This is a genomic window from Salinicola aestuarinus (genome assembly GCF_003206645.1).
GTDB lineage: Bacteria > Pseudomonadota > Gammaproteobacteria > Pseudomonadales > Halomonadaceae > Salinicola > Salinicola aestuarinus.
Genome location: NZ_PZJP01000004.1, coordinates 229,179 through 285,352, shown reverse-complemented (window position 1 = coordinate 285,352; position 56,174 = coordinate 229,179). Strand labels below are relative to the sequence as shown.

Here is a 56,174-nt window from a genome sequence, read left to right as displayed (position 1 = left end):
AGCTTGGCCTGGATCTCGTCCTTGTCGTCGCCCTTGAGCGCTTCCTCGAGCTCGCTGATCGCGGTCTCGATCTTGCTCTTCTCGTCGGCGTCGACCTTGTCACCGGACTCTTCCAGCGTCTTGCGCGAGGCGTGGATCATGCCGTCGGCCTGGTTGCGCAGCTGCACCAGCTCTTCGAACTTCTTGTCCTCGGCTTCGTGCGCTTCGGCGTCCTGAACCATCTGGTCGATCTCGTCGTCGGAGAGACCGCCGGAGGACTTGATCACGATCGACTGTTCTTTGCCGGTCGCCTTGTCCTTCGCGGTGATGTTGAGGATGCCGTTGGCGTCGAGGTCGAAAGCGACTTCGATCTGCGGTACGCCACGCGGTGCCGGCGGAATGTCGGCGAGGTCGAAGCGACCCAGCGACTTGTTCTGGCCTGCCTGCTTGCGCTCACCCTGCAGCGCGTGAATGGTCACGGCCGTCTGGTTGTCTTCGGCAGTCGAGAAGGTCTGGGTCTTCTTCGTCGGGATCGTGGTGTTCTTCTCGATCAGCGGCGTCATCACGCCACCCAGCGTCTCGATGCCCAGCGTCAGCGGGGTCACGTCGAGCAGCAGCACGTCCTTGACGTCGCCGCCGAGTACGCCGCCCTGGATCGCCGCGCCCATGGCAACGGCTTCGTCCGGGTTGACGTCCTTGCGAGCGTCCTTACCGAAGAACTCGGCAACCTTCTGCTGCACCAGCGGCATGCGGGTCTGGCCGCCGACGAGGATGACGTCGTCGATCTCGCTGTTGGAGAGACCGGCGTCTGCCATCGCGGTCTTGCACGGACCGAGCGAGCGTGTCACCAGCTCTTCGACCAGCGACTCGAGCTTGGCGCGAGTGACCTTGATCGCCAGGTGCTTCGGTCCGGTCTGGTCCGCCGTCACGTAGGGCAGGTTGACTTCGGTCTGCTGCGCCGAAGAGAGCTCGATCTTGGCTTTCTCGGCGGCTTCTTTCAGACGCTGCATCGCCAGGCTGTCGCCGGAGAGGTCGATGCCGGAATCGCTCTTGAACTGCTGGACGAGGTAGTCGATCAGTTTCAGGTCGAAGTCTTCGCCGCCCAGGAAGGTGTCACCGTTGGTGGCCAGCACTTCGAACTGCTTCTCGCCGTCGACATCGGCGACTTCGATCACGGAGATGTCGAAGGTACCGCCGCCCAGGTCGTACACCGCGATGGTGCGATCACCGGTGGAGCGATCCATGCCATAGGCCAGTGCAGCGGCCGTCGGCTCGTTGATGATGCGCTTGACTTCGAGACCCGCGATGCGGCCGGCGTCCTTGGTCGCCTGACGCTGAGAGTCGTTGAAGTAGGCCGGAACGGTGATGACCGCTTCGGTCACTTCTTCGCCGAGGTAGTCTTCGGCGGTCTTCTTCATCTTCTTCAGCACTTCAGCGCTGACCTGCGGCGGCGCGAGCTTGTCGTCGCCCACCTTGACCCAGGCGTCGCCGTTGTCGGCTTCGACGATCTGGTACGGCACCATCTTGATGTCTTTCTGGACGACATCGTCCTTGAACTTGCGACCGACGAGACGCTTGATCGCGTAGAGCGTGTTGGTCGGGTTGGTTACCGCCTGGCGCTTGGCCGCCTGGCCGACCAGTGTCTCGCCGTCATCGGTATAACCGATGATGGAGGGCGTGGTACGCGCGCCTTCGGCGTTTTCGATGACACGCGTCTTGTCACCGTCGAGAACGGCGACACAGGAGTTGGTCGTACCCAAGTCGATGCCAATGATGCGTCCCATAGTTCCTCACCTCTAACCAATTCGTTGATCTGTGAACGGGAAGTCTCGGGGCGAGCAGTGAGCTCGCTGTCGGCGTCTTCCCGTTTGTTTTTCAGCTGCGCGACTGCGCGGTTGCTTGCTATGTGGGGGCCGCTCACCGCCTTTCAAGGGGTGAGGCGGCGGATTCGTTCACTCGGCCGACTTGCTCACCACCACCATGGCCGGACGAATCAGACGACCGTTGAGCAGGTACCCTTTCTGCATCACGTCCATCACCGTGTTCGGATCGAGCTCCGGGTTCGGCACCATGGTCATCGCTTCGTGGTACTGCGGATCGAACGGCTCGCCGTGGGGGTCGAGCTGCTCGACGCCGAATTTCGACAGCACGTCGAGTTGCATCTTCAGCGTCATCGACACCCCTTCACGATGCACTTCGTCGAGCGACTGCATGCTCTCCAGCCCCTTCTCCAGGCTGTCGACCACGGGCAGCAGCTCCTTGACGAACTTCTCGAGGGCAAACTTCTTCGCCTTGTCGGCATCCTGCTCCGCGCGGCGACGCGCGTTCTGGGCTTCGGCAGCGGCCCGCACCGACTGATCCTTGGCATCGGCGAGCGACTGCTCGAGCTCTTCGACGCGGGCCGCGAGCACTTCGGCTTCGGGATTGGCGTCGGCATCGACGACGTCGACATCGTCGTTCTCGATCTCCGCGGCGAACTCTTCGACGGTGCCTTCCTGCGGCTCTTCTACCGGCTGAGGCTCAACGTCGCGTTCGCTGCGCTCGATCTCTTCGTCGACGGGCTTTTGCGGATCTTTCGCCATGACTCCCTCCAGATGTGGTGACAGCGGTTGCGTAATTCGCGGAGTGACTGCCTATATGGGGTTGTCGTGGACGATCTCAAGCGTGATCGACGTTTCGTGTCGATATCAAAGCGATAACGGCTCGCCCCGGGCAATGAATCGAGAGGTGTGAGGGCGACCGAGGAGGCATGGCGACAATCCGGCAGGGCGTTGAAGGCCCCACCGCCATACTGTATAAACAACCAGAACCTGTATGGCCGCCATCGATTCGGGAGGCAGTATGCTGACGCAACTCGCCATTCGTGACTTCGCTATCGTCGATACGCTGGAACTGGATTTCCAGGCCGGCATGACCGCCATTACCGGCGAGACGGGCGCGGGGAAATCCATTCTGCTCGGGGCACTGGGGCTGTGCCTCGGCGAGCGCGCCGAGGCCGGCGGCGTTCGGCACGGCGCGGAGCGCGCCGACATCAGCGCACGTTTCGAGATCGCCGAGCGCGAGGACGCCAAGGCGTGGCTCGCCGAGCGCGAACTCGATACCGAGGAGTGCCTACTGCGTCGCGTGGTGACGGCCAACGGCCGGTCCAAGGCGTGGATCAACGGCCAGCCCTGCACCATTGCGGATCTGCGCGCGCTCGGCGAGTGTCTGATCGATGTCCACAGCCAGCATGCGCATCAGGCGCTGCTCAGCGAGGATACACACCGGCGACTGCTCGACGATGCCGCCGGCCACCGTCACGAGATCGACGCCCTCGCCGTGCTGCATCGTCAATGGCATACGCTACGCCGTCAGTACCGCGAGCGCAGCGAAACCGACGAGGAGCGCCAGGCCAAGCGTCAGCTGCTGCGCTATCAGGTCGAGGAGCTGGATACGCTCGATTTGCAGCCCGACGAGCTCGGGTCGCTGGAGCAGGAGCAGGAGACGCTGGCACACCTCGAGGAGACGCTGCGCGAAGCGCAGTTCGCCGCCGATAGCTGCGACCACGAAGAGAGCGGTGCGATGACGCTGCTGCAGCAGGCGACCAGCCGCCTCTCCAAGACACCGGGCGGTGATAGCGGTCCGCTGGCGGATGCGCTCGGCTTGCTCAACGACGCCCAGATCCAGCTCGAGGAGGCAGCGCGTGAGCTGCATCATTTCGTCGAGTCCACAGAACTCGACCCTCAGCGTCTGGCCTGGGTCGACGAGCGGCTCGGCGAGATTCACCGCATTGCCCGCAAGCATCACGTCATGCCCGAGGATCTGGTCGCACTGCATCAGCGACTGAAAACGGAGCTCGACGAACTCGACGGCGGCGACGAGGATCTGGAGGCGCTTCGCGCACGCCTGGAAGAGGTCGGCCAGGCCTATCGCGACGGCGCCAGGCGCATCAGCGAGACGCGTCACCGCACGGCCGCGACGTTCGCCCAGCAGGTACAGGACCAGCTGGCCTTCCTGGGAATGAACAAGGCCCAATTCGCCATCGAGGTCACACCGCTGGAGTCGTCGCAACCCCACGGCACCGACCGCGTCAGCCTGCAGATCAGCGCCAACCCCGGCCAGCCGCCGCGGCCATTGGCCAAGGTCGCCTCCGGCGGTGAACTCTCCCGCGTGAGCCTGGCTATCCAGGTGGTGGCGGCGAGCCACAGCCCGCTGGCAACGCTGGTGTTCGACGAAGTCGACGTCGGCATCTCCGGGGGAACAGCGGAGATCGTCGGCCAGCTGCTGCGCCGGCTGGGGCAGCACGCCCAGGTCATGACCGTGACCCACCTGCCCCAGGTCGCCGCCCAGGCGCATCAGCACCTCCATATCGAGAAGCAGTCGAGCGACGATGACACCCGCACCCAGATGGCCCAGCTCGACGAGGCCGGCCGGGTTCGCGAGATCGCGCGGATGCTGGGAGGGGTGAAGCTATCGGACCGCACGCTGGCTCACGCTCGCGAAATGCTGGCGGCGAGCCAGAACGCGCCTCACTGACGGCTCGAGACCCACCGCCGCCGCGTCGTGCGGTGCACTGGCCACCCAGCGCCCATAAAAAACGCCGACCTCATTGAGGTCGGCGTTTTCGTGCTGAGATTCTGTGTCGTCTGGCGGCAACGCTAGGAGACGACCTCCTACTTCTTGACGCCATCCTGGCGTGTCGCCTTCGAACCCCGAGGGCGAACGTAAAGAACGAGGGCATGCTCGACCAGCTCGTAACCGTGCTCTTCGACGATTTCGCGCTGACGACGCTCGATCGCTTCGTCGAAGAATTCGACGATCTCCCCCGACTCCAGGTCCACCATGTGATCGTGATGCTCTTCCTGAGACATCTCGAACACCGCGTGTCCGCCGTCGAAGTTGTGTCGGACGACTAAACCGGCGGCTTCGAACTGAGTCAGAACTCTATAGACGGTTGCCAGTCCAACGTCTTCACCCGACTCCAGCAGCGCCTTGTAGACGTCCTCGGCACTCATGTGGAGCTCTTCCTCCATCCGAGTCGCTTCAAGGATCTGCAGAATTTTGACACGTGGCAGAGTGACCTTCAGTCCCGCCTTACGCAATTCTTGGTTTTCGTCGGCCATGGTCGCTCTTCGCAGTAGCGTCTCGTGTCGGGTATGATCAATCCACGCAACGATAGTGAAAGACGGACTCAAATGCAAAATCTGATCAGAACGGTCGTACTCCTGCTCGCCGCCTCTCTTATCGCGGGCTGCAGCTACTTTGGCGTCTATAAAAGAGACATTCCACAGGGCAATCTCATCACTCAGGAGATGGTCTCTGAGCTGGAGCTCGGCATGAGCCGCGAGCAGGTTGCCTACGTCATGGGCACCCCGCTGCTGGAGGCGCCCTTCTCCTCGGATCAGTGGGATTACGTCTTCTATCTGGACCAAGCCTACGGCGATACTGTCGAAAAGCGTCTCACGCTGACGTTCGACAATGACCGGCTGGTCGATATCGCAAAATCCGGCGACATGGATTCCGACATCGAGCTCGACCAGGATCAGGGCCCCGGCCCCGCCGTCGAAGGCGCGGGAGAGGGAATGGCGACGCCGCGCATCGGCCCCAGCGCCATCTGATCAGCGCATCGCCATTTCACTCTGCACCGGCGCGGCTCCCTCGGGAGCCGCGCTGTCGTTGGGTCGCCACACGATCAATGACTTCACAATGCAGTCGCTACTATTTATTACCCCCTATCACTCGGCGACGGATTCCCCCCAGCGCTCGACGCGTGAATCCCGGCCGTGGCAAGCCGCCCATGCCGCGATGAGCGTCTCCTGAAGCCGATACCGTCGGTCAATAGACGCTAGACGCCTTTGGCGGCCCGCTCCCGTCGTGCCTGTTTGGGGTCGATCTCGAGGGGGCGATACACTTCGATGCGATCCTCCGCCTGGGGTAGATAGCGGTCGGGCTCACGCAGAACCACGCCGAAGCAACCCAGCGGCGCCCGCGTGAAGAAGTCGCTCGAATAGCCCTCGAAACGTGCCTCGAAACCGGCGCGAATGACCGCCTCGCGGGCGTTCAGCCCCAGAGACGTCGGCAGCGTCACGATCTCCTGCTGCACAGGCGTGGCGAAGACCACCTCGAACGTCGCGCCTCGATCCCCACGCGCCGGAGGCTCAGGGGTGACTGACTCATCCATAGAGTTGATCGGCCCGGCGAGTGAACGCATCCACCAGCTGACCCGCCACCTGCTGGAAAAGCTTGCCAAACGCCACGCCGAGCAGCCGGTTGCTGAATTCGAACTCCATTTCGAGCTCGATCTTGCACGCCTGCTCGCCCATCTTGCGAAAGTGCCACTGACCGGTAAGACGCTTGAACGGCCCATCCACCAGCGACAAGTCGATCCGCGAGGGATGATGGAGATCGTTGCGCGTGACGATGCTCTGTTCGACGCCTCCTTTTGCCAGCGTCATGCGCCCAATGAGGTAGTCATCACCTCGCTCGATCACGCCAGCACTGCGACATCCCGGCAGAAATTCGGGGTAACGTTCGAAGTCGTTGACCAGTTCGAACATCGCCTCCGGCGTATGTCGCACGAACGCGGATCGGTTGACGCTTGGCATGGGCATCTCCACTGCGTTATCGCTCTGATGCGCGTATCATGAGCGACCGTTTATCAAATGCTTGAATGGTAGCATGTCCGCCCCGATATCTGAGGGATCGCCGGATATCGCCGTGAAGAGGTGTCATGGTTAAAAAAAAGGATAACGCGCCGGGCAACAGCACCATCGCCCAGAACAAGAAGGCTCGTTTCGAATATCACATCGACGAGGTCTTCGAGGCCGGACTGTCGCTGGCCGGTTGGGAGGTGAAGAGTCTGCGCGCCGGGAAGGCACAGTTGACCGACACGTACATCCTGGTCAAGAACAGCGAGGCCTGGCTACTGGGCAGCCATATCATGCCGCTCAATACCGCCAGCACGCATGTATTGGCCGATCCGACGCGCACGCGCAAGCTACTGCTGCATCGTAAGGAGATCGCCAAGATCTTCTCGCGCACGCAGGAGAAAGGGCATACCTGTGTACCGCTTCGCATCTACTGGAAGAAGAATCTGGTCAAATGCGAGCTGGCACTGGTGCGCGGCAAGCAGCTGCACGACAAGCGCGCCACGCAGAAAGAGCGTGACTGGAATCGCGAGAAGGCACGGGTCATGCGGGATCACGCCTGATCGGTAGACGACTGTGGCGTAGTAGTAAGACTGACTGCTAAACTAGGCAGGTTCTACGGGGGCGACATGGCTTCGACGCCGGTGGCAATCCCTGAGGTGCATGCCGAGAGCGTAACGTATCTCGTAAATCCAACGTTACGATTCAATAGTCGCAAACGACGAAAACTACGCTCAAGGCGCACTGGCAGCGTAACAACTGCTAGCTGTTGTCTGGCCCCAAGGCGATGTGCCCATTCATCGCTGAGGGGATATGAGCTAAAGCTGATGGGACCGCGGATGTCAGCGCTCTCCTGACATTCGTCAAACCTTAGAGAGATCGCAAGGTGCAATCCTGCCCGTCGGAGTGCACTGAGTTAAATCAAATGACGGAACTAAGCATGTAGAGCTGATGGGCGAGTGCCGGCGGACGGGGGTTCAATTCCCCCCGCCTCCACCATATTTAGAGCAGAAACAGCCACTTACGAGTGGCTGTTTTTGTTTTTAAGGCCTGAAACGGCCTTCACTGGGCATGGCGTGGCCAGCTTTATGTTCAGCATTCCCGCTTTGAATACCTGATGTTCGATCAGGCCTTCTTTCTGCTGCTGATCACCGCCGGATTCAACATCTCGTCGATGCCGCTTCCGGCCTCGCGACGTGCCACTGGACTAGCCGTGTACCTGACGAACACTACGAGCGGGCAGTCAAGCGTAAAATCTAGCGGTTGCTTGCCCGCCCTCGTGCCGTAAATGCTGCATACAATTACAGTATCCACGGGAGCACATATCATGGCCACCAAACAGCAGAAACCGTTTAGCTACGAACTGCTTTGCGACCGCATCCGGCACCAGCTCGTCGAAGCGAACACGCGCAAGGCGAATTACGTCACTATTTTCGATTCGACACGGAATCAATCGAATATTGGCACCAGATGCTCAAGGAGTTCAACGAGGTCGATTATGTCGATGTGACTCGCGTAGGCGATGCCGAGGCTATGGTCTCGCGGAATCGCTCCGAGGCGGAGACGATGACATGACAATCCCCGTTCAGTATCTAGGCAACTACGATACCGGCACACTGCCGGTCATGATCCCGCTCGCGACCGGCGAGGCCCGCACAGGCTCCCCTCCCCGACCGAAGACTACATCGAAGCTTAGCTCGACCTGATCGCGCATATTGTCCAGCGACCGAGTGCCAAGTTCTACGTCCGCACCGCAGGCTCCCGCACGGTCGACCTGCTACCTATCACCCACAACGCCCTCAAAAAGCAGAAGCCGCCCAGCGCGCTACATTCCAGCGGCCATGTGTCCCTCAATCCCCTTACCGGTGATCCCTGGACCGGCGATCAGGCGATCAGGGAAACGGTGTGGACCCACGCACTCAAGCGCGCTGGCGTCAGGTACCGCCGGCCCTACCAGACACGCCACACCTTCGGATCGATGATGGTCTCCGCCGGCGAACCGCTCGCCTGGGTATCGCGCCAGATGGGCCATACCAGCGTCATCACCAGCACGAGGATCTACGCACGGTGGATACCGGCCACCAACAGCCAAGCGGGGATGCTGGCGGATCGCCTATACCGAGTCACTTGATTTCCCGGATTTTTTTATCTTATTAACGGTAGATTGGCGCCTTCGTTTACCATCATTATGCTTTTGGTTTTCCTTAAGTTCCTCTTCTGCTTGTGGCTCCAGTAGCCTTCGCAGGGGGGATAAATCATATTGATTAGATAGATTACGGTCCTTTTCTTGCTTGCGGATGATCCTTCTCAAAAAGCCGGCTCGCTCCATTTCTCGGAGCCCCCTTTGCACTGTCGACTCACTAACCCCCATCGACTCCGCTAAACGCCGCTTGGTTGGATGGGGAGGATTGGAATCGTCCCACCAATACATTAGTAATTGCACAAGTATATTCAGGTGTGTAGGCGTCAACCCCAACGTCTGCTGACGCTGGATTAAAATGTTTGGTATGGCGGTCCACCCGAGAGCTACGATTGGCTTCCCCCACTTATCTTCGTGTTTACTTTCCCTGCGTCGAGGGACTGCGACCTCGTCAGCCGCACTAACCTCTTTTGACGCTGTGGCGGGGCTGCCCTTGCTCATAACTTTGGTTCCGATATCTGATCTCAAACGCAGTGAAACAGCTAGGAGCGAAAACAGGAAGGGGGTAGACAAGGGGGGAGGGGTGCACGTGCGAAGCCCACTTTATACAGTATATGTCCTTGTCTCGCCTTATACGTATTGCTGAGTGAGTATTATTTGTAGGTCAGAGCCACACCCCACTGGGATGCATAAAAGAAGCCCAGTGGGGTGCAAAAATGGGGCCCTAGCATTACCTCGCATGTCTTCCTTTCAAGCTTTTGGAGAGCCATCATGAGGACATTAGATACAGGGGCTAGAAAAATGCGAAACCAAAAAACAAAAAAGGCGGGTTACCAATGGCAACCCGCCCTTTCATCTCATGTCCTCGGGTGGAGGCAAGAAGCCCGCGAATCCCAAGGCGATTCTCGTGTAGTCTATAGCGCGCCCCACGAAAATACAAATACGTATCGCATGGGGCTACGTGATGACTGATGATCAGCTTGATGCGTTAACGCGAACGTTCTCGGCCAGCCGACTCTCCACCTATGGTGCCCACCCTAGCATCACAGGCAACAGGCTGCATGGCATGCATCTCTATGGATGGAACGCTAGCCTGTCAGCGGCTCTGATGCTCCCGTTGCACTTCTGCGAGGTTACAGTGCGTAATGCAATTTCTGAAGCCATTACCCTAACCTACGGGCCCGACTGGCCATGGCAAACTAACTTCCTGCTGAGCCTACCGGTCAAGGTCGGCCGCTACAGGATGCGCCAAGACCTGGAACTCGCACGGCAAGGGATACAGCAAGGAAATACAGGAAAAGTGATCCCTGAACTGAAATTCATGTTTTGGCTTCAGATGCTGACTAGTAGACACGATGGGCGGATCTGGATACCCCACATCAAAGGCACGTTCCCTCTGGCTCCTGCTCATCTGAGCCAATCCGAGATCCGTAGCCAGCTGTCCTCCGACCTAGACCAAATAAAAAAGGTGCGAAATCGAGTCGCCCACCATGAATCAATCCTGAGCCGAAATCACGCCCAGGATTACGTTAGGCTTCAAAGAGTTGTCGGATGGCGATGCCAGACCACCGCGGAATGGATGGACCTGAAGGAAACGTTTACACAGATTCTAAGGGAAAGACCTTAGTGGTGATGGTTTGGTCAGCAATTGGTCTAAGCCTTTGTTTTGTATAGATGCAGCGCGGGTTCAATTCCCCCCACCTCCACCAAATCGCAAAAAGCCCCCCGATGATTCGCTCATCGGGGGGCTTTTCGTTAGTGACGCGCCGGGTGACTGGAGAGTCGAGCAGCGCCGATCAGCGCAGGACCTCCTGCATGAACGTTCGGTAGAAGGCGTAACGTCGCTGATGCCGGATCTGCTCCCATAGCTTGTTTCGCTGGGCCTCAGGCAGCCGGTGGCGCCGGATTTCCGGTGCCATCTCCGACAGCTGCTGGCGCACGCTGCCCGGGGTTGGCAGGTAGCGCTCGTTGGTCTGAATGATGACGTGATCCGCCTGCTCGTGTTCCACCACCTCGTGAATGTAGCTCCCCGGCAGGTTGAACACGACGACGCGCCGGAAAACCGCCGCGAACAGTCTGGCGAAGCCGCCCGCTCCCGCCGAGGAGCCGCCAAAGATGATCAACGTGCGCGCATGGAGGGGCTGCTCGTTTTCGAAGATGCTGATGTTGCCGGTGCCTGGGACACCATTGGTGAAGCGACAGCGCGCTCGCGTCTCGCCCTGCGGTTCCACGACCGTCGTCAGCGACCGTGCCGGCGGATCCAGCTTGGAGCCGAGATCTCCGACGACTTCCCGCTCGCTGAAGCTAAAAAGGTGCTCGACGTTCTCGACGTAGCCGAGGCGTCGTAGACAGGATTGGAAGGCGATGAAAGCGCCGAGACCGCTCCAGTGCGTATCGGTTGCGTAGTAACTCGCCGGCGCCGCCTGCATCGCTTCGATCGGGTTGAGGTAGTCGGCGCCCGCCTGCTGGAGAATCGCTTCCACCTCTTCGGTTGGTGTCACGGCAGCGCGTCGGTGGGGATAGCGCTCGGGAGACACCTTCTCTTTGGAGTTGGCGATCAGAAAGAGGACCGACCGCTGTTGCTGGAGCACCGCGAGCGATGAGGCGAATTCGTACCAGCGACGGCGTTGCGCCTCGTCCAGCGGCCGCTTCCCGGTGAACTGCTCGGCACTGGCGTTGGCATCGTTGGCCAGAAACAGCCAGCCCTCTTCGCCATGGATCACCTCGGTGACCGGTTCCAGGCTCAGCTTCACAGAGCCCTGCGCCTCGCCTCCGACCGAGACGTCGAGCGTTGTCGGCTGGGTCAGGTCGAGTGTCAGCGTGATTTGGCACTGGCGAAAATTCTGCAGCGATCCTATCCGACTCTGCCCGTCCGCCGGTGCCCAGCTCACCATGGAGGGTGCCGCCAGCGACTGACCGGCAATACGATACTTTCGTGCCCTGCGACTCGCGATGACATCGCGGAGATCACGAGCGGCAGCGTTGTCGGGCTCACGCTCGAGTGCCGTGTCCACGATGCGCAGAGCCGCATCGAGATCCTGAGCCGCCAGGCAGGCACGCGCATGGCGCAGGTACACCGCCGATGGAAATCTCGCGAACTGGGTCTGGATTCGCTGCCAGCGCTCGCTCGCCGCCTTCCAGTCCTGGCGCGCCATGGCGAATTCGGCATCCGCAATGCGGATCTGCAGATTGTCGGGGTGTCTCTCCAGCGCCAGGGCAAGCAGGCTTTGACGCTCATCCACCCGCCCCAGTCCCGCGTGGGCTCGAATCAGCATCAGCATGATCTCGGCGCTGTCGTCGCCGGCACGAAAGGAGGGCTCCAACTGGTCGATGACGGCCGCAAATTCACCGCTTGCCAGCGCCGCGGTGGCGGCGTCGACGGGCTCGGCGGGTGCCATGCCGCGCTCGATCAGGGGAAGGGTTTGCATGGCGATCTCACTTGCAATTGGGTGGGCTCTGCCAGGCCACGCCACAACGCTCACTGGCTCGACGAGCCTTTGACTATAGCGAGACGGCTCCCCACCGGGCATCAACCGCCGGGGCTGAATTTATTCATGACTTGTAATGGGTTCCCGACGCCCCGGGCGCGTCAGCGCCTCCCTGCCGATCGGACATGCCAAAGTCGGCGGCATCGGCTAGCCTTTTCAAGACGCTGCCATGCTACCCAAATTGCGAAATTGGCCCGCAGCATGAAGATGATACCCTAAGGATGTTTTGGACGGTCGCGCACTACCGACTCTCCGCATGACTCCGCCCACACGACAAGGAGGTTAGCGCTTGACAGCCCTTCGCCCCGATCGCTGGCTAGGCCACTGGCTACTGCTGATACTGATAGTTTTCGTCCCGCCGGCACTGGCTCAGGAGAGTTCAAGTGACGCGACCGCTCAGGAAGCGCCGGCCTACTCGACCATGGCCGATCTGCTGGAAAACGAGCAGTCCCGCCAGACGCTGATCGACCAACTTCGCCAGCTTGCCCAGAATCAAGGTGAGCAGGCCTCCGAGGCCGACAGCGACACCCCCCCTGCCGACACGACGACCGAGGATGCCTCGCAAGGGGCGGCCAGCGACGAAGGCGCCACCAGTCAGGATGAGCGCGCAACGCCGACCCAGTCCTTCCCGCGCCGGATGGCGGAGATCACCAGCGACTTCGCCGGCGATATCGGCGCACAGCTGACACTGATTGCCACCACCATCGGTGGCTTCTTCACCAGCGGTGACGCCGCGGCGAGCAGCGGACCGAGCTTCGACCTCGGCGGCTTCCTCAGCGTGACGCTGGAACTGGCCATGGTGATCGCGGCCACGGTCGTGGCCTTCTTCGTGCTGCGTCTGCTCGCGCGCCCGTTGTTCAGCAAGTTCAGTCAATGGTCGGTCAGGGGCGGCGGTCGCAGCGGACTGTTGCGCGTCATCGCGGCCGTCGTGCTCGCGGCTATCGTGGATGTCGTGGTCATCGTGCTCGCCTACATCGCGGGCAATCTCGTTGCCACTTTCCTGGTCGGCGAAGCCGGCAGCATGAGCACGCGCTTCTCGCTATTCCTTAACGCCTTCCTGATGATCGAACTGTTCAAGTGCGCGCTACGCGTACTGCTCTCGTCGAGCCATGAAGGCCTGCGGCTGGTCCCCATCGCCTCCGATCAGGCCCGCTACTGCAATCGTTTCCTGGCGACGCTCGCCGGTTTCGTCGGCTACGCCATGCTCGTCGCGGTACCGATCGTCAGCGCCAGCCTCTCGCCAGTCTTCGGCAAGGCCGTGGGTGTGATGGTGATGCTGATCGCGCTCATTTGGGCGGTGACCGTCATTCTGCGCAAGCGCGTGCCGGTTCGCGACTTCTTCATCGCCAAGTCCGAGCAAGCGACGATGAGCGCGGCAGGCCTCGCCCTGCGCCTGTTCGCGCGGTGCTGGCACATTCTCGCACTCGCCTATGCGGTCGTGGTGTTCGCCGTCACGCTGCTGCATCCGGAAACCGCGCTGCCCTTCGTGCTGGTCGCGACGCTGCAGACACTGGTCTACATCGGCATCGGCATGCTGATCTCCGGCATCCTCACCCAGCTGATCGGCCATCGCATCGAGCTCTCCGAGGGCCTTCGCGAGCGGCTACCGCTGCTCGAGGTACGCCTGAACGCCTACATTCCCACGCTGCTGAAAGTCATCCGCGCGATCATCCTCGTCGGCGTGGTGATGTACGTGCTCGACGCCTGGCAGTTCTTCGATCTGGCCGCCTGGTATGCCACTGACGCCGGCAGCCGCACCGTCGCGACGGTCATTCAGGTGCTATTGATCCTGGTGGTTGCCGCCGCCGTCTGGATTGGCCTCTCCAGCCTGATCGAGAACTATCTCAGCCCGGAAACCGGCGACGGCGAGCCCACCGCCAGGGCCAAGACGCTGATGAGTCTGTTCCGCAATGCGCTGGCGATCACGCTGATCATCATGACCGTGATGATCGTGCTCTCGCAGATCGGCATCAATATCGGCCCGCTGATCGCCGGTGCCGGCGTTCTGGGTCTGGCGATCGGTTTCGGCGCCCAGAAGCTGGTTCAGGATGTCATCACCGGGGTGTTCATCCAGCTCGAGAATGCCATGAACACCGGCGACGTCGTTACCGCTGGCGGCATCACCGGCACCGCAGAGCGGGTCAGCATTCGCTCGGTGGCGATTCGCGATCTCGCCGGGACCTACCACATCGTGCCGTTCTCCTCGGTCGATACGGTCTCCAACTTCATGCGCGAGTTCGGCAACCACGTCGGTGAGTACGGTATCGCCTACCGCGAGGACATCGACTACGCCATCGAGCAGCTCAACGCCGCCTACGACGATCTTCAGGCGGACGAAGAGCACGGGCACAAACTGCTCGCGCCGATGACCGTGGCCGGTGTCATCGCGCTGGCCGACAGCTCGGTGAACATCCGTGTGGTGATCAAGACCAAACCGGGCGAGCAGTGGGGTGTCGGTCGCGCCTACAACCGGTTGGTCAAATACCACTTCGACCGGGCCGGGATCGAGATTCCGTTCCCGCACACCACGCTCTTCTTCGGTCAGGATCGTGAAGGCGGCGCCCCGCCCGCGAATCTGCGGGTCATGCAGCAGGACTTCAGCATCGACGGCAATCCCGCCGGCCAGCCGCGCCACGACAGCGCGGCCGGCGATCAGCGAAGCCTGCCCACCAGCCAGCAGCCGCAGGACGCCACGCACCGCAAACCCACGCATGACGACGTCGATGAAGACGGGCCTGACGACCCTCGCTGATCGTCGCTATCGACCCGCGATCGTCAACGACGAAGGCCGCCCTCGGGCGGCCTTTTTTTGTCTGCCATTCCCGCCTCCGTGCCCCAGAAGGCCCCGCAAGGCAGCGATCGATCCTACGCTGGGCGCTGTCCGGTCATTCGCTGGGCGCTGTCCGGTCATTGGCAGGGCGCTGTGCCAGCGCGGCGCCCTGCATGGCCGCACCGCGCACGCCGCTGGCGTCGCCGAACCGCGAGCGCACGATGCGCGGGGTCGCGATACCGGGAAACAGATGTCGCGACAGCGCGCCCGGCAGGCCGTCGAGGAGACACTCCAGCGCGGATAGGCCACCCCCGAGTACGATAATCTGCGGCGCCAGCAGCTTGACGACGTTAGCCAGCGCCTCGCCCAGCAGATCGAGATGGCATTCGTGCGCCAACACCGCTGCCGACGCCCCCGCCAGCCAGTCGCGATGCCACTCTTCCGCCGTGGCGGCGTCCCCACCGAAATGTCGGTGCAGGCGAACCAGCCCCGGGCCCGAGACGTAGCGCTCAAGACACCCCTCGAGGCCGCAGCCGCAGGCGAGTGCCGGCAGGGAGTAGCGATCACGCGCGCTGGCCGACAGCGGCAGATGCCCCCACTCGCCGGCAAAGCCGCCACTGCCGCGTAGCAGGCGGCCGTCGACGACGGCCCCGCCACCGGCCCCGGTCCCGAGAATGGCGCCGAAAGCGTGCTGGGCGCCTTCGGCGCTGCCGCCCGGCCCGATCTCGGAGACGATAAAGCAGCGACTGTCGTTCTCGAGCGCGATCGGACGCGCGAACCGCGACGCCAGCGCTGTGACGATCGACAGGTGGCGCAGTCCGGGCAGGTTGGCGGCGATCAGCCGTCCCTGGGGGTCGATCACCCCGGGCACGCCGATCCCCAGGGTGCCGGCGTCGCCCGTGCGCCGGTCAGCCTCTGCCACCATCGCGCTGAGCGTGTCCAAGAGCGCTTCGCCGTCGGCGGCCGGTGTCGGCTGGCGCCAGTGATCGAGCCGTTCCCAGTCGGCATCAAAGCGCGCTATCTCGATCTTGGTGCCGCCGATGTCGATCCCGTAGTGCATGCTCGTTGCTCCTCACTGCGTCGTGCGTCACGCACGACGTCTCGATCAATATCCGCAGGAGAGTGTCGCCGCCGGCGGCATACACAAAAAAGGCGCCCTCGAGGGGCGCCCTGGTGCGCTGGGTGAGTCGGGCGTCAGCGGGTCATATCGCTCGGCTGCGGCAGTGCCGGTAGCGACTTGTCGAGCAGCGTGACGCTCTGGCGATAATAGAGCTGGCTCTTGCTGTGGTCGCCGAGGTTGGCGTACAGCCTCGCGAGTTCGGCACAGACGACGCCGCTCGATCGCTGGCGCTGACTCGCCTCGAAATACTCCTGCGCCTTGCCCCAGTAGGCGTTGCGCAGTGACAGGCGGCCCAGCGTCAGCAGCAGATCGGGGTCGTTGGGCCGCTCCTGCAACCACTTTTCGGCATAGGCGAGCTGGCGCGCGGCATCGACGTCGAGCAGGCCGTAGCGCAGCACCAGACGCGTGTCCCAGTGCTCCTTTAGCGCATTGCGGAGCAGCCGCTCGGCGTCTCCCGATTCACCGCCCTTGATCAGCGCTTCGCTGTAGAGCAGCACCAGTTCGATATCACTGCGCAGGCTGTCCGGCATGTCCGCCCACAGCGCCCGCACCCGCTCGAGATTGCCCTCCTGCTGCGCGGCCTGGATGAGCATGGCGCGGTAGGCCCGCTGCTCGAGTTCGCGCCGCTCGTCCTCGGTAATCAGACGATGCTTGTCCAGGCGCGGCAGCAGGCGTCGCAGACCGTCCCAGTCGTTGACGCTGAGGTACGCCTGCTTGAGCAGCTTGAGCACCTGAGGATGCTCGGGCAGCTGCTGCTCGAGCCGGGTCAGCGTCGCCAGCGCCTCCTCGAACTGCTGGCGGTCGAGCATCAATTGCGCCTGCACCAGCCCCACCGCGGTGTCGGCACCTTCGGTGCTGTGATGCGCGCGGTTGAGCAGAATGTCCGCCTGCTCGTATCGCCCCTGATAGTGAGCGGCGAGAGCGGCGGAGAGGTAGTTGACCAGCGGCGTCCCGGAGTCGTCGGCGGCCTGGGTCAACGCCTTCTCGGCGCGCTTCCAGCGTCCTTCCGCCAGCGCTACCAGCCCGCTCACCGTGCGCCGCATGGCGGTGCGGTGACGCGTGCGGCTGTTCCAGACCTTGAGCCGGCTCACCGGACGGCGCAGGCGCACCAGCGCCCGCAGCACGAAGTGGAAGACGACAAAGGCGACCAGCAGCAGCACACAGCCGAACCAGAACGAGGTCTGAATCGAGGTGTCACCAACGCGAATGAACCAGTAACCCGGCAGTGACGACATCAGCTGCCCGAACAGCGCGCCGACCGCCAGACCGATGACGATCAGCAGGATCAGCTTTCTCATGCGTCGTCTCCCTGGTCCGAATCGCGCGGCGAGCCGCCGTTGCTGTTGTTGCCGCTGGCGCTGCCACCATCGCTGCCGTTACCGAACCGCTGTTCGATGAAGCGCTTGAGCAGCTGCGAGGATTCGCTGATGTCGGGCAGGTCGGGGCGTACGTTGGTATCCCGCAGCGACTCGAGCTTGTCGAGGGCATTCTCGACCCCGTCGCGATCGGTGGCGTAGTAGCCGTTGATCAGCTCGACCGCCTTGTCGAGGCTGGCCTGATAGAGCGCCGGCTCTGCCTTAAGCAGGGCAAGCTGCGCCTGCTCCAGCAGCAGACGGACGTTCTGGCGCAGATAGGACTCCTGCTGCGGGGTGATCAGCGCCTCGAGCGGCTGATCGTGGCGCCGCACCGTGACCAGATCCTTGAGCTCGCTACCCAGCGTGCCGAGCTGCTCGCGCCAGCCGCCCGTAGGCTCGGTCTCGGCGCTCGCCGCCGCCACCTCTTCGATGTCCTGCTTCAACGGTAGCCGTGCCAGCTGCTCCTGCTGCGCCATCAGCGCCAGATAGAGACCGGTGCGATCGACCGCGGGGACCGAGTCGAGGGCGGCCAGCTCCGATTGAATCGCGCGACGGATCGGTACCAGCGCCGGGTTGTCGGCTTCGCGCAGGCGATCATCGGCCGTATTGAGCAGTGCCTTGGCGCCATTGACGTCGCGCTCCAGCTGCAGCCGCTGGTTGGCCAGACGCAGCAGGTACTCGGCTTCGGCGTGGAGCCACTCCCGCGGGTCGGCCTGCTGCTGCTGGGCGAGATCGTCGAGCACGTCGTCCAGCGTCTGATCGACGTTCTGGCGGTACTGATCGAATTCGCCGCGCATCATGTTGAGCGTCTGCTGACGGTTCTGATCGACCTCATCCAGCCGCGACTCGAGCTGGCCGATGGCATCGCGATTGGACCCCATCTGATCGAGACGGCCCTGCTGCTGCTGCAGTGTCTGCCAGCCACGATAGCCGAGAAAGGCGACCACGAGCGCCAACACCACCAGCAGTACCAGCGCCACCAAACCCAACTTGCCCCCGCGGCCACCGCCGCGCGGGCCCGTCTCGTTCGGGGGCTTGCTGCCGCCGCTACCACTGCCGCCACTGCCGCCACTGCCGCCGCTGCCGCCGCTGCCGCCGCGAGCGTAGGGGCCGGAGGGACGACCGGCGGTCTCCTTCGCCCCCTTGCCGGTGTTGGTCTTGCCCGACGCACTGCTCGTGGCGGCCCCGGAGGCGGCCGTGCCCGCTGTCGGTTTGTCGGCTGTCGCTGCCTCAGGGGTGGGGTCGGCGCTGGAGGTGCTGTCGGTCGAGGCGTTGGGCGTTGCCGAGGCGCCAGATGACGGAGCCGACGATGCGGCGCTGCTCGAGGCGTTGCCACTGCCGTTTTCAGGCGATGGGGTGGTGCTCGGCTCGCCCTGGCTATCGGACTGGGTGACATCCGGCTTGATGGGCTGAGAAGCACCGGCGTGACTGGCGGTCGAGGATGCCGCCTTGTCGCTTGCGGCAGCGGTAGGCGTGGAAGACGCAGCGTCGGTTGTCGGGTCGACGGCGTCGCTGCCGGTGTTGTGACCGGCGGTGCCGCCCCCTGACGTCGACTGCGATGTCGGTTCTTTTCGTTGCTTGCTCATCTACGCTATGCCTTTTCCTGGTCACCCTGATCGAAAGTCGCACATCGCGGCGCCGGTAGAGCGTCGAGCGCCTCGGCCAGTGCCGAGGGCGATGCGCCGGACGCGACGTGAAGCGAGCCGAACCCCAGTGTCGTCGCCAGTGTAGCCAAGCGGCAACTCGAAACGATTAGCGGTTGGTTCAACGCCGCCGTTCCACACCATTTGACGAGATGGTGCAGGATTTCCGCACTGGTCACCACCAGAGCGCGGTAGTCACCGTGCTCGAGCCAGGTACTGCCCGGCGGCTGCGGCGGCTCATGGCAGCGGCGGTAGAGCGCGAGGGGATCGACTTGGGCACCGCGCTCACCCAGTACCTCGACGAGCCGTTCTCGCCCGCCTTCCCCCCGCGCCAGCAACAGACGCTTGCCGGACCCCCCTTTCAGCGAGGGCGCCTCGAGCAGCGCTTCGCTATCCTCGCCGGTACCCGCCGGGGGCATTACCGCAGGAACGCCGAGCGCGGCATGCAGTGCCTCCGCCGTCGCGCGGCCCACTGCATAGAAGCGTAGCCCTAGTGGCAGCTGCGGCCAGTATGAATCAATCGCTTCGGCAAGACACACCGCCGCCTGCGGGCTGACGACGATGACGCCATCGTAGCCGTCGAGCTCGAGAATGCGCCCGCGCGTTTCGGCATCGAGCGCCAGCGTTTCCAGACGCAGCACCGAGAGTGGGACAGGGTCATACCCCGCCTCGGCGAGGGCCGTTGCCAGCACCTCACCGCGCTCGCCGGGCCGGGTAAGCAGCACGCGCTGGCGCATCAGGCGCTACCGTAGACCTCGGCCAGAATCTCTCCGGCGCCCTGATCGAGCAGCTCCTCGGCAATTCGGATACCGAGGGCTTCCGGTTCCATGGCTGACCCCCGCCCTTCGGCACGAAGCACCCGGGTGCCGTCGGGGCTGCCTACCAGCCCGCGCAGCCAGAGCGTATCGCCGCTCTCCTCGAGCAGGGCGTAGCCACCGATGGGCACCTGGCAGCCGCCGTCGAGGCGTGTGTTCATGGCCCGCTCCGCGCGCACTCGCGTCGCGGTGGGCGCGTGATCCAGCGGCGCCAGCAGCGACACCAGCTCGGCGTCGTCGTGACGGCACTCGATCCCCAGCGCGCCCTGACCACAGGCGGGCAGGCTCTCCTCGGCGGAGAGCTCGGCGGTGATACGCTCGCCGAGTCCCAGACGTTGCAGACCGGCGGTAGCAAGAATGATCGCTTCGAAATCGCCGGCGTCGAGTTTCCCCAGCCGGGTCTGAACGTTGCCTCGCAGCGGCAGCACTTCCAGGTCGGGGCGCTGCGCGCTGACCTGCAACCCGCGACGCAGGCTGGAGGTGCCGACACGCACGCCTTCAGGCAGCGCCGCGAGGTTGGCGTAGCGGTTGGAGACGAACGCATCGGTGGTCGCACCGCTGGCGAGAATGACCGAGAGGCCGAGTCCCTCGGGGAAGTGCATCGGCACGTCCTTCATCGAGTGCACGGCCAGATCGGCGCGACCGTCCAGCATCGCCTCCTCCAGCTCTTTGACGAAGAGCGCCTTGCCGCCGATCTTGGCCAACGGCGTATCGAGAATCTTGTCGCCACGCGTCGACATCGGTACCAGTTCGACCTCGAGCCCCGGATGGTGGTGCTCGAGCAGCGCCTTGACGTGCTCTGCCTGCCATAGCGCCAGCGCGCTCTTGCGGGTTGCGATTCTCAATCTGTTAGCGTCGAGCACGCGTCTCTCCGAGTCGGGGGATTTACCCTGCGTGTCGCCGTCGACACCAGAGCCTCTGGAAGAATGAAGCACCATCGCAGGCGCCCTCGGTCGAGCATTCGACACCCGTGGGGCCTCATCCGCATGATAAAGCAGTCGCCGAGCCAGGAGAAACGGGCCCCGGACACCACGCCCCTGCCCGCCCGGCAACCGGCAGTGGCTAACCCGTGAGGCGGCGCTGACCCGCTGAGGCTACGCTGACCCGCTGAGGCTACGCTGGCGGCGACTCTGGTACACTCGAATCACCGCATTGCGGGCCCTTTGACCTTTCCCGACGGCACCCGCGATACCGCGACGTCTTTCGCCAACCACGACAGAGCTCGATCTTCGATGACGCAGGCAACCAATCAATCCTGGGGCGGGCGCTTCAGCGAACCCACCGACGCATTCGTCGCCGCCTTCACCGCTTCGATCGCCTTCGACAAGCGCCTCTATCATCACGACATCCGCGGCTCCGTCGCCCACGCCACCATGCTGGCGCGCGTCGGCGTCCTGACCGACGCCGAGCGCGACCGCATCATCGACGGACTCGGCGAGATCGAAGCCGAGATCGAACGTGGCGAGATCGAGTGGTCGGTGGCGCTGGAAGACATCCACATGAACATCGAAGCGCGGCTCACCGACAAGATCGGCGTGACCGGCAAGAAGCTTCACACCGGACGCTCGCGCAACGATCAGATCGCCACCGATATTCGCCTCTATCTGCGCGACGAGATCGACGCCGTCGCCGCCGAATTGACGCGCCTGCGCAGCGGGCTGATCGACCTGGCCGAGGCCGAAGCCGACACCATCATGCCGGGCTTTACCCACCTGCAGACGGCACAGCCGGTTACCTTCGGCCACCATCTGCTGGCGTGGCAGGAGATGCTCGCCCGCGACCACGAACGTCTGCTCGACTGCCGCAAGCGGGCCAACGTCCTGCCACTGGGGGCGGCGGCACTCGCCGGCACCACCTACCCCATCGATCGCCACGTTACCGCCGAGCTGCTCGGCTTCGACCGGCCGGCGGAGAACTCGCTGGATGCGGTGAGTGATCGCGACTTCGCCATCGAGTTCACGGCGTTCGCCAGCATTCTCCTGATGCACATGTCGCGCATGAGCGAAGAGATGGTGCTGTGGGCGAGTGCGCAGTTCGACTTCGTCGACCTGCCGGACCGTTTCTGCACTGGCTCGTCGATCATGCCGCAGAAGAAGAATCCCGACGTGCCGGAGCTCGTTCGCGGCAAGACCGGGCGTGTCTATGGCCACCTGATGAGCCTGCTGACGCTGATGAAGTCGCAGCCGCTGGCCTACAACAAGGATAATCAGGAGGACAAGGAGCCCCTGTTCGACACCCTCGACACGGTCAAGGGCTGCCTGCGTGCCTTCGCCGACATGGCCCCGGCGCTCAAGGCGAAGCCGGAGAGCATGTTCGAGGCCGCCCGCCGCGGCTTCTCTACCGCCACCGACCTCGCGGACTACCTGGTACGGGCCGGCGTCGCTTTTCGCGACGCCCACGAGATCGTCGGCAAGGCGGTCGCCTTCGGCATCGAGCAGGGGCGTGATCTGTCGGAGATGACGCTCGATGAGCTCAAGCAGTTCTCCGACGCCATCGGCGACGATGTCTTCGAGGTGCTGACGCTCGAGGGTTCGGTGGCGGCGCGTAACCATATCGGCGGTACGGCGCCGGATCAGGTTCGCGCGGCCGCGAACCGGGCGCGCGATGCCCTCAACGCGCTGCAGGAGAGTCGCCATGGCGCCTAACGCTCGCCGCATGCTCGCCCTGCTGACACTGCTGGCACTGGTCGCCCTGGCCGGTTGCGGCCAGACAGGCCCGCTCTACATGCCCAACGACAGCGACGCGGCCGAGACCTACGACCCGCAAGGGGTCCACGAGCGCGACGCACCGGCCCCGCAAGCCACGCCGCTTCCCGACGCACCGGTGACCCGCGAAGAGGCGACGCCTGCCGACCCGGTCGACGCCAGCCCCGGCATGCGCACCGACGCCAAGGGCCCGTCGTCCGAGGCGGCGGGTTCTCGTGAGGGGATGCGATCGAGGGAGGCCCCGCAATGACCGACACCGCGTTCCCGATCCATGACGGCGTGCTGCACGCCGAGGGACTGAGTCTCGTCCAGCTGGCCGAGACCTACGGCACCCCCTGCTACGTCTACTCCCGCGCCGCCCTGACGCAGCACTTCTGCGCCTATCGCGATGCATTGGCGAGCATGCCGCACCTGGTCTGCTACTCGCTCAAGACCAATTCCAACCTGGCGGTGATCGACGTGCTGGCGCGGCTGGGCGCCGGGTTCGATATCGTCTCGGTCGGCGAGCTGGAGCGCGTGCTGGCCGCCGGCGGCGATCCGGCGAAGCTGGTCTTCTCCGGCGTCGGCAAACGCGACGACGAGATGGCCCGCGCGCTCGAGGTGGGCATCAAGTGCTTCAACGTCGAGTCCGAGTCCGAGCTGGCACGTCTGAATGCCGTGGCCGGGCGCCTCGGTCGCGTGGCGCCGGTGTCGATTCGCGTCAACCCGGACGTCGACGCCCGCACCCACCCGTACATCTCCACCGGGCTCAAGGACAACAAGTTCGGCATCGCCATCGACGACGCCGAGCGGGTTTACCGTCACGCCTTCGCCCTCGAGCACGTCGCCCCCGTCGGGATCGACTGCCACATCGGCTCGCAGCTCACCGAGATCTCGCCGTTTCTCGATGCCCTGGATCGGCTGCTGGTGCTGCACGACCGTCTCGTCGCCAGCGGCATCGCGATCGAACATCTCGACCTCGGGGGCGGACTCGGCGTCAATTACGCCGGCGAGACTCCGCCACCGGTGGCGGACTACATCGGCGCGCTGCGAGAGCGCATCGGCGCGCGCGAACTCGAGCTGATCTTCGAGCCCGGCCGCTCGATCGCTGCCAACGCCGGCGTACTGCTGACCCGGATCGAGTACCTGAAGCCCGGCGAGACCAAGAACTTCGCCATCGTCGACGCCGCCATGAACGACCTGATCCGGCCCACGCTCTACCAGGCGTGGCAGAACATCACCCCGGTGGATAGCCGAGCGCCGCGTCAGAGCGAGCGCTGGGACATCGTCGGTCCGGTGTGCGAGTCCGGCGACTACCTGGGCAAGGATCGCGAGTTGGCCATCGAGGCGGGAGACCTGCTCGCGGTTCACTCCGCCGGCGCCTATGGCTTCGTGATGGCCTCGAACTACAATACCCGCGCCCGCCCCGCTGAGGTGATGGTCGACGGTGACGCCCACCATCTGGTGCGACGCCGCGAACCCCTGGCCTCGCTGTGGGCGCTGGAGTCCTGCCTGCCGGAGCCGACGTCATGCTCCTGAATTTCACCAAGATGCACGGACTCGGCAACGATTTCGTGGTCATCGATCTGATCAGCCAGCGCGCCTACCTGCGCGACGAGCAGATTCGTCGGCTGGCTCACCGCCAGTTCGGTATCGGCTTCGATCAGCTGCTGCTGGTGGAGCCACCGCGCCAGCCGGACATGGACTTTCGCTACCGCATCTTCAATGCCGATGGCGGCGAGGTCGAGAACTGCGGCAACGGCGCCCGCTGCTTCGCGCGCTTCGTGGTCGATCAGCGTCTGACCCACAAGCGCGAGTTCAAGGTCGAGACCCTCGGCGGGCCGCTGACGTTGCGGGTCGACGACGACGGACGCGTGCGTGTCGACATGGGCGCGCCCCGGTTCGCCCCGGAGACGCTCCCCTTCGTCGCCGATGAGGACCTGCCGCTGCACCGCCTCGAGATCGACAACGAGACGGTGGAGTTCGGCGTCGCCTCGATGGGCAATCCCCATGCGGTGATTCGGGTCGCCGACGTGGAGAGCGCTCCGGTCGCCGAGCTCTCGCCGAAGCTGCAGGCCCATCCGAGCTTCCCGCGGGCGGTCAACGTCGGCTTCCTGCAGATCGACTCGCCTCACTCGGCCCGTCTGCGCGTGTTCGAGCGGGGCAGCGGCGAGACGCTCGCCTGCGGCACCGGCGCCTGCGCCGCGGTCGCCTGCGGCATCCGCTGCGGGGTACTCGAAAGCCCGGTGGAGATCGAGCTCCGCGGAGGACGCCTGACCCTCGAATGGGCGGGCGGCGATGCCCCGATGATCATGACCGGCCCGGCGGTTCGGGTTTTCGAGGGACGCATCGCCTTGAATTGACGTCTCGCGCCGAGACGGCCTGACGCCGCCAGGCGGCAACAGAAAAGAGCAATAAAAGACGTGGCCACGCGCGTTATCCGACAGCCCGACGCGCGTCGGCACTGATCCGACACGACCGCGTCTGCCACGTCATCAGGGAACTACAGGAGAACGATCGCATGTCAGGTGCACAGGCCCCCGAGCCGCGACAGACGCTCGACCCCGATCGAGTCGCCGAGTGGCTCGCTCAGCACACCGATTTCTTCGTCGGCCGCGAGGGTCTCCTCCAGCAGATGAAGGTGCCGCATCCGCACATTGGCGGCTCGGTCTCGCTGCTCGAACGCCTGGTCTTCGACCTGCGTCGACGCGCGGAAGACGCCGAGTGGCGGCTCGAGAACCTGCTGGAATCGGCGCGTCACAACGAGGCGCAGTATCGCCGCACCCGGGAGCTGGTTCTGGGACTGATCGAGGCGGAGGATGCCGATGCCCTGGCGCAGACGCTGTCGACCCAGCTCGCCGAGCGCTTTCGGACCCAGGCCCTGGGACTCTGGCTCGAGACATCGGCCGAGTGTCACGCCCGCCCCCGCGATGCCAATGCACTGCAACCGCCCCGCTTTGCGCTGACCGACGAGGCGCGTGCACCCTTGGAGGCGCTGCTCGACGGCCAGACCAGTCGCTGCACGACCCTCGACCGGGCCACCTGGGAGGTATTGCTGCCCCACTGCATCGCGCCGGAAAAGAATGGCTCCTGTGCGATTACCCGCCTGACCCAGGGCGAGTCACTCGGCTTTCTGGTGTTGGCGAGCCACGATCACGAGCACTTCCGGGCCACCCTCGACACGCTGTTCACCGAGTATCTCGGCGAGGTCGTGAGCCGTTTGCTGTCGCGCGCGGAGACGCCCGTTGCAGGCCGCGGTTGACGCCTTCCTGACGCGGCTGGCGCAGCGCGCCAGCCCCGCGACGGTGGATGCCTACCGTCGGGACATCGGACATCTCACCGCCTGGCTCGACGCCCAGGCGATCGAGAGCTGGACGGCACTGGACGTGGCCACGCTCCGTCGCTATCTCGCCAGCGAACGAACCCGCGGCATGGCCCCGCGAACGCTGGCACGACGCCGGGCGTCGCTGTCGCGCTTCGCCGACTTCCTGGTCAACCAGGGCGAGCTCAGCCATAACCCGGTCAAGCTGACCCAGGCGCCGCGCCAGCCGCGGCATCTGCCAAGCCCGGTAGACGTCGACCAGCTCAGCCACTTTCTCGACACCCCTCACGCTGCAGAACCGCTCGAGATGCGGGATCAGGCCATGCTCGAGCTCTTCTACTCGTGCGGGCTGCGTCTGGCCGAGCTCGCGGCACTCGATCTGGCGAGCCTCGATGCGCAGCACGTGCGGGTCGTCGGCAAGGGCGGCAAACCGCGCCAGGTGCCGCTGGGCCGCCGCGCCGCTGACGCGATCAAGACGTGGATGGGGAGCCGCAGCGGACTTGCCAAGCCAAACGAGACCGCGCTGTTCGTCGCGCAGCACGGCGGGCGGCTGGGCCACCGCGCGATCCAGTCGCGGCTTTCGGAGACCGCCAAACGCCGCGGCCTGCCGGAGCATCTGCATCCGCACCGCCTGCGACACTCCTTCGCCAGCCACCTGCTGGAGTCGAGCCAGGATCTGCGCGCGGTGCAGGAACTGCTGGGGCACGCCAACCTCTCGACGACCCAGATCTACACCCGACTGGACTGGCAGCAGCTTGCCGAGGTCTACGACAAAGCCCATCCCCGCGCGCGCCGCGGCCCCTCCTCCACCGACGAGAGCTAAGCCGAATGCCTCTGGACGCAATCACTTTCGATCTCGATGATACGCTGTGGCACAACGGCCCGGTGATGGCGCACGCCGAGCCCACCCACTACGAGTGGCTGGCCGAGCAGATCGACGCCCTGCCGGACGCTGTCGCCCAGCCGCTGAAAAGCCGCTTCCCGCTCGAGGAGTACCAGCGCATTCGGGCCTCGCTGATGCAGCGCTATCCGCTGAGCCGGGGCGATCACAGCTTCATCCGCGAGCGTGCGATGATCGAGCTTCTGCAGGCACACGGGCTCTCCGAGGCGTCGGCGACGCACTGGGCCGCCAAGGGCTTCGAGCAGTTCATGACGCTGCGCCACACACTGACCCCCTTTCCGGAGGTGGAGCCGATGTTCGAGGCGTGGGCACGGCGCTACCGGCTCGGCATCATCACCAATGGCAATGTCGACGTTCGCCGGCTCGCGCTCGATCACCACTTCGACGTGATCATTCTCGCCGGCGAGATGCATGCACCGAAGCCCGACGCCCGCCCCTTTCTCGATGCCGTCTTTCGCCTGGGTACAGTGCCGTATCGGACGCTGCATGTGGGGGACAATTGGGAGGAGGACGTGCTGGCGGCGCAGCGCCTGGGCATGCAGGCGGTCTGGATCGATGCCAAGAACGAGGGGGAGCGCGAGCTGCCCCCCAGAGTGACGCGGATCACTCACGTGCGGGAACTGCCAGGCGTCGTGGAGAGACTGGACCGCCAGATGGCCTGACAGGCTCGGGCGAGCGTCAACGCTCGCCCAGGCGTCAGGCGTCAGGCGTCAGGCGTCAGGCGCCATCCAGCGGTTCATCACCGCGTAGGCGTCGTCAACGCCCTGGCGCTTGAGCGACGAGAAGAGCTGCACACTGACCAGGTCTTCCCACTCGCCAAGCTGGCGTTTGACGCTGGCGAGCGAGGCCTTCGCCGGCCCCTGCTTGAGCTTGTCCGCCTTGGTCAGCAGGATGTGCACCGGCAGTTCGCGGGCATCCGCCATCTCCAGTAGCTGCACGTCGAAGTCGCTCAGGGGATGGCGCACGTCCATCAGCAGGATCAGCCCGGCGAGGGAGCGGCGCCGACGCAGGTAGTCGGCCAGATGAGACTGCCACTCCCGCTTCATCGCCTCCGGCACCTTGGCATAACCGTAGCCGGGCAGATCGATCAGGCGCCGGCTCTCGTCGTTCTCTATGCTGAAAGCGTTGATCAGCTGCGTACGCCCCGGGGTCTTGGAGGTCCGCGCCAGCGCCTTCTGCCGCGTGAGTGTATTGATCGCGCTCGACTTGCCGGCGTTGGAGCGCCCGGCAAAAGCGATTTCGACCCCTTCATCAGCGGGACACTGGGCGAGCGTCGGCGCACTGATCATGAATTGGGCCGTCTGGTAGTTGAGGCGTGCGGGGGTGTCGGTCATGGCCGGCTCGAAGTCCGTTTGGCGTTGGCGGCGCGCAGTGTAGCATGATCGCTGGCGACGCCAGATGGCGTGGACGACGACGCGGCGCGGGCTACGTTTTCCCCGGGCTTTCTGTCAGGCTGGCATGAGGCGAACTCATACCGCGCGCCCCGTCGCCGGGAACCTTTGCCGACTCGGGACGCTCCAACCGGTAGCGCTGGCCACGACGCGCCGGCTCGCGAAGGGCGTTGCGGATCGCCCTACAGGGATTGGCGGTCATCGCGATTGCCGCGCGCCGCAGGGCCGCGTCTGAGGGGCCTGCGAGGGTCGACAGCCGGCGCGGTGCCGACGTTTCATTTTCAAGCTCAGGAGCTGTAACGCATGATCAAGTCGTTTGTGGCGCTATTGGCCGGACTTACTCTCTCCGGCGCAGTCATGGCCGCGGCCCCGGTCGAGGGCGAGGATTATCAGGTCATCGAAGAGCCGATGGCCTCCGAGGTGCCGGCCGATCAGATCGAAGTCACCGAAGTGTTCTGGTACGGCTGCCCGCACTGCTATGCGCTGGAGAGCTCGCTCAATGACTGGGTGGCTGAACTCCCTGACGACGTCACATTCGACCGCATGGCCGCGCCGCTGGGCAGAGTCTGGGAGCAGCATGCCAAGGCGTTCTACGCCGCCGAGGCGCTGGGGATCGAGGAAGACCTGCGTCAGGACTTCTTTGACGCCATCCACAAGCAGGGACAGCGTCTCACCGAGGAGGACGACATCGCCGCCTTCTTCGCCAACTATGGCGTCACCGAGGACGAGGCGCGCAAGGCGCTCAACTCTTTTGGCGTGAAGAGCCAGCTCCAGCAGGCGAGCGCCAAGATGCGCGCCTACAAGCTGATGGGCGTTCCGGACCTGATCGTCGACAACCGCTACGTGGTGACGCCGGACTCCGCCGGCTCGCTCGAGAACATGACCCAGATCACCAGCGCGTTGATCGACAAGGTCCGCGAGGAACGCGCCGAGGCCGAGTGACGTCATGTCCCTAGCCGCCTCGACACCCGCCAGTGATGTCGCGCCGACATTGAAGCTGCTGACCTGCAACCTGCAGGTCGGCATTCACACGTCGGCATACCACCACTATCTGACGCGGAGCTGGCAGCACCTGCTGCCGCATCCCAAGCGCCGCTCGCGGCTCGACGTCATCGGCAGCGTGCTCGGCGACTTCGACGTCGTGGGGCTGCAGGAGGTCGACGGCGGCAGCTTTCGTTCCAACCACGTCAATCAGGTCGAATATCTCGCTCGGCGCTCCGACTTCAGTTTCCACTTCCAGCAGCTCAACCGCGATCTCGGGCGCGTCGCCCAGCACAGCAACGGGCTGTTGTCTCGCCTCACTCCAAGCCAGATCGATGAGCACCGGCTGCCCGGCATGCGCGGTCGCGGGGCGATTCACGCCCGCTACGGCGAAGGGCCGGAAGCGCTGCATCTGTTCGTCGCGCATCTGGCGTTGAGTCAACGCGGTCGCGCCCGGCAGCTCGACTATCTCGGCGAGATCATCCGGCCACTGCATAACGTCGTGGTCATGGGCGATCTCAACTGCACGCTGAGCCAGCTGCGCGCCCATCCACGCTTCTGCCAGGCGCTGGACCTCAACCCGCAGGATACGGTGGCAAGCTATCCGGCCTGGCGGCCGCGCCGAGCGCTGGACCATATCCTGCTCTCCGCCTCGCTCGCTGCCGAACCGCCCCGGGTGCTCGAGGCGATGTTCTCCGATCACCTGCCCGTGGCCGTCAACATCCGACTCCCCGCTGCCTGCCGTGTCAGCATCGGACTGGGTACGTCGCGAGCGGCGAATACCAGCCGTTAGCGTCGGCGCCGACGACCCGGCTGGGCGCTGACACTTACGGCTTGGCCACCACACGCTCTGCTTGTTTCGCCCGCCGCGACTCTCGGCAAGCCGGCCCATAACGCGAAAGCGCCTCCGAAGAAGCGCTTATCGCGGGCCGCCGCGGCCGTTCAGTGGCACCTGGGGTGACTAGGACGCGATCCAGCTCACCCAATTGATCATCGGCGTGGGATAGAGCCCCAGCACGATCACCAGCGTTGCCACGCCCAGCACCACCATGCCGCCGGCGCGCGCCGCCCAGTCGTAGGTGGCGTCGCGGTTCTGCATGCCCGGCTCGATCAGGAAGAGCGTCACCATCACCCTCAGGTAGTAGTAGAGCCCGATGGCGCTACCCAGGACGACGCCACCGACCAGCCACCAGCGATGCGCCTCCACCCCCACCGCGATGATGTAGAACTTGCCGATGAATCCCGCCGTGAACGGGATGCCCGCCAGCGACAGCAGCGATACCGTCATCACGGCGGTGAGATAGGGCCGACGCCAGAAGAGCCCGCGATAGTGGTGCAGCGGGCTGGCATCGGCGGTGCCGCCGGTCGCCGTATAGGGGCTGGAGACCAGCGTGACCACACCGAAGGCGCCGAGCGTGGTCACGACGTAGGTGACGAGATAGATGCCCACGGTCTCGGTGGCGAGCCCCTCGTTGACCACCAGCGCCACCAGCAGATAGCCGAAGTGGGCGATCGACGAATAGCCAAGCAGCCGCTTGAGATCGGTCTGCGTCAGCGCCAGCAGGTTGCCGACGAGCATGGTGATCAGGGCGATGAAGCCCAGCAGGTCGTGCCACCAGTTCTCATGGAAGGCCAGCGCCGACTGGAACAGCCGCAGCAGCACCAGAAAGACCGCCACCTTGCTCGCCGTGGCGAGAAAGGTCGTCGCCGGTCCCGGCCCGCCCTGGTAGACGTCCGGCGTCCACAGATGAAACGGCACGATGGAGAGCTTGAACGACAGCCCCACCAGCATCATGCCGGCGCCGGCGAGCAGCCAGGTGTCGTTGCCGTAGGTGGCCAGCGCGTCGCCGAGCGCCGCGAACTCGAGCGTACCGGTGACCGCATAGAGCAGCGCCATGCCGAAGAGCAGAAACGCCGTTGCCGCCGCCGAGAGCACCATGTACTTGATACCGCTCTCCAGCGCCCCGCGATCGCGAAAGGTGTAGGCCAACATGCCGAAGAGCGGCATCGAGAGCAGTTCGATACCAAAGAACAGCGTCGCCATGTGCCGCGCCGACACCAGCACCAACCCGCCGGCCGCCGCGCTCAGCAGCAGCAGATAGAACTCGTCCCGCGGGCCTTCGTAGCCTTCGAGATAGTGGTGGGCGAGGGTCACACAGGCGAGCGTGGAGACCAGTACCAGCACGCCGCCAAAGCGCGACAGATCGTCGACCACGAGCAGCGCGGTCACGTCGACGTCGCCCAGCGTCCAGCCGAACAGCAGCGCCAGCAGTGCCGCGTTGAGTCCCACCGCCGAGAGGATGGCGTTCAACGCGTGGTTTCGCCGCCAGGCGATGGAGAGCATCACACCGACCACGCTCAGACAGACGAGAATCAGCGGCGAGATCGCCAGCAGCGCGGGCATCATTGCACACCTCCGGTCATCGCCCCGGTCGGATGAAAGCTGTGTTGAACGACCTGCATGGCACCGGCCGTGGTCTCGAGCAGCGGCTGCGGAAAGAGGCCGAAGAAGATCACCAGCGCCACGACACTCAGCAGCAGCAGCGTCTCCCGCCGGTCCATGCCACCGAGTGAACGCTCCTCGGCCGGTGGGCCGAAGTAGACCCGCTGCATCAGAAAGAGCGAGTAGATCGCCGCCAGGATCAGCCCCACGCTGCCGATCACCACGATCCAGGGTGCGACGCCGAAGGCACCGAACATCACCATGAACTCGCCCACGAAGTTGGCCGTTCCCGGCAGGCCCAGCGAAGCGGCCACGAACACCAGCGCGAACCCGGGCAGGCCGTGAATCCGGCCCCAGAGTCCGCCCATCTGGCGCATGTCACGCGTATGCAGGCGCTCGTAGAGCTGCCCCGAGACGATGAAGAGTCCCGCCGCGGAGAAGGCATGCGCCACCATCAGCGCAACCACGCCCTGCAGGGCGAGCTCGGTGCCGGCATAGATACCGATCAGTACGAACCCCATGTGGGAAATACTGGTGTAGGCGATCAGGCGCTTCAGGTCCTGCTGGCCGCAGGCAAGGATGGCGCCGTAGAAGATACCGATCAGCCCGAGGGTCATCGCCACCGGCGCGAACGCCTGTGACGCCTCCGGAAACAGCGGCAGTGCAAAGCGCAGCATGCCGTAGGCCGCCGTCTTCAGCAGGATACCCGCCAGATCGACGCTGCCCGCCGTGGGTGCCTGGGCGTGGGCGTCCGGCAGCCAACCGTGCAGCGGCACCACCGGCAGCTTGACCGCGAAGGCGACGAAGAAGCCGAGCATCAGCCACCACGCCGTGGACGCCGACAGCGGTGTATCGAGCAGGTCAGCGTAGGCGAAGGTGTAAACGCCGGTGGCGTCATGGTGCGCAAAGACCAGCCCGAGGATCGCGATCAGCATCATCAGACCGCTGGCCTGGGTATAGATGAAGAACTTGGTCGCCGCGCCGATTCGCGAGCTTCCCTTCGAGCCGCTGTGCCCCCAGAGCGCGATGAGAAAGTACATCGGCACCAGCATCATTTCCCAGAACAGGAAGAACAGGAATAGGTCGATCGCCAGGAATACGCCGACCACGCCGCCCAGGATCCAGAGCAGATTGAGGTGAAAGAAGCCGACCCGAGTGACGATCTCTCGCCAGGAACAGACCACCGCCATCGCCCCGAGCAGTCCCGTGAGCGCGATCATGATCAGCGACAGGCCGTCCATCGCCAGGTGCAGCTGGATACCGAAGCGCGGAATCCAGTCGAGTCGCCACTCGTGAGTCCACGCAGTCGTGGCGCCCTCCGCCGGCAGGCGGAAGTCGGCACCTATCCACAGCGCGAGCACCAGCGCCAGTTCCAGCACCATGGTCGCCAGCGCGATCCAGCGCGGCGCGCGGTCGCCGAATCGCTCAGCCTGCCAGCACGCCAGGCCACCAATGAAAGGGATCAGTATCAGCCAGACCAGAGTCATGAATCAGCCTTCCGCGCGTGTGTGTGTTGCGATCCGGGTTCGGCGACGGCTGCCGCGGCGAACTCGTCACCACCTGTTGTTGTTGGAGCGCTCATCGCCTAACCCACCAGCACGAAGGCGAGAAGCAGCGTCGCCCCCAGCACCATCGAGAAGGCATAGTGCCTGAGCCGTCCGGTCTGCGTGCGCTTGAGCCCGCGGTGCGAGACGCCCGCCAGCCACGGAGCCAGATTGCAGAGCGTGTTGATCCAGTCACTGCGGTTGACCCGCACCAGCGCCTGATAGGGCCGGACGAGGAGACGATCGTAGAGCGCGTCGAATCCCCAGGCAGCGTTCCACAACGTCCATAGCTTCGCGCCTCGCGGATCGGCAACGGCGCGGCGCAGAAGTCCACGGCGCCGGCGGAAGAGCCAAAGCGCTCCTACCACGCCGCCCACCGCGACCAGCATGGCAACGATCTCGAGGACATGAGCGCCCGTTCCATCGCCATGGGGCCCGGCCGGCAGCACCTCCGCGAGCGGTGGCACCAGCTGCGCCCCCAGTGCAGTGGACATCACGATCAGCACGATCAGCGGCAGGCCGTGGGCGAATCCCTTGCCCTCGTGGGCCTCGCGGGCGTGGTCGCTCTTCGGCTGGCCGTGGAAGGTGCCGAGGATCAGCCGCACGGTGTAGATCGAGGTGAGCAGTGCCCCGACGAGGCCCGCCAGCATCAGTACCCAGTGGCCCGCGCCGAGTGCCGACACCAGAATCGCGTCCTTGCTGTAGAAGCCAGCGGTCACCAGCGGCAGCGCCGCCAGCGCCGCGCCACCGACGATAAAGCCGGCATAGGTGAGCGGCAGCTTGCGCCATAGCCCGCCGAGATGGCGCATGTCCTGCTCATGATGGGTACAGATGATCACCGAGCCGGCGGAGAGGAACAGCAGCGCCTTGAAGAAGGCGTGGGTCATCAGATGGAAGATGGCGGCGTCGTAGGCGCCCACGCCCAGCGCCAGGAACATGTAGCCGATCTGGCTCATGGTGGAGTAGGCGAGCACACGCTTGATGTCGGTCTGGGCGAGCGCCGCGAAGCCTGCCATCAGCAGCGTCAGCGCCCCGATGATCCCCACCAGCAGCTGAATGTCGGGTGCCAGCGCAAAGATGCCCTGGGTCCGCGCGATCAGATAGACCCCGGCGGTGACCATGGTCGCGGCATGAATCAGCGCCGACACCGGCGTCGGCCCCGCCATGGCATCGGCAAGCCAGGTCTGCAGGGGCAGCTGGGCGGACTTGCCCACCGCGCCGCCCAGCAACATCAATGCGGCGAGCTGAGCCATGAGGTCACCCTGGGCCCACGCCTCCGGCGCCCGAGCCAACAGCGTCTGGATGTTGAGCGAGCCGAGCTCGACGAAGAGCAGGAACATGCCGATGGCGAGGAAGACATCACCGGTCCGGGTCACCACGAACGCCTTGAATGCGGCCCAGCCGTTGGCAGAAGTGCGGTAGTAGTAGCCGATCAGCAGATAGCTGCAGAGCCCGACGCCCTCCCAGCCGAAGTAGAGCAGCAGCAGGTTGTCGCCGAGGACCAGCAGCACCATGCTGAAGACGAACAGGTTCATGAAGCAGAAAAAGCGCGTCACCCCCTCTTCGCCGCGCATGTACCAGGAGGCGAAGAGATGAATGAAAAAGCCGACCCCGGTGATTACACCGAGTAGCGTCAGCGACAGCCCGTCGAGCATCAGGCCGATGGTGGGGCGAAAATCCCCCACCGCGATCCACTGCCACAGCGTCAGCGTCTGCGCCGCTCGACCGTGATCATAGAAGTCGAGCCCGATGCCGAGCGTGCAGAGCGCGGCCAGTCCGATCGAGGCGACGCCGATGGCGCTGCTGGCCCACTCGGAGCGGCGGCCGAAGGAGAAAGCCAGGAGCAGCGCCCCCAGCAGCGGAAAGAAGAACGTGCCAATCAGCATGGCTTGGGTGGGTAGGTTCATCCGCGTAACCTGCTGGCCGCATCGATATCGAGCGTCTTGAAGCGCCGGTAGAGCTGCATCAGCAGCGCAAGGCCCACGCTGGCCTCCGCGGCGGCCAGCGTGATCACCATCAGAAACATGACCTGGCCGTCCGGCTGCTGCCAGTGGGTGCCACCGACGATGAACGCCAGTCCCGCCGCGTTCATCATGATCTCGAGACTCATCAGCACGAAAACCATGTTGCGCCGCGTCATCAATCCGACCAGCCCCAGGACGAAGAGGATCGCCGCGAGTATCAGGCCGTGTTCCATGGGCACGCCGTTCATGCGCTGCCTCCGCGTCCGGTGGGTTGTTCGGCGCCGTCGGTGAGCGGGGTCTCCTCGGGTACCGGGGCGGTGTTGCGCGACGCCGTGACCTCGGCTCGCTCGCGCTGGCGCTCGCGGGCGAGATCCGCTTCGCCCTGGGCGTCGCTGCGGCCCAGATGAGAGGCCGCGACCAGCGCTGCCAGCAGCAGCATCGCCGCGAGTTCCACGACCACCATGTAGGGCCCGAAAAGCGTGATCCCCACCATTTTTGCCGTCAGCGTCTCGCCGCTGATGATGCCGTCGAAATCCCCGCCCACCAGCGTGACCAGCATCACGAGCAGCAGCACGCCGGCGAGGACCGCCGGCCCCCTCCAGAGCGTCGGCGCGAGCCAGGCGCGCTCCTGCTCCACGGCGGACTCCCCGAGGTTCAACATCATCACCACGAAGACGAACAGCACCATGATGGCGCCGGCGTAGACGATGATCTCCAGCGCGCCGGCAAAGGGGGCACCGAGCGCGAAGAAGACCATCGCCACCCCGATCAACGACACGATCAGGTAGAGCAGCGCGTGTACCGGATGCGTGCTGGTGATCACGCGAAAGGTCGCCGCCACCGCAACCAGAGCGCTCAGATAAAACGCGACTTCCATGTTCGGCCTCCCAAAACGACGCGCCATCGCCCGGTCGCGACCCTCGCGTACAGATGAATGGATCAGGGCATCAAGGACTTGACGTTGATCGGCTCGGCTTCGTTCTGCGCCTCGCCCTTGTCCTTGCCGGCGATCGACAGCCCGGCCACCCGGTAGAAATTGGTGTTGTGATCCTTGCCCGGACCGTCGATCAGCAGATCCTGCTTCTCGTAGACCAGCTCCTGGCGTCGGTACTCACTCATCTCGAAGTCCGGCGTGAGCTGGATTGCCGAGGTCGGGCAAGCCTCCTCGCACATGCCACAGAAGATGCAGCGCGAGAAGTTGATGCGAAACCACTCCGGATACCAGCGACCGTCGTCGCGCTCGCCCTTCTGCAGTGAAATGCAGGCCACCGGACAGGCCACCGCGCAGAGGTTGCAAGCGACACAGCGCTCCTCGCCGTCCGGGTCGCGCGTGAGCACGATACGCCCGCGATAGCGCGGCGGCAGATAGACCGGCTCTTCCGGGTACTGCAGCGTCTCCCGCCGGCGCCAGGCGTGGCTGAACACCATCCACAGCGTGCGCAGCTGGGTGCCGGTCCCGAAGACCACTTTCTTGATCGTTGTCAGCATGGGCATCCCTTCCTCAGGCGGCCGGATCGATGAGCAGAATGACGGCCCCGGTCACCAGCAGGTTGATCAGTGTCAGCGGCAGACACACCTTCCAGCCGAAGCTCATCACCTTGTCGTAGCGCGGTCGCGGTAGCGCTGCCCGCAGCAGGACGAACAGCAGGACGAAAAATCCCGTCTTGAGCAGGAACCAGACGATCGGCGGCAGCAGCGGGCCGTGCCAGCCACCGAAAAACAGCGTCACCAGCAGTGCCGACACCAGCACGATGCCGACGTACTCGCCCACGAAGAACATTCCCCACTTCATGCCGGAGTACTCGACGTGATAGCCGTCGGCGAGTTCCTGCTCCGCCTCCGGCTGGTCGAACGGATGGCGGTGGGTCACGGCGATCGCCGCGACCACGAAAGTGCAGAAGCCGAAAAACTGGGGAATGACGTTCCAGAAGCCTTCCTGGGCGTTGACGATGTCGCGCATGTTGAACGACCCGGTCATGGCGACGATGCCCATCAGCGCCAGCCCCATGAAGACCTCGTAGGAGAGGGTCTGCGCCGAGGCGCGAAGCGCACCCAGCAGCGCGTACTTGTTGCTGCTCGCCCAGCCGGCGAAGAGCACCGCATAGACGTTGATGCCCGCCATGGCGAAGAAGAACAGGATGCCGATGTTGAGATCGGCGATGCCCCATCCCGGGGTGATCGGAATCACCATGAAGGAGAGCAGCAGGGAGGCCATGGCGATGCCGGGGGCGAGCACGAAGAAGGTGCGGTCGGCGAACGGCGGGATCCAGTCCTCCTTGAAGAAGATCTTGAGCATGTCCGCAACGATCTGGAACAGTCCCAGAGGGCCGACCCGATTGGGGCCGTGGCGATCCTGCCAGAGCGCCAGTAGCCGCCGCTCGAACATGCTCAAAAGCGCCCCGGCCAGCACCACCGCCAGCAGAATCACCACGGCCTGGAACATGGCGAATAGCGTTGCCTCGACCTGCGGTGTCCACCAGCTCATGGTTGGGCCTCCCCGGTCGCATTTGCCTCGCCGAGGCTGACGCGGCCCCAGCGTTCGCCGCCCACGGCTGTCGGTGCCGCCAGGCTCTCGGCGCTACCGCTCGAGACGCCCACCACCCCACGCGGCAGCCCGGCGCCAAACCGGGCAGGCAGCGTGAACGTCGCCCCGTCGAGACTTAACGCCACCGGGTCGTCGGCGACGATTCCCAGGCGCTCGGCGTCGTCGGCGTTGAGCGCGATCGTGGCGGGCGCCATGCGGGCCTGAATCGGCGCCGCGCGTCGCGACATCTCCTCACCGCCGAAGAGGCGCGGCAGCTCGACCACCTGCCACTCGCCCTCACGCGCGGTGAATGCGGCGGGGATCTCGCGGTAGTAGTCACCCGAGATCGCGGGGGCTTCAAAGAGGCGTATGCCAGGATCACCTGCGCGCAGGTGACCGCCAACCTCATCCTGAAACTTGTTCCACGCCTGCGGCGAGTTCCAACCCGGCGCCCACGCGAACGCCACTTCGCGGCGGGGCTCGCGGTAGCCGGAGTAGCCTTCCATCGAAAACGCGAACGGCGTGTCCACATCGACTGGCGCCCGCGGCTCGTTGACGTCCAGGTTGGCACGCATCGCGGTACGCCCGCTGTAGCGGTGCGGTTCGCGGGCGAGCTTGAGGCCGTGAATGCGGAAGAGAGCCGACGGTGCGTTCTGGGCGAGAGGGGCGAAGGACGGCGCCGAGTGGGCGACCGCTTCGGTGAGGTCATCGAGCAGCACGGTCTCCATTGGCTGACGCTCGAGCGTTGCCGCCAGCGCGTGGAGCCAGCGCCAGCTCTCGCGGATGCGCGTGTCGGGTCGCAGGTAGCTCGGGTCGAAGACCTGATAGAAGCGCTGCGCGCGGCCTTCGAGGCTGACCAGCGTCCCGTCGCTCTCGGCGAAGGTGCCCGCCGGCAGCGCGATATCGGCCCGCGCCCAGGTCGGGGTGCGCTGGTGATCCAGCACCACCACGCTACTCGCCTGCGCCAGCGCGCGGTCGATGCGCTCGGCGGGCAGGCGCACGTAGAGATCGTTTTCGAGGATCACCACGCCTTTCGCCTCGCCGCTTTCGAGGCGCTCCAGCGCCCAGTCCAGCGACTCGCCGCCGAGCAGCCCGAGACCCACGCTATTGGCCTCGCGACGGATCAGCGTCAGCGCCCCTTGCGCCTTCTGGCGACGATGCAGCGCGCGGGCAACGTTGCCGGCGGCTTCGAGAATCTGCATCGAGCCAAGCGACTCCCCGGCGATCACCAGCGGTCGCTCGGCGGCGAGCAGATCGTCGGCGATGCGTTGGGCGAGGGTTGCCGTGATCTCATCGAGCGCGTCCACCGCCGGCGCGGTAGGGTCGAGCGCGTGGGCGACGGCAAAACCGAGCCTGGCGATATCGTCCGGGGCGCCGCGAAGCGTCCCGGCGCTGATGGCGTCGAGCTTGCTCGCCTCCGGCGTCGCCAGATAGAGCGGGTAGCCGGCGTCCTGAGCGATGGTCTTGACGGCCTCGGCGTTCCAGCCCGGCACATCACGGGCCTCGCTCATCGCGACGCCCTTGGCACGAACGGCCTGACGCACGCTGAGCGCGACGCGGGCCGCGCTCTGCAGCAGGTCCTCGCCGAGCACGAGGATCGCGTCGCACTGCTCGATCTCGCGCAGGCTGGGCGTCGCGAGCCCCGTGTCGCGATTGAGCTGCTGCATGCGCAGAAGGCGGGCCCACTCACCGGCCTCGATGCCCGAGGAAAAATTGTCGACGCCTACCAGCTCGCGCAGCCGGTGGTTGCTCTCGAGGCTCGCCCGGGGTGAGCCGATACCGATGATGCCGCCGGCGTCACGCAGGCCGTCGGCCGCCAGATCCAGGGCGTCGTCGATCTCCAGCAGCGTTGCCGCCGCCTCGGTCGCCTGCGTTCTCTCATGGCGCTCGGGGCGGGTCGGCCGGTCGTCGCGATTGACGTAACCGTAGCCGAAGCGGCCACGATCGCAGAGGAAGTAGCCGTTGACGTCGCCGTTGTAGCGATTTTCGATGCGCCGGATGTCGCCGTAGCGCTCGCCGGGGCTGATGTTGCAGCCGCTGGCGCACTGGTGGCAGACGCTCGGCGCGAACTGCAGATCCCACTTGCGGGTGTAGTGATCGGAGTGAGTCTGGTCGGTAAAGACCCCGGTCGGGCAGACTTCCGTGAGATTGCCGGAGAACTCGCTTTCCAGGGTGCCATCCTGATGGCGGCCGAAATAGACGTTGTCGTGGGCACCGAATGCCCCGAGATCCTCGCCGCCGGCGTAGTCCTGATAGAAGCGGGTGCAGCGATAGCAGGTGATGCAGCGATTCATCTCATGGGCGATGAACGGCCCCAGATTCTGGTTGCGGTGCGTACGCTTGCGAAAGCGATAGCGCCGCCGGTCATGGCCGGTCATCACGGTCATGTCCTGGAGGTGACAGTGGCCGCCTTCCTCGCACACCGGGCAGTCATGCGGGTGATTGACCATCAACCACTCGATCACCGTCTGGCGGAAGGTCTTCGCCTCCTCGTCGTCGATGGAGATGTAGGCGTCGTCTTTCACCGGCGCCATGCAGGACATCACCAGCATGCCGCGCTCGTCGTCGGCATCCTTGTACTGTTTCACTGCGCACTGACGGCAGGCGCCGACGCTGCCCATCGCCGGGTGCCAGCAGAAATAGGGGATGTCGAGCCCGAGCGACAGGCAGGCATGGAGCAGGTTGTCGCTCTGCTCGACCTCGTAGTCCTGCCCGTCGACATGAATGGTCGCCATGAATTCGCTCTCCTCTCGCCTACACGCTGCCGACGGGAATCGGATCCGCGTGGGCCTTGCCCTGGGGGTGTGCCACGCCGCGCTCGAACTCGCCCCGGAAATAGTGAATCGCGGACGCCAGCGGCATCGCCGCTCCCGGTGCGTGGGCGCAGAAGGTCTTGCCGGGACCCAGATCGCTGGCCATCTGCTCGAGTAGCGCGATGTCTCCCGCTTCGCCCTCCCCGGCCTCGAGAGCGCGCAGCAGCTTGACGCTCCACGGCAACCCGTCGCGGCACGGCGTGCACCAGCCACAGGACTCGCGGGCGAAGAACTCCTCGAGATTGCGCGTCAGCGACACCATGCTCTGATTGTCGGCCACCACAGTGAGAAGCCCGGTGCCCATGCGGCTGCCGGTATTCCCGATAGTGTCGAAATCCAGTGCCAGATCGAGATGCTCCGGCAGCAGAAAGCCGGTGCTGCCACCGCCGGGTAGCCAGCTCTTCAAAGTGAGCCCGTCACGCATGCCGCCGGCGCGGTCGAGAATCTCGCGCCCGGTGGTGCCCATCGGCAGCTCCCACAGCCCGGGCTTGTTGACCTTGCCGGAGACACCGTAAAGCTTGGTGCCGCCGTCATCGCTGAGGTCGCCGGAGAGCGCCTGGAACCAGTCGGCGCCGTGGTTGACGATGCCCGGTACGTTGCAGAGGGTCTCCACGTTGTTGACCACGGTGGGGAGTCCCCAGGCGCCGGACTGCCCCGGAAACGGCGGCTTCGAGCGCGGATTGGCGCGCTTGCCCTCGAGCGAGTTGATCAGCGCCGTCTCTTCACCACAGATGTAGCGCCCGGCGCCGGTGTGCAGAGCGATGTCGAAATCCCAACCGCTGTCACGCACGTTGGCGCCGAGCCAGCCGTCAGCGCGAGCGTCGGCCAGCGCACGCTGGATGGCGGCGGCGGCGAGATGGTACTCGCCCCGCAGAAAGATGTAGCCCTGCTTCGACCGGTTGGCGAAGCCGGCGAGGATCATGCCTTCGATCAGCAGGTGCGGCTGCTGCTCCATCAGCAGACGATCCTTGAAGGTGCCCGGCTCCATCTCGTCGGCGTTGCAGACGACATAGCCCCGCGGCTTGTCCTCACCCTTGACCGTCAGGCTCCACTTCATGCCGGCGGAGAAGCCGGCACCGCCGCGCCCCCGCAGGTTGGCCGTCTTCACCTCTTCAGTGAGCGACTCGTAGGTGTGCTCGGTGAGCGCCTTGGTGACGGCCGCATAACCGCCCTTGTCACGATACTCGTCGAATAGCACCGGACTTTCGTCGTCGTGCAACCGCCAGGTCAGCGGATGGGTGTCGGCCTGACGTTCGCTCGCCGATTGCAGAATACGGCTCATGTCGCTCTCCCCTGCGTCGTGCGCTTCGAGGTCATGAGATTCGAGAATGGGAAGGTCATGCGTACCCCTCCAGCAGGCGCGGCACTTGATCCGGCGTCACCGGGCCGTGCAGATCCTCGCCGATCAGAATCGCCGGACCGCGGTCGCAGGCGCCGAGGCAGCAGACCGGTAGCAGGGTGAAGCGGCCGTCCGCCGTGGTCTGGCCCATGCCGATTCCCAGGTGCTCGCCGATGGCATCCCGCAGCGCTTCGTAATCGGTCAGAAAACAGGAGCTGCTGTCGCAGATCAGAATGACGTGGCGTCCCACCGGCTGGCGGAAGATCAGACTGTAAAAAGTCGCCACGCCCTCGACGTCGGCGACCTTGAGCCCGAGCGTCTCGGCGATGGCGGGAATCGCGCCATCCGGCACGTGGCCGTGGCGCCTCTGTACGATCTTCAACGCCTCGATGCTCGCCGCCTGCGGATAGGGGTAGTGCGAGCGCTCCTCGAGCATCGCCTCGCGGTCGGCCGGGTCGAGGACGAAGGCGTCGCTGGCGATGGTCGAGCTGCTGTCGACGGTCGGGTTCATGTCGTCATCCTCATCGGTCCACGTCGGCCATGACGAAATCGATACTCCCCAGGTGCGCGATCAAATCCGGCACGAAGCCGCCGCGCATCACCGCCGGAATCTGCTGCAGGTGTGGAAAGCTCGGCGTGCGGATGCGCGTGCGGTAGCTCATGGTGCTGCCGTCGCTGGTGAGGTAGTAGCTGTTGATGCCCTTGGTCGCCTCGATCATCTGGAAGGACTCGTTGGCCGGCAGTACCGGCCCCCACGAGACCTGCAGGAAGTGGGTGATCAACGTCTCGATGTGTTCGAGCATCTTCTCCCGCGGCGGCGGCGTGGTCAGCGGGTGGTCCGCCTTGTAGTCGCCGGCAGGCATGTGATCGATGCACTGCTGCAGGATGCGCACGCTCTGGCGCATCTCCTCGATGCGCATCATGCCGCGATCGAAGGCGTCGCCGTTGGCGGCGGTGGGCACCTCGAAGTCGAAGTTCTCGTAGCCGGAGTAGGGCCGCTGCTTGCGCAGGTCGAAGTCGAGCCCGGTGGCGCGCAGGTTCGGCCCGGTAACGCCCCAGTCGAGCGCCTCCCGGGTGTTGAAGGCGGCGACGTGCTTGGTGCGATCGCGCACGATGGCGTTGTCCATCATCGCCTTCTCGTATTCGGCGAGACGCTTGGGCATCCAGTCGACGAATCCCTTGACCAGCTTCTCCCAGCCGGTGGGGAGATCGTGGGCCGTGCCGCCGATGCGATACCACGCCGGATGCATGCGAAAGCCGGTGATCGCCTCGATCACTTCGTAGGCCTTCTGCCGATCGGTGAAGGTGAAGAACACCGGCGTCATCGCGCCGAGATCCTGTAGATAGGTGCCGAGGAACAGCAGGTGGCTGTTGATGCGGAACATCTCCGCCATCATCACCCGGATCGTTTTGGCCCGGTCGGTGACCGTGATGCCGGCGAGCTTCTCCACTGCCATCACGTAGGGCAGGTTGTTCATCACCCCGCCGGTATAGTCGATGCGATCGGTATAGGGGATGAAGCTGTGCCAGGACTGGCGCTCGGCCATCTTCTCGGCGCCGCGATGGTGATAGCCGATGTCCGGCACACAGTCGACGACCTCCTCGCCGTCGAGCTGCAATACGAGCCGGAAAGCACCGTGGGCCGAGGGGTGGTTGGGCCCCAGGTTCAGGAACATGAACTCGGTCTCTTCACCCTGGCGCTGCATGCCCCAGGCCTCAGGGTCGAAGCGCAGCGCCTCCTGCTCCACTTCCTGCCCCTTCACCGTCAGCGTGTAGGGATCGAACTCGGTGGCGCGGGCGGAGTAGTCCTTGCGCAGCGGGTGACCGGTCCAGGTCGGCGGCATCATGATGCGCGTCAGGTGCGGGTGGCCCGTGAAGTGGATACCGAAGAGGTCGAAGACTTCCCGCTCGTACCAGTTGGCATTGAGAAAGATGTCGTGAATCGAAGGCAGCGTCGGCTCGCGCTCGTCGAGGGCGACCTTGAGCATGATGTCGGCGTTTCGTTCGATCGACATCAGCTGATAGAAGACGGTGAAGTCCGCCGCCGGCAGGTGGCGCCGGTGGGTGCGCAGACGCTCGTCGACGGCACTCAGGTCGAACAGCATCGAGTAGGCGCCGTCGAGCGCCTTGAGCCAGCCGAGCACGTCGCGAAGGTGCTCACGGGCGATCCACAGCACCGGCATGCCGGTGAGCGTCGTCTGCGCCACGGCCACGCGTTCGCCGAAGTGGGCGATCAGCTGGGCAGCGACGTCGCGATCGCCCTTCGGCGCGGCGGCGGTGTCATCGGCTAGGGTCATGAATGGCGGTTCCCGGAAGAGGTATCGGTCGTCATCGCAGGCGACGATGGGCGGCGGTCACATGGCAACGGCCTAGATCCCATCGGGGGTGCGAAGCTCCTTCACGGCGATGCGCTCGTCGCGGTGCTTCTCGCGCTGCGACGGCATCTCCGCACGGTAGACGCCCTGATCTCCCACCACCCAGGAGAGCGGCCGACGCTCCTGCTGGATCGAGTCCTGCAATAATTGCAGCCCCTGAAGGAACGCTTCCGGACGTGGCGGACAACCGGGCACGTAGACGTCCACCGGCAGGAACTTGTCGACGCCCTGAACCACGGAATAGATGTCGTACATGCCGCCGGAATTGGCGCACGAGCCCATCGAGATCACCCACTTGGGCTCCAGCATCTGGTCGTAGAGCTGCTGGATGACCGGTGCCATCTTGATGAAGCAGGTACCGGCGATGACCATGAAGTCCGCCTGACGCGGGGAGGCGCGGATGACCTCGGCGCCGAAGCGAGCGACGTCGTGGGGCGCGGTGAACGCCGTGGTCATCTCCACATAACAGCAGGAGAGCCCAAAGTTGTAGGGCCATAGCGAGTGCTTGCGCCCCCAGTTCACCGCCGAGTTGAGCACGTCGTCGAGTTTGCCCATGAAAACGTTGCGATGGACCTGCTCGTCCATGGGGTCGTCGACGCGCTGGCGTTCTCCCAGGGGATAGCGTTCAGACGCGGAGTCGTCTCCCTCCGCACGGGTCAGGGTGTACTGCATGGGAAGCCTCACCAAACCAGATGAAAAATCGGTTGCGGAAGTTCCAGTACGTCACGGATGGACTCCCGTCGTAATGATCGAACGCTGCCGTGGCCCGCGGCCCCGGCGAATCAACGTACACCGGGTTTGGCGCCCGGCGTGCTGGCAAGCGCTCGCGCTGTCGGCGCGTCCACGCGACCCCGCTTGCGCGGCGCCCAGTCGAGGGCGCCGACGCGGGCGTCGTAGATCAGCCCTGCCAGTAGAATCAGGATGAAGACCGCTGCTACGGCAAAGCCGGGCCAGCCGACCTCGCGCACGGAGACGGCCCAGCCGAAGAGGTAAACGGCTTCGATATCGAAGATGACGAACAGCATCGCCACGAGATAGAACTTGACGGAAAAACGCTGTCGGGCGGAGCCGGCGCCGACGATGCCGGATTCGAAGGGGAGGGACTTGCTGGGCCCGGTGCTCCGCCCCCCAAGCAGGCTGGCGGCGCCGATCATGACGGTACACAGCAACACGACGGCCACCACGAAGAAGCCGGTGGCCCAGTAGCTGGCGATACCCTCGCTGACCTGATCGGACATGCGTTCCCTCGCAAGATGCTGAAAACGAACTTCGAACACGCGATGTAGTAAGTTTACGAGTCTACTCTCAAGGGGGAGGCCCTACAGTTTGACGATCGTCTTATTGCCCTGGGGCGATCGTTCTGTACAAACGTGCTGTCGTCCGTCGATTGGCCGACGGTGACGACAGGGCCGATCCCGCGCTGGGTTCCCCCGGCACCTTGTTTTAGGCTAGTCGCTCTATTCCTGCTTGCAACATCGAAACCATGCCAACCTTCGAACCGACGCTCTCCTCCGTCTCGGTGCCCAAGGCACTGACCATCGCCGGCTCCGACCCTTCCGGGGGCGCTGGGCTGCAGGCCGATATCAAGACCTTTTCTGCGCTTGGCGTCTACGCCACCAATGTCATTACCGCCGTCATCGCCCAGAGCACGCAGGGGGTGCGAGGGGTCGAGCCGGTGTCCGCCGGGATGATCGCGCTGCAGCTCGATCACCTGCTCGACGACGTGACCCTCGATGCCGTCAAGATCGGCATGGTGGCGAGCCGCGAGGTCGCCGAGACGATCCGCGACTGCCTCCTGCAGCGGCGGCCTCGCTGGATCGTGCTCGATCCGGTGATGGTGGCCAAGAGCGGCGACCGACTGGTGGACGACGCCGGGCTTCGCGCCGTGCGCGACATCCTCGTCCCGCTGGCGGACGTGATCACGCCCAACCTTCCGGAAGCCGCCGCGCTGCTCGACGCCCCGGTGCCGGACAGTCTTGCCGAGATGGAGAGGATGACGGCCCGACTCGCCGCGCTGGGCGCCCCTTATGGCCTGCTCAAGGGTGGCCATCTGCCGCTGGCGCGCTGTCCGGACCTGCTCTGGACGCCGGAAACCACGCGCTGGCTGGACGCTCCGCGCCTGGCGACTCAAAACCTCCACGGCGCCGGCTGCGCGCTCTCCTCCGCCATCGCGGCCAAGCTTTCCCACCTGGCGCCGGATGACACTCAGGTAGCGCCGGCGATCGTCGAGGCGAAACAGTGGCTCTACGCCGCGCTCGAGGCGAGCGAGCGTCTGGAGGTCGGGCGCGGCAAGGGGCCACCTCACCACTTTCACGCCTGGTGGTAACGCCATGACACGCCGATGCCCCGTCGCGGGGCATCGGCGTGAGGGCTAAATCCCCTTCGGCGGCATCGTGATACAGTGAAATTTCGCGGGATAGGCAAGCATCACCGTCGGGTCATGCCATTTGACAGACGTCGCTTCCTATCCTCTTCTGAATCGGGTGAACAACGACTAAAGGGATCCGTATGCAGACGCGTAACATTGCCACGAGTGTCATCGCACTCAGCCTGATGGGCGCCACTTCCACCGCGCTCGCCGATACCTGGCGCTTCGGTCTCGAAGAGACGGAAGGCAGCGTGCAGTACGAATACGCCATGGCGTTCAAGCAGCTCATCGAAGAGAAGAGCGACGGCGACACCACCGTCGAAGTGCTCCCCTACGGGGTCTGGGGATCGAGCTACTCGACGCTCTACGACGCCATTCAGAGCGGCGCCATTCCGCTCTCCTTCGGCTCGGGCTTTCTCGGCGGCACGGTGCCCGAGAGCCAGTTGATGAGCCTGAACTACGTCATGCCCAACGATCAGCGGGAGACGGCGGAGATTCTCAACTCCGACGCCTTCATGAAGAGTGACGCCTGGCAGCAGTCGTTCCGCGAACGTGATCTGGTGCCGCTGGCCGCCCTCCCCGAGGGCTATCAGGTGTGGACAGCCAACAAGGCGATCGAGACCCCGGAGGACATGGATGGTCTGCAGATCCGCGTGATGGATAACAGTCTGCTGCGCTCCACCTATCAGGCCTACGGCGCCGCGCCGATCACCATCGCCTACGGTGAGCTCTACAGCGCCCTGCAACAGGGTCAGGCCGAGGGCAACATCCAGCCGGTCTTCGCCCACGAGAACATGGGCTTCTACGAAGTTCAGGACTACATGATCTTCGCCGAGCAGTCGCAGTTCATCGCCAACCTGATCGCCAACGAGGAGTGGTACGACGGCCTCTCCGAGGACCAGCGGCAGATGCTCGACTCGACCATCGACGAGATGGTGGAGAAAGGTGACGAGATCCAGAGCGACCTCAACGAGGAACGCCTGACCACCATCGAGGATAACAGCGACATCAAGATCATCCGCCTCGACGAAGCGCAGCGCGGTCGCTTCCGCGATCTGGCGCGGCCCATCCGTGACGACTTCGTCAATCTGGTGGGCGAGCGTGGCGGCGAAGCGCTCGACATCGTGCTCGAGCAGGTCAATGCCAGCGCGGCCGATCACAGCGACGACGACTCCTGATCGCCGATCGACCGCTGGGATAGACGCCTAGCCAAAACCCGGAAGCGTAACGCTTCCGGGTTTTTTTGTGCCTAAGGTGGCCGCGTTTGCGCCGGGCATCGGCAAGCTCGCAACGGCGCTGCGAGCCTGCCGGACAACTCACTGACTGCCTCAGTCACCGCCGAGGGACGGCAGCAGCAGGGAGATCTGCGGGAAGAGAATCAGCACCAGGGTGGCCAGCAGCAGGATGAAGATGAACGGCGGCGTGCCCTTGATCACCTCGATATAGGGACGCCGGAAGACCGCAATGGCGGTGAAGATATCGCAGCCGAACGGGGGCGTGGCGGAACCGATCGCGGCCTGCAGCGTCACGATCACCCCGACATGCACCGGATCGAGCCCGGTGGACTGCACCAGCGGCTTGAAGATCGGCACCAGGATCAGGATCACCACGATGGGGTCGACGAACATGCAGCCGACGAAGAACGCCGCCGCGATCAGCAACAGCGCCAGGAACTGATTGTCGCCGATGGCCTCGATCAGCGGGCCGAGTATCTGGTCGGGCACGCCCGCCGTTCCCAGCGCCTGGGAGAACGCCGCGCCGATCGCGACCAGAATGAATACCACCGCGGTGATCATGCCGGTCGAGAGCGCAAGACTACCCAGATCGCGTATCGAGACCTGGCGATAGATGACCACCTCCAGCAGCAGCGCATAGGCGACGGCGACCGCCGACGCTTCGACGGCACTGAAAAAGCCGCCGTAGATACCGCCCACCACCAGAATCGGAAACCCGAGCGGCAGAATCACGCGCTTGAGTGCCTGTGCGCGCTCTTTCCAGGTCGCTTTCGGCTCCGGCTCGATCCCCTTGACCCGGGAGTCGATCCAGCAGTAGATCGCAAACATCACCAGAATCAGCACCCCGGGCAGGATGCCGGCGAGGAAAAGATCGCCGATGGAGGTCTGCATCGCCACGCCATAGATGATGAAACCGATGCTCGGCGGAATCAGCAGCGCGACGTCGCTGGCGTTGATGATCAGCGCCAGCGTGAAGGCATCGGAGTAGCCCTTCTTGAGCAGACGCGGACGCATCGGCCCGCCCATCGCCACCACCGTTGCCTGAGTCGATCCGGAGACGGCGCCGAACAGCGCACAGGAGGCTGCCGTCGTGATCGGCAGCCCGCCGCGCAGATGACGCGTGAAGGCATCGACCACGTCCAGCAGGCGGTTGGCGGTATGCCCCTTGGTCAGAATATCCGCGGCGAAGATGAACATCGGCACCGCCGCCAGCACCCAGCTTCCGACGCCGCTGATCATCCAGCTCACCGCCTGATCGGGTCCGAAGAAGGTCATGCCGGTAAACATCATGTAGAGCGTGCCGGCGGCCAGCGGCACCATCATGGGAAAGCCCAGCAGCAGCAGCACGAGCATGATCAGGCCAAGACCTAGCAGCATGAGAATCGTCCTTGTTGTCGTTGTCTTGCGAGAAGCGGCGCGTCTCAGCGCTCTCGGCCGGTCGCTTGCTCGTCATCTTCCGTCGCTACCGCGACCTCGTCGTAGGTCTCTTCTTCGGTCAGCGAGCGCCAGACGCCCGGGCTGAGCACATTGCGCACGGCGGTCAGCACGTACTGAATGCCGGCCAGCGCGAAGCCCACCGGCAGTGCGAGATAGACGATCCAGAAGGGAATCTGCAGCGAGGCGCTGGTGCGTCCACGGTCGTGAAGCGCCACCACGTAGTCGACGGACTTGTAGCAGAAGTAGAACATCAGCAGGGCTGTCCCCAGCGAAATCACGATCAGCAGCGCCTTGCGCGCTCGGCCTTTCAGCTGGTCGTAGAAGGCGGACATGCTGATGTGTCGCGCGTGACGCGCCGCGTAGCCGACCCCGACGAAGGTGATCAGGACGATCAGCATTTCCGTGATTTCGTAGGTGCCGGCGATCCCCTGACTGAAGAGGATGTTGCCAACCACGTGCGCGCTCATCAAAAGCGCCATGAAGAGAATCGCCCCGGCGATCAGCGTGCGCTCGATCACACCGAGCAGCCGATCGAATGCCAGCAGCGCACCCAGCAGGCCCGTTGGACGCGGCTCGTCGCCCCGGGGAGAAGAGGTTGAGTCCATGTATGTTGTCCTTGTCGTGAATGTTTTCCTTTACCTGAAAACGACGCGACAAGAGAGTAGCGCGAGACGGTCAATACGCTACGTTTCGTCCCGGCCATCCGTCTCGAAGCGATCTCTTTTATAACAAGAGGGCCGTCACCATTGCCACCGGATCGCCTTGCCGGAGAGGACGGAAACGGTGCGCTCAGCCTTTTCAACCAGATCGCTCATGCTAGGCTAGACCCCGTTCCCACGCGGCCTGTCCCGGCTTCCCGATCACCGATTCCCGACAGAGACGACACGATTCATGCGAGCGCTCGTTCAACGCGTCACGAAAGCCTCGGTCACCGTCGACGACACGGTGGTCGGCCAGATCGATCACGGCATGCTCGCTCTGATTGGCGTGGAGGCCGATGACGATGCCGCCCGCGCCGACAAGCTGCTGCACAAGCTGCTGCACTACCGGATGTTCGCCGATGACGACGGACGCATGAACTGCAACCTCCAGCAGGTCGAGGGCGGGCTGCTGCTGGTCTCGCAGTTCACGCTGGTCGCCAGTACCGCCAAGGGACTGCGTCCCAGCTTCTCCAGCGCCGCGCCGCCGGCGCACGGCCGCGCCCTGTTCGAGCACCTGGTCGACGCTGCCGGCCGCGCCTGGCCCCACATGGCGACCGGGCGCTTCGGCGCCGACATGCAGGTCGCACTGGTCAACGACGGGCCGGTGACCTTCATGCTCGAGACCTGATCGACTCAGGCCCACAGGACTCCAGTGACGACCCCACGGGCCACTGCGTGATGACTCAGGCCGGCCCCGCCGGCGTCGACAACGGCTTCGTGCCATAGCAAGGATAGAGACGACGATGACGATGCCTTTAGCCATCATCACCGGCGGCGCCCAGGGAATCGGGTGCGCGACGGTCGAGCGGTTTCTCAACGCGGGGTGGCGAGTCGCCGCGCTGGACCGCGACCCGCAGGCGGTTGCCGAACTCGACGAACGCTTCCCCGACCAACCGCTGTTCGCCATGGCGGTCGACGTCAGCGACGAGGCGCAGGTCAAGGAGGTGTTTCAACACATCAGCGGCTGGCAGCAAGAGGGCGACCAGAGTGAGGGGATCGATCTGCTGGTGAACAACGCCGGCCTCGCCGACCCCGAGTGCGGTCCGATCGAGGCGCTCTCGCTCGACAACTGGCGGCTGTGGCAGGAGAGCCACCTGACCGGTGCCTTCCTCTGCACCCGCGCCTCGGTGCCGGGGCTTCGCAAGCGCCAGGGCGCGATCGTCAATATCGCATCCACCCGCGCGCTGCAGTCCGAGCCGCACTGCGAGTCCTACGCCGCTGCCAAGGGCGGGCTGCTCTCGATGACCCACGCCCTGGCCGTGAGCCTGGGGCCGGACGTGCGCGTCAACGCTATCTGTCCCGGCTGGATCGAGACCGGGCCATGGCAGAAGCAGGCCAACCGCACCCAACCCGAACACCGCGACGTCGACCGGGAGCAGCATCCGGTGGGGCGGGTTGGCGAACCGGAGGATGTCGCCGACACCGTCGTCTTTCTCGCCAGCGACAGGGCCGGCTTCATCACCGGCCAGCACATCAGTGTCGACGGCGGCATGACCCGCAAAATGATCTACGCCGACTAATCAAAACCGGATAGCCGGACGCAAAACGGGCCGCCAAAAGTGTGGCGGCCCGTTCAGAATCGGCAAGGCGACATTGTCAGTGGCCTGGAGTCGTATTCATAGACGCCGACCTCCCTGACCGCTGCCAATGACACTCAATACCCGCCGATGACCGCCGTCAGCCGATAGCTCAGGGGGCGGTAAGCTGTGCCTGCATCTCCTCAAGCGCCTCTTCGGCCTCCATCCAAGCCTGCTCATCACTTTCAAGACGCGCCTTCCACTCGCCCTGCTCGCGCAAAAGCTCTGTCAGCCGCGCTTTCTGAGCGGCCTCATACACCGCGGGGTCCGCCAGCTTCTCTTCGACCGCCTCCAGTGCCTTCTGGGCCTTCTCCATCGATTTCTCGGCGGCATCGCGGCGCTTGCGCAACGGCTTGGTCTGCTCTCGAAGCTCAGCGGCGGCGCGCCGGGCGGCCTTGCGATCGCCCCCCTCGACCGCGGGCTTCTCTTCGCTGGCCTGACGCTCGCGCTTGAGTGCCGTCTCGCGCTCCTTGAGCCAGGCGTGGTAATCGTCCAGGTCGCCATCGAAGGGCACCACTCGGCCCTCGGCGACGCGCCAGAAGGCATCCACGCTCGAACGCAGCAGGTGGCGATCGTGAGAGACGATCACCACCGCGCCGTCGTACTCGGCAAGCGCTTCGGCGAGCGCTTCGCGCATGTCGAGATCGAGGTGGTTGGTGGGCTCGTCGAGCAGCAGCAGGTTGGGTTTCTCCCACGCCACCAGCGACAGCGCCAGACGCGCTTTTTCGCCGCCGGAGAAGCGCCCGACGTTGCCAAAGACATCGTCGCCGCGGAACCCGAAGCCACCGAGAAAGTCGCGAATCGACTGATCGCTCGCCGTGGGCGAGAGCCGCTGTACGTGCGTGAACGGTGTCGCGGTGACGTCGAGGTGTTCGAGCTGATGCTGGGCGAAATAGCCGACGACGAGATTCTCGCCGGGCACTCGCTCCCCGGCCTGTGGTGAAAGATCGCCGATCATTGTCTTGATCAGGGTGGACTTGCCGGCCCCGTTGGGACCGAGCAGCCCGATCCGCTCCCCCGGCGAAATCGACACGCGCACATTGTCGAGTACGCTTCGCTCGCCATAGCCCAGCTCGGCCCGGTCCAGCGACAGCAGCGGCGTCGAGGTCTTGTCGGCGCAGGGCAGACGAAAGCGGAACGGCGAGTCGGCGCGGGCGGCAGCGATGGTCCCCATGCGCTCGAGCATCTTCAGCCGGCTCTGGGCCTGGCGCGCCTTGGTCGCCTTGGCGCGGAAGCGATCGACGAAGCGTTCGATCTCGGCGCGCCGCGCCTGCTGCTTCTCGTACTCCGCCTGCTGCTGCGCCTGGCGCTCGGCCCGGGCACGCTCAAAAGCGCTGTAGTGACCGCGGTAGAGCGTCAGTTTCGCCTGATCGATATGCAGGATGTGGTCGCACACCGCATCGAGGAAATCGCGGTCGTGTGAGATCAGCATCAGCGTGCCGGGATAACGTGTCAGCCACTGCTCGAGCCACACCAGGGCATCGAGATCGAGGTGGTTGGTCGGCTCGTCGAGGAGCAGAATCTCGGAGGGCGTGAACAGCGTGCGTGCCAGTCCCACCCGCATCCGCCAACCGCCGGAGAAGTCCGCCAGCGGACGGTAGAGATCGTTCTGCCCAAAGCCGAGCCCGGCGAGCAGCTGCTCGGCACGGGCGCGGGCGGTGTAGCCATCGAGGGCGTCGATCTGACCGTGCAGCGCCGCCTCGCGGTCGCTATCGCCCTGCTGCTGTGCCGCGGCCAGCGCCGCTTCCGCCTCACGCAGCGCGTAGTCGCCGTCGAGCACGAACTCGGCCAGCGGCCGGTCGATCGCCGACACTTCCTGGGCCATGTGGGCGATGCGCTTGCCGCCGGCGATCTCGATACTGCCGGCGTCGGCGACCAGTTCCCCGCGCAGCAGCGCGAACAGGCTCGATTTGCCGGCGCCATTGGCACCGACGATGCCCACCTTGTGGCCTTCGTGGAGCACCAGATCGGCATCCTCGATCAGCCGGCGGGTGCCACGTTGCAGGGCGAGTTGGCGCAGTGCGATCATGCCGGACTCCGGAGCGCGTCGAATGAGGCGCACAGTCTACCAGCCCGCCGCGCTCGACACTTCCCGGCCAACGGCCGCAGATCACGAGATCGCATGCCCCACGCTCCGCTGTCTCTCTGGTCCTTTGCCCTCGAGCGCTACGCGCGCCCGGGCACCGAGACGCTGTGCCTCGAACTCCAGGACGGCCACGGTCTGGATGTCTGCGAGCTGCTCTGGTCCGCCTGGCTCGCCGAGCGCGAGCTGGCCGTCGCCACCGAGGCGCCGACGCAACTGGAACCGATCCGCCGCTGGCAGGCCGAGATGACCCAGCCACTGCGTGAACGCCGCCGAGCGCTCAAGCCACTGGTCGCCGCCACCCCCTCCCTCGATGACCTGCGCCAGACCCTCAAACGTGCCGAGCTAGAGGCCGAGCGGGAGACGCTGCGCCGACTGGAGGCGCTGTCGGCGGGCACGCCCGCGGTGCCGACGTCGCCGGTGGCGCTGGCGCTGGCCAACTGCCAACGCCTGGGCACTCTCGACGCCGCCGCTTACCCCGCGTTACGCCAGCTGATGACGCGCTGGCTCGAAAAATCACCGGATGCGGAACCCAACGGGCCTTGCTAGAGTCCTAGACCCGTGATCCCGCCGATGTTTTGGGCTATTTCCCGGCGCTTGACTCGCCACTCTGCCGACATCGGCTTCTCATCAACGCAAGGAATTCGCATGAAACGTTTGGTAACCGCTGTCGCCCTCGGCAGCCTCGTGACGCTGCCGCTGACCGCTCTCGCACAGGACAGCGCCGACCTCGACAGCGATCAGGCGAAGCTGAGCTACAGCCTTGGCGCCACGCTGGGTCAGGGCATGAAGCAGGACTTCGAGGATCTCGACGTCGACGCCTTCGCCGCGGCGATGCGCGATATCTATGACGACAACGACCTGCAGATGAACAAGCAGGCGATCTCCGACACGCTCGAGCAGTATCAGCAGCAGAAGCAGGCCGAGCTCGCCGCCGAACAGCAGAAGATCGCCGACGACAACCGCCAGGCGAGTGAAGACTTTCTGGCCGAGAATGCCGAGAAGGACGGCGTGAAGACCACCGATTCCGGGCTGCAGTATGAAGAGCTCGAGTCCGGCGACGGCGAATCCCCGAGTCAGGACGACACGGTCAAGGTCAACTACGAAGGCACGCTGCCTGACGGCACCGTCTTCGACAGCTCCTACGAGCGCGGCCAGCCGGCCTCGTTCAAGGTCGGCCAGGTGATCCCCGGCTGGCAAGAAGCGCTTAAGATGATGGAGGTCGGTGACACCTGGCGTATCACGGTTCCGTCGGATCTCGCCTACGGCACCGCCGGCACCGGCCGCGGCGGCCCGATCGGTCCGAACCAGGCGCTGCAGTTCAAGGTCGAGCTGCTCGCGGTTAACCCGGACCAGAACGACGACGGCAACGACAGCGACGACTGATCCGTCGACCGCTGACGCCTGCCACTCTCGCGAACGCCGACCTTCGGGTCGGCGTTCGCGTTTCCGACACCGGCATCATCCGGCACCGGCGCGTGGGGCATCAGTCAGCGATCCAGAGACAGCGGGCCGTCTCCCCCTGACGCGCCTCGCGCCGCTCGCGGGCATGCGTGAGCGAATCGGTGTCGAAGTCGAACCAGCTGCCACGCCACCACGACTCGCTCTGCACCGACACCTGTGCCCGCCAGACGTCGATGTGATCGCTGCAGACCCCGAGATCGCCGTAGCCGACATAACTACCATCGTCCTGGCGCGAAAGCGCAAAGCGCTGGGAGTGGACGTTGGCATCGCGGCCGATGAACTCGACGTCGACCGCCTCCGGCTCGACCCCACTGACGTTGACCTCGAACACCAGCGAGCTGGCGTCGTCCGCCTCCCGCAGTGAGAACGAGAGCGCCGCCCCGACCCCGAGGCCGGCGCTGCAGCCGGCTACCGTGTCGAGTCGCTCACATCCCTGTGCCGGTGGATACCAGGTCACCTCATGCGTGGTTTCACGCAGGTAGTAGTCGAGCAGATACCAGAGGGCGATCACGATCGTTGCCAGCGTCACCCCAATCAGCAGATTGAGCATTCGCGGTCGATGAGTTTCCTCTTCATGAGCGAGCATGGACTTTCGAAGACTCCAGGCGGTGAAGATTTGCCGATAAACTCGGGGCCCACGCGTGGGAGTGGATCGGCGCGTCGCCGATCACTGGATGTCTCACGCCGACGACCCGTAACAGGAAGCGCCATGATCGACGTCGCCCACGCCCTGGGGCCTCTTTTCCTGCTGATTCTACTCGGTGCAGCGCTCGGTTGGGCACGTTTTCCCGGCGGTGACTTCTGGCCTCGCCTCGAACGTCTCATCTACTACCTGCTGTTTCCCGCCATGCTGGTGGCGACCCTGGCCGAGGCCGACGTCCATCAGGTGCCGGTGCTGCGTCTGGCGAGCGTCGTGCTCGGCGGCATGCTGCTGCTCTCCGGCGGTCTCTGGCTCGCCCGCAAGCCCCTGGCCCTGGACGCCCCCGCGTTCACCTCGGTCTTTCAGGGCGTGGCGCGCTTCAACACCTACGTCGGGGTCGCCGGGGCGGCGGCGCTCCACGGGACCACCGGGGCGACCGTGGCCGCTGTGAC

Annotated in this window: 51 protein-coding genes and 1 other RNA gene (2 of these 52 cut by a window edge); 22 read left to right on the top strand and 30 right to left on the bottom strand. The window is 64.8% G+C overall.

All coding sequences use genetic code 11. The annotated features are described in order from the left end of the window. Positions 1-1,763 carry the 5' portion of a molecular chaperone DnaK gene (gene dnaK / locus DOM41_RS05245; protein ID WP_110685783.1) on the bottom strand. Its footprint begins 172 nt before the window's first position, so the window shows 1,763 of its 1,935 coding nt (coding positions 1-1,763); the start codon lies at positions 1,761-1,763; the stop codon falls past the left edge of the window. Positions 1,764-1,931: 168 nt separating this feature from the next. Further along, on the bottom strand, positions 1,932-2,561 hold the full coding sequence (gene grpE / locus DOM41_RS05240) for a nucleotide exchange factor GrpE (protein WP_110685782.1): 630 nt from the start codon (positions 2,559-2,561) through the stop codon (positions 1,932-1,934). Between the two features lie 259 nt (positions 2,562-2,820). On the opposite strand from grpE, the gene recN reads away from it, so the two are divergent. Next, positions 2,821-4,494, top strand: coding sequence for a DNA repair protein RecN (gene recN / locus DOM41_RS05235; protein WP_110685781.1), 1,674 nt, complete (start codon positions 2,821-2,823; stop codon positions 4,492-4,494). Positions 4,495-4,631: 137 nt separating this feature from the next. Here recN and fur read toward each other — a convergent pair whose 3' ends face one another. After that, positions 4,632-5,081, bottom strand: coding sequence for a ferric iron uptake transcriptional regulator (gene fur / locus DOM41_RS05230; RefSeq protein WP_110669355.1), 450 nt, complete (start codon positions 5,079-5,081; stop codon positions 4,632-4,634). A 72-nt stretch (positions 5,082-5,153) separates the two neighbouring features. Between fur and DOM41_RS05225 the strand changes: the two genes are divergently transcribed. Continuing rightward, a complete protein-coding gene (locus tag DOM41_RS05225; RefSeq protein ID WP_110685780.1) occupies positions 5,154-5,576 on the top strand; it encodes an outer membrane protein assembly factor BamE in 423 nt (140 codons plus the stop codon). A gap of 227 nt (positions 5,577-5,803) precedes the next feature. Here the strand turns inward: DOM41_RS05225 and DOM41_RS05220 are convergent, their stop codons facing one another. Next, complete coding sequence (locus DOM41_RS05220; RefSeq protein ID WP_110685779.1) at positions 5,804-6,139, bottom strand: RnfH family protein; 336 nt, start codon at positions 6,137-6,139, stop codon at positions 5,804-5,806. Continuing rightward, entirely contained in the window at positions 6,132-6,563 is a 432-nt protein-coding gene (locus tag DOM41_RS05215; RefSeq protein WP_110685778.1) for a type II toxin-antitoxin system RatA family toxin, read from the bottom strand. The genes DOM41_RS05220 and DOM41_RS05215 overlap by 8 nt, the downstream gene beginning before the upstream one ends. 125 nt (positions 6,564-6,688) lie before the next feature. Between DOM41_RS05215 and smpB the strand changes: the two genes are divergently transcribed. The 3 genes from smpB (at position 6,689) to DOM41_RS05200 (ending at position 8,736) form a co-directional block, all read left to right on the top strand. Beyond that, the gene (gene smpB, locus DOM41_RS05210) at positions 6,689-7,168 is read left to right on the top strand and encodes an SsrA-binding protein SmpB (RefSeq protein ID WP_110669363.1); all 480 of its coding nucleotides are present in this window, start codon (positions 6,689-6,691) and stop codon (positions 7,166-7,168) included. Positions 7,169-7,225: 57 nt separating this feature from the next. Next, positions 7,226-7,604, top strand: a transfer-messenger RNA (tmRNA) gene (ssrA, locus tag DOM41_RS05205). An 844-nt stretch (positions 7,605-8,448) separates the two neighbouring features. Then, entirely contained in the window at positions 8,449-8,736 is a 288-nt protein-coding gene (locus DOM41_RS05200) for a tyrosine-type recombinase/integrase (RefSeq protein ID WP_245391747.1), read from the top strand. Here the strand turns inward: DOM41_RS05200 and DOM41_RS17945 are convergent. Both DOM41_RS17945 and DOM41_RS05185 read right to left on the bottom strand, forming a co-directional pair. Then, positions 8,719-9,246, bottom strand: coding sequence for a helix-turn-helix domain-containing protein (locus DOM41_RS17945; protein WP_110685776.1), 528 nt, complete (start codon positions 9,244-9,246; stop codon positions 8,719-8,721). The genes DOM41_RS05200 and DOM41_RS17945 overlap by 18 nt on opposite strands. Positions 9,247-10,541: 1,295 nt before the next feature. After that, positions 10,542-12,173, bottom strand: a complete 1,632-nt coding sequence (locus DOM41_RS05185) for an alginate O-acetyltransferase AlgX-related protein (protein ID WP_157956841.1) — start codon at positions 12,171-12,173, stop codon at positions 10,542-10,544. Between the two features lie 349 nt (positions 12,174-12,522). Between DOM41_RS05185 and DOM41_RS05180 the strand changes: the two genes are divergently transcribed. Beyond that, positions 12,523-14,985, top strand: coding sequence for a mechanosensitive ion channel domain-containing protein (locus tag DOM41_RS05180; protein WP_110685773.1), 2,463 nt, complete (start codon positions 12,523-12,525; stop codon positions 14,983-14,985). A 133-nt stretch (positions 14,986-15,118) separates the two neighbouring features. Here the strand turns inward: DOM41_RS05180 and DOM41_RS05175 are convergent, their stop codons facing one another. The 5 genes from DOM41_RS05175 to hemC form a co-directional block, all read right to left on the bottom strand. Next, positions 15,119-16,063: an ROK family protein gene (locus DOM41_RS05175; RefSeq protein ID WP_110685772.1), complete on the bottom strand. Its 945-nt coding sequence runs from the start codon at positions 16,061-16,063 to the stop codon at positions 15,119-15,121. A gap of 134 nt (positions 16,064-16,197) precedes the next feature. Next, the gene (locus DOM41_RS05170; protein WP_110685771.1) at positions 16,198-17,421 is read right to left on the bottom strand and encodes a heme biosynthesis HemY N-terminal domain-containing protein; all 1,224 of its coding nucleotides are present in this window, start codon (positions 17,419-17,421) and stop codon (positions 16,198-16,200) included. Then, a complete protein-coding gene (locus DOM41_RS05165) occupies positions 17,418-19,064 on the bottom strand; it encodes a uroporphyrinogen-III C-methyltransferase (protein ID WP_110685770.1) in 1,647 nt (548 codons plus the stop codon). Before DOM41_RS05165 ends, DOM41_RS05170 begins: the two co-directional genes overlap by 4 nt. 5 nt (positions 19,065-19,069) lie before the next feature. Next, a complete protein-coding gene (locus DOM41_RS05160) occupies positions 19,070-19,858 on the bottom strand; it encodes a uroporphyrinogen-III synthase (protein ID WP_110685769.1) in 789 nt (262 codons plus the stop codon). After that, positions 19,858-20,799, bottom strand: coding sequence for a hydroxymethylbilane synthase (gene hemC, locus DOM41_RS05155; RefSeq protein WP_245391746.1), 942 nt, complete (start codon positions 20,797-20,799; stop codon positions 19,858-19,860). The genes DOM41_RS05160 and hemC overlap by 1 nt, the downstream gene beginning before the upstream one ends. A gap of 369 nt (positions 20,800-21,168) precedes the next feature. On the opposite strand from hemC, the gene argH reads away from it, so the two are divergent. From argH to DOM41_RS05120, 7 genes are all read left to right on the top strand, one after another. Further along, positions 21,169-22,581: an argininosuccinate lyase gene (gene argH, locus DOM41_RS05150; protein ID WP_110685767.1), complete on the top strand. Its 1,413-nt coding sequence runs from the start codon at positions 21,169-21,171 to the stop codon at positions 22,579-22,581. Then, positions 22,571-22,891 (top strand): LPS translocon maturation chaperone LptM, encoded by a 321-nt coding sequence (gene lptM, locus DOM41_RS17940; protein ID WP_110685766.1) that lies wholly within the window; start codon positions 22,571-22,573, stop codon positions 22,889-22,891. Before argH ends, lptM begins: the two co-directional genes overlap by 11 nt. Next, positions 22,888-24,159, top strand: a complete 1,272-nt coding sequence (gene lysA / locus DOM41_RS05140; protein ID WP_110685765.1) for a diaminopimelate decarboxylase — start codon at positions 22,888-22,890, stop codon at positions 24,157-24,159. The genes lptM and lysA overlap by 4 nt, the downstream gene beginning before the upstream one ends. Further along, positions 24,150-24,983 carry a diaminopimelate epimerase gene (gene dapF / locus DOM41_RS05135; RefSeq protein WP_110685764.1) on the top strand — a complete coding sequence of 278 codons (834 nt, stop codon included), beginning with the start codon at positions 24,150-24,152 and terminating at the stop codon, positions 24,981-24,983. Before lysA ends, dapF begins: the two co-directional genes overlap by 10 nt. Before the next feature lie 158 nt (positions 24,984-25,141). After that, complete coding sequence (locus DOM41_RS05130) at positions 25,142-25,882, top strand: DUF484 family protein (RefSeq protein ID WP_110685763.1); 741 nt, start codon at positions 25,142-25,144, stop codon at positions 25,880-25,882. Next, a complete protein-coding gene (locus tag DOM41_RS05125) occupies positions 25,866-26,765 on the top strand; it encodes a tyrosine recombinase XerC (protein ID WP_110685762.1) in 900 nt (299 codons plus the stop codon). The genes DOM41_RS05130 and DOM41_RS05125 overlap by 17 nt, the downstream gene beginning before the upstream one ends. A 5-nt stretch (positions 26,766-26,770) precedes the next feature. Continuing rightward, a complete protein-coding gene (locus DOM41_RS05120; protein WP_110685761.1) occupies positions 26,771-27,505 on the top strand; it encodes an HAD family hydrolase in 735 nt (244 codons plus the stop codon). 48 nt (positions 27,506-27,553) lie between these two features. Here DOM41_RS05120 and yihA read toward each other — a convergent pair whose 3' ends face one another. Then, positions 27,554-28,177: a ribosome biogenesis GTP-binding protein YihA/YsxC gene (yihA, locus tag DOM41_RS05115; RefSeq protein WP_110685760.1), complete on the bottom strand. Its 624-nt coding sequence runs from the start codon at positions 28,175-28,177 to the stop codon at positions 27,554-27,556. 360 nt (positions 28,178-28,537) lie between these two features. On the opposite strand from yihA, the gene DOM41_RS05110 reads away from it, so the two are divergent. Both DOM41_RS05110 and DOM41_RS05105 read left to right on the top strand, forming a co-directional pair. Then, on the top strand, positions 28,538-29,176 hold the full coding sequence (locus tag DOM41_RS05110; protein ID WP_110685759.1) for a thiol:disulfide interchange protein DsbA/DsbL: 639 nt from the start codon (positions 28,538-28,540) through the stop codon (positions 29,174-29,176). A 4-nt stretch (positions 29,177-29,180) separates the two neighbouring features. Then, on the top strand, positions 29,181-30,008 hold the full coding sequence (locus DOM41_RS05105; protein ID WP_110685758.1) for an endonuclease/exonuclease/phosphatase family protein: 828 nt from the start codon (positions 29,181-29,183) through the stop codon (positions 30,006-30,008). 168 nt (positions 30,009-30,176) lie between these two features. Here DOM41_RS05105 and nuoN read toward each other — a convergent pair whose 3' ends face one another. The 13 genes from nuoN to ndhC form a co-directional block, all read right to left on the bottom strand. Beyond that, positions 30,177-31,622 carry an NADH-quinone oxidoreductase subunit NuoN gene (gene nuoN, locus DOM41_RS05100; RefSeq protein WP_245391745.1) on the bottom strand — a complete coding sequence of 482 codons (1,446 nt, stop codon included), beginning with the start codon at positions 31,620-31,622 and terminating at the stop codon, positions 30,177-30,179. Next, positions 31,619-33,145 carry an NADH-quinone oxidoreductase subunit M gene (gene nuoM, locus DOM41_RS05095; protein ID WP_110685757.1) on the bottom strand — a complete coding sequence of 509 codons (1,527 nt, stop codon included), beginning with the start codon at positions 33,143-33,145 and terminating at the stop codon, positions 31,619-31,621. Before nuoM ends, nuoN begins: the two co-directional genes overlap by 4 nt. 98 nt (positions 33,146-33,243) lie before the next feature. Then, positions 33,244-35,109 (bottom strand): NADH-quinone oxidoreductase subunit L, encoded by a 1,866-nt coding sequence (nuoL, locus tag DOM41_RS05090; protein WP_110685756.1) that lies wholly within the window; start codon positions 35,107-35,109, stop codon positions 33,244-33,246. Further along, complete coding sequence (gene nuoK, locus DOM41_RS05085) at positions 35,106-35,414, bottom strand: NADH-quinone oxidoreductase subunit NuoK (protein ID WP_110685755.1); 309 nt, start codon at positions 35,412-35,414, stop codon at positions 35,106-35,108. Before nuoK ends, nuoL begins: the two co-directional genes overlap by 4 nt. Then, positions 35,411-36,043 (bottom strand): NADH-quinone oxidoreductase subunit J, encoded by a 633-nt coding sequence (nuoJ, locus tag DOM41_RS05080; RefSeq protein WP_110685754.1) that lies wholly within the window; start codon positions 36,041-36,043, stop codon positions 35,411-35,413. The genes nuoK and nuoJ overlap by 4 nt, the downstream gene beginning before the upstream one ends. A gap of 62 nt (positions 36,044-36,105) precedes the next feature. Continuing rightward, the gene (gene nuoI, locus DOM41_RS05075; RefSeq protein WP_110685753.1) at positions 36,106-36,654 is read right to left on the bottom strand and encodes an NADH-quinone oxidoreductase subunit NuoI; all 549 of its coding nucleotides are present in this window, start codon (positions 36,652-36,654) and stop codon (positions 36,106-36,108) included. Positions 36,655-36,667: 13 nt separating this feature from the next. Continuing rightward, positions 36,668-37,651: an NADH-quinone oxidoreductase subunit NuoH gene (gene nuoH, locus DOM41_RS05070; protein WP_110685752.1), complete on the bottom strand. Its 984-nt coding sequence runs from the start codon at positions 37,649-37,651 to the stop codon at positions 36,668-36,670. Further along, complete coding sequence (gene nuoG / locus DOM41_RS05065) at positions 37,648-40,425, bottom strand: NADH-quinone oxidoreductase subunit NuoG (protein ID WP_110685751.1); 2,778 nt, start codon at positions 40,423-40,425, stop codon at positions 37,648-37,650. The genes nuoH and nuoG overlap by 4 nt, the downstream gene beginning before the upstream one ends. A gap of 19 nt (positions 40,426-40,444) precedes the next feature. Then, complete coding sequence (gene nuoF, locus DOM41_RS05060) at positions 40,445-41,785, bottom strand: NADH-quinone oxidoreductase subunit NuoF (RefSeq protein ID WP_110685750.1); 1,341 nt, start codon at positions 41,783-41,785, stop codon at positions 40,445-40,447. Positions 41,786-41,840: 55 nt separating this feature from the next. Next, positions 41,841-42,353: an NADH-quinone oxidoreductase subunit NuoE gene (nuoE, locus tag DOM41_RS05055; RefSeq protein ID WP_110685749.1), complete on the bottom strand. Its 513-nt coding sequence runs from the start codon at positions 42,351-42,353 to the stop codon at positions 41,841-41,843. Between the two features lie 10 nt (positions 42,354-42,363). Next, positions 42,364-44,139, bottom strand: coding sequence for an NADH-quinone oxidoreductase subunit C/D (nuoC, locus tag DOM41_RS05050; protein ID WP_110685748.1), 1,776 nt, complete (start codon positions 44,137-44,139; stop codon positions 42,364-42,366). Between the two features lie 72 nt (positions 44,140-44,211). Continuing rightward, positions 44,212-44,889, bottom strand: a complete 678-nt coding sequence (locus DOM41_RS05045) for a NuoB/complex I 20 kDa subunit family protein (protein WP_110685747.1) — start codon at positions 44,887-44,889, stop codon at positions 44,212-44,214. A gap of 110 nt (positions 44,890-44,999) precedes the next feature. Then, a complete protein-coding gene (gene ndhC / locus DOM41_RS05040) occupies positions 45,000-45,455 on the bottom strand; it encodes an NADH-quinone oxidoreductase subunit A (protein ID WP_110685746.1) in 456 nt (151 codons plus the stop codon). A 245-nt stretch (positions 45,456-45,700) separates the two neighbouring features. On the opposite strand from ndhC, the gene thiD reads away from it, so the two are divergent. After that, positions 45,701-46,543: a bifunctional hydroxymethylpyrimidine kinase/phosphomethylpyrimidine kinase gene (gene thiD / locus DOM41_RS05035; RefSeq protein WP_110685745.1), complete on the top strand. Its 843-nt coding sequence runs from the start codon at positions 45,701-45,703 to the stop codon at positions 46,541-46,543. A 182-nt stretch (positions 46,544-46,725) separates the two neighbouring features. Continuing rightward, the gene (gene dctP / locus DOM41_RS05030) at positions 46,726-47,763 is read left to right on the top strand and encodes a TRAP transporter substrate-binding protein DctP (protein WP_110685744.1); all 1,038 of its coding nucleotides are present in this window, start codon (positions 46,726-46,728) and stop codon (positions 47,761-47,763) included. Between the two features lie 150 nt (positions 47,764-47,913). Here the strand turns inward: dctP and DOM41_RS05025 are convergent, their stop codons facing one another. After that, entirely contained in the window at positions 47,914-49,197 is a 1,284-nt protein-coding gene (locus tag DOM41_RS05025) for a TRAP transporter large permease (RefSeq protein WP_110685743.1), read from the bottom strand. Positions 49,198-49,241: 44 nt separating this feature from the next. Next, positions 49,242-49,862, bottom strand: coding sequence for a TRAP transporter small permease (locus tag DOM41_RS05020; RefSeq protein ID WP_110685742.1), 621 nt, complete (start codon positions 49,860-49,862; stop codon positions 49,242-49,244). Positions 49,863-50,148: 286 nt separating this feature from the next. On the opposite strand from DOM41_RS05020, the gene dtd reads away from it, so the two are divergent. Together dtd and DOM41_RS05010 are read left to right on the top strand one after the other, a co-directional pair. After that, positions 50,149-50,586: a D-aminoacyl-tRNA deacylase gene (dtd, locus tag DOM41_RS05015; protein WP_110685741.1), complete on the top strand. Its 438-nt coding sequence runs from the start codon at positions 50,149-50,151 to the stop codon at positions 50,584-50,586. A gap of 115 nt (positions 50,587-50,701) precedes the next feature. Continuing rightward, a complete protein-coding gene (locus DOM41_RS05010; RefSeq protein ID WP_110685740.1) occupies positions 50,702-51,478 on the top strand; it encodes an SDR family NAD(P)-dependent oxidoreductase in 777 nt (258 codons plus the stop codon). Between the two features lie 169 nt (positions 51,479-51,647). Here DOM41_RS05010 and DOM41_RS05005 read toward each other — a convergent pair whose 3' ends face one another. Continuing rightward, a complete protein-coding gene (locus tag DOM41_RS05005; protein WP_110685739.1) occupies positions 51,648-53,564 on the bottom strand; it encodes an ATP-binding cassette domain-containing protein in 1,917 nt (638 codons plus the stop codon). A gap of 93 nt (positions 53,565-53,657) precedes the next feature. Here DOM41_RS05005 and DOM41_RS05000 point away from each other — a divergent pair, with 93 nt between their 5' ends. Continuing rightward, entirely contained in the window at positions 53,658-54,167 is a 510-nt protein-coding gene (locus tag DOM41_RS05000; RefSeq protein WP_110685738.1) for a TIGR02444 family protein, read from the top strand. Between the two features lie 99 nt (positions 54,168-54,266). Then, on the top strand, positions 54,267-55,004 hold the full coding sequence (bamJ, locus tag DOM41_RS04995) for a BamJ family beta-barrel-assembly machinery protein (RefSeq protein WP_110685737.1): 738 nt from the start codon (positions 54,267-54,269) through the stop codon (positions 55,002-55,004). Positions 55,005-55,104: 100 nt separating this feature from the next. Here bamJ and DOM41_RS04990 read toward each other — a convergent pair whose 3' ends face one another. Next, positions 55,105-55,668 carry a hypothetical protein gene (locus DOM41_RS04990; protein ID WP_157956840.1) on the bottom strand — a complete coding sequence of 188 codons (564 nt, stop codon included), beginning with the start codon at positions 55,666-55,668 and terminating at the stop codon, positions 55,105-55,107. A 123-nt stretch (positions 55,669-55,791) separates the two neighbouring features. On the opposite strand from DOM41_RS04990, the gene DOM41_RS04985 reads away from it, so the two are divergent. Continuing rightward, positions 55,792-56,174, top strand: the beginning of a protein-coding gene (locus DOM41_RS04985; RefSeq protein ID WP_110685735.1) for an AEC family transporter. Its footprint extends 538 nt past the window's final position; the window shows 383 of its 921 coding nt (coding positions 1-383); its start codon is at positions 55,792-55,794; its stop codon lies beyond the right edge, outside the window.

What these genes read in the sequence shown, in the direction of transcription:
- grpE (WP_110685782.1), bottom strand. Translation starts at nt 2,561, where the DNA reads ATGGCGAAAGATCCGCAAAAGCCCGTCGACGAAGAGATCGAGCGCAGC.
- recN (WP_110685781.1), top strand. Translation starts at nt 2,821, where the DNA reads ATGCTGACGCAACTCGCCATTCGTGACTTCGCTATCGTCGATACGCTG.
- fur (WP_110669355.1), bottom strand. Translation starts at nt 5,081, where the DNA reads ATGGCCGACGAAAACCAAGAATTGCGTAAGGCGGGACTGAAGGTCACT.
- DOM41_RS05225 (WP_110685780.1), top strand. Translation starts at nt 5,154, where the DNA reads ATGCAAAATCTGATCAGAACGGTCGTACTCCTGCTCGCCGCCTCTCTT.
- DOM41_RS05220 (WP_110685779.1), bottom strand. Translation starts at nt 6,139, where the DNA reads ATGGATGAGTCAGTCACCCCTGAGCCTCCGGCGCGTGGGGATCGAGGC.
- DOM41_RS05215 (WP_110685778.1), bottom strand. Translation starts at nt 6,563, where the DNA reads ATGCCAAGCGTCAACCGATCCGCGTTCGTGCGACATACGCCGGAGGCG.
- smpB (WP_110669363.1), top strand. Translation starts at nt 6,689, where the DNA reads ATGGTTAAAAAAAAGGATAACGCGCCGGGCAACAGCACCATCGCCCAG.
- DOM41_RS17945 (WP_110685776.1), bottom strand. Translation starts at nt 9,246, where the DNA reads ATGAGCAAGGGCAGCCCCGCCACAGCGTCAAAAGAGGTTAGTGCGGCT.
- DOM41_RS05185 (WP_157956841.1), bottom strand. Translation starts at nt 12,173, where the DNA reads ATGCAAACCCTTCCCCTGATCGAGCGCGGCATGGCACCCGCCGAGCCC.
- DOM41_RS05175 (WP_110685772.1), bottom strand. Translation starts at nt 16,063, where the DNA reads ATGCACTACGGGATCGACATCGGCGGCACCAAGATCGAGATAGCGCGC.
- DOM41_RS05170 (WP_110685771.1), bottom strand. Translation starts at nt 17,421, where the DNA reads ATGAGAAAGCTGATCCTGCTGATCGTCATCGGTCTGGCGGTCGGCGCG.
- DOM41_RS05165 (WP_110685770.1), bottom strand. Translation starts at nt 19,064, where the DNA reads ATGAGCAAGCAACGAAAAGAACCGACATCGCAGTCGACGTCAGGGGGC.
- DOM41_RS05160 (WP_110685769.1), bottom strand. Translation starts at nt 19,858, where the DNA reads ATGCGCCAGCGCGTGCTGCTTACCCGGCCCGGCGAGCGCGGTGAGGTG.
- argH (WP_110685767.1), top strand. Translation starts at nt 21,169, where the DNA reads ATGACGCAGGCAACCAATCAATCCTGGGGCGGGCGCTTCAGCGAACCC.
- lptM (WP_110685766.1), top strand. Translation starts at nt 22,571, where the DNA reads ATGGCGCCTAACGCTCGCCGCATGCTCGCCCTGCTGACACTGCTGGCA.
- lysA (WP_110685765.1), top strand. Translation starts at nt 22,888, where the DNA reads ATGACCGACACCGCGTTCCCGATCCATGACGGCGTGCTGCACGCCGAG.
- dapF (WP_110685764.1), top strand. Translation starts at nt 24,150, where the DNA reads ATGCTCCTGAATTTCACCAAGATGCACGGACTCGGCAACGATTTCGTG.
- DOM41_RS05130 (WP_110685763.1), top strand. Translation starts at nt 25,142, where the DNA reads ATGTCAGGTGCACAGGCCCCCGAGCCGCGACAGACGCTCGACCCCGAT.
- DOM41_RS05120 (WP_110685761.1), top strand. Translation starts at nt 26,771, where the DNA reads ATGCCTCTGGACGCAATCACTTTCGATCTCGATGATACGCTGTGGCAC.
- yihA (WP_110685760.1), bottom strand. Translation starts at nt 28,177, where the DNA reads ATGACCGACACCCCCGCACGCCTCAACTACCAGACGGCCCAATTCATG.
- DOM41_RS05110 (WP_110685759.1), top strand. Translation starts at nt 28,538, where the DNA reads ATGATCAAGTCGTTTGTGGCGCTATTGGCCGGACTTACTCTCTCCGGC.
- DOM41_RS05105 (WP_110685758.1), top strand. Translation starts at nt 29,181, where the DNA reads ATGTCCCTAGCCGCCTCGACACCCGCCAGTGATGTCGCGCCGACATTG.
- nuoN (WP_245391745.1), bottom strand. Translation starts at nt 31,622, where the DNA reads ATGATGCCCGCGCTGCTGGCGATCTCGCCGCTGATTCTCGTCTGTCTG.
- nuoM (WP_110685757.1), bottom strand. Translation starts at nt 33,145, where the DNA reads ATGACTCTGGTCTGGCTGATACTGATCCCTTTCATTGGTGGCCTGGCG.
- nuoL (WP_110685756.1), bottom strand. Translation starts at nt 35,109, where the DNA reads ATGAACCTACCCACCCAAGCCATGCTGATTGGCACGTTCTTCTTTCCG.
- nuoK (WP_110685755.1), bottom strand. Translation starts at nt 35,414, where the DNA reads ATGAACGGCGTGCCCATGGAACACGGCCTGATACTCGCGGCGATCCTC.
- nuoJ (WP_110685754.1), bottom strand. Translation starts at nt 36,043, where the DNA reads ATGGAAGTCGCGTTTTATCTGAGCGCTCTGGTTGCGGTGGCGGCGACC.
- nuoI (WP_110685753.1), bottom strand. Translation starts at nt 36,654, where the DNA reads ATGCTGACAACGATCAAGAAAGTGGTCTTCGGGACCGGCACCCAGCTG.
- nuoH (WP_110685752.1), bottom strand. Translation starts at nt 37,651, where the DNA reads ATGAGCTGGTGGACACCGCAGGTCGAGGCAACGCTATTCGCCATGTTC.
- nuoG (WP_110685751.1), bottom strand. Translation starts at nt 40,425, where the DNA reads ATGGCGACCATTCATGTCGACGGGCAGGACTACGAGGTCGAGCAGAGC.
- nuoF (WP_110685750.1), bottom strand. Translation starts at nt 41,785, where the DNA reads ATGAGCCGTATTCTGCAATCGGCGAGCGAACGTCAGGCCGACACCCAT.
- nuoE (WP_110685749.1), bottom strand. Translation starts at nt 42,353, where the DNA reads ATGAACCCGACCGTCGACAGCAGCTCGACCATCGCCAGCGACGCCTTC.
- nuoC (WP_110685748.1), bottom strand. Translation starts at nt 44,139, where the DNA reads ATGACCCTAGCCGATGACACCGCCGCCGCGCCGAAGGGCGATCGCGAC.
- DOM41_RS05045 (WP_110685747.1), bottom strand. Translation starts at nt 44,889, where the DNA reads ATGCAGTACACCCTGACCCGTGCGGAGGGAGACGACTCCGCGTCTGAA.
- ndhC (WP_110685746.1), bottom strand. Translation starts at nt 45,455, where the DNA reads ATGTCCGATCAGGTCAGCGAGGGTATCGCCAGCTACTGGGCCACCGGC.
- thiD (WP_110685745.1), top strand. Translation starts at nt 45,701, where the DNA reads ATGCCAACCTTCGAACCGACGCTCTCCTCCGTCTCGGTGCCCAAGGCA.
- dctP (WP_110685744.1), top strand. Translation starts at nt 46,726, where the DNA reads ATGCAGACGCGTAACATTGCCACGAGTGTCATCGCACTCAGCCTGATG.
- DOM41_RS05025 (WP_110685743.1), bottom strand. Translation starts at nt 49,197, where the DNA reads ATGCTGCTAGGTCTTGGCCTGATCATGCTCGTGCTGCTGCTGCTGGGC.
- DOM41_RS05020 (WP_110685742.1), bottom strand. Translation starts at nt 49,862, where the DNA reads ATGGACTCAACCTCTTCTCCCCGGGGCGACGAGCCGCGTCCAACGGGC.
- dtd (WP_110685741.1), top strand. Translation starts at nt 50,149, where the DNA reads ATGCGAGCGCTCGTTCAACGCGTCACGAAAGCCTCGGTCACCGTCGAC.
- DOM41_RS05010 (WP_110685740.1), top strand. Translation starts at nt 50,702, where the DNA reads ATGACGATGCCTTTAGCCATCATCACCGGCGGCGCCCAGGGAATCGGG.
- DOM41_RS05005 (WP_110685739.1), bottom strand. Translation starts at nt 53,564, where the DNA reads ATGATCGCACTGCGCCAACTCGCCCTGCAACGTGGCACCCGCCGGCTG.
- DOM41_RS05000 (WP_110685738.1), top strand. Translation starts at nt 53,658, where the DNA reads ATGCCCCACGCTCCGCTGTCTCTCTGGTCCTTTGCCCTCGAGCGCTAC.
- bamJ (WP_110685737.1), top strand. Translation starts at nt 54,267, where the DNA reads ATGAAACGTTTGGTAACCGCTGTCGCCCTCGGCAGCCTCGTGACGCTG.
- DOM41_RS04990 (WP_157956840.1), bottom strand. Translation starts at nt 55,668, where the DNA reads ATGCTCGCTCATGAAGAGGAAACTCATCGACCGCGAATGCTCAATCTG.